General features: G+C 65.1%; 37 protein-coding genes and 1 pseudogene. 20 read left to right on the forward strand and 18 right to left on the reverse strand.

What is annotated here, in order from left to right; genetic code table 11:
- From J6525_RS38205 to J6525_RS38225, 5 genes are all read left to right on the forward strand, one after another.
- A partial coding sequence (locus J6525_RS38205; RefSeq protein WP_225648499.1) for an integrase core domain-containing protein occupies positions 1-442 on the forward strand: 442 nt, incomplete at its 5' end.
- 265 nt (positions 443-707) lie between these two features.
- Complete coding sequence (locus J6525_RS38210; RefSeq protein WP_057015741.1) at positions 708-1,085, forward strand: VOC family protein; 378 nt, start codon at positions 708-710, stop codon at positions 1,083-1,085.
- Between the two features lie 175 nt (positions 1,086-1,260).
- A complete protein-coding gene (locus J6525_RS38215; protein WP_076827195.1) occupies positions 1,261-2,535 on the forward strand; it encodes an acyl-CoA dehydrogenase family protein in 1,275 nt (424 codons plus the stop codon).
- 293 nt (positions 2,536-2,828) lie between these two features.
- A complete protein-coding gene (locus tag J6525_RS38220) occupies positions 2,829-3,443 on the forward strand; it encodes a flavin reductase family protein (protein WP_225648500.1) in 615 nt (204 codons plus the stop codon).
- An 11-nt stretch (positions 3,444-3,454) separates the two neighbouring features.
- A complete protein-coding gene (locus J6525_RS38225) occupies positions 3,455-3,730 on the forward strand; it encodes a GNAT family N-acetyltransferase (RefSeq protein ID WP_225648501.1) in 276 nt (91 codons plus the stop codon).
- A 32-nt stretch (positions 3,731-3,762) separates the two neighbouring features.
- On the opposite strand, the gene yghU is transcribed toward J6525_RS38225, so the two are convergent.
- Complete coding sequence (yghU, locus tag J6525_RS38230; RefSeq protein ID WP_225648502.1) at positions 3,763-4,641, reverse strand: glutathione-dependent disulfide-bond oxidoreductase; 879 nt, start codon at positions 4,639-4,641, stop codon at positions 3,763-3,765.
- A 277-nt stretch (positions 4,642-4,918) separates the two neighbouring features.
- Between yghU and J6525_RS38235 the strand changes: the two genes are divergently transcribed.
- Both J6525_RS38235 and J6525_RS38240 read left to right on the forward strand, forming a co-directional pair.
- Positions 4,919-6,052, forward strand: a complete 1,134-nt coding sequence (locus J6525_RS38235; RefSeq protein WP_225648503.1) for a nitronate monooxygenase — start codon at positions 4,919-4,921, stop codon at positions 6,050-6,052.
- Between the two features lie 144 nt (positions 6,053-6,196).
- Positions 6,197-7,708: an acetyl-CoA acetyltransferase gene (locus J6525_RS38240; protein ID WP_225648504.1), complete on the forward strand. Its 1,512-nt coding sequence runs from the start codon at positions 6,197-6,199 to the stop codon at positions 7,706-7,708.
- Between the two features lie 123 nt (positions 7,709-7,831).
- Here the strand turns inward: J6525_RS38240 and J6525_RS38245 are convergent, their stop codons facing one another.
- The 6 genes from J6525_RS38245 to ltnD all read right to left on the reverse strand — a co-directional run bounded on the left by J6525_RS38245 (position 7,832) and on the right by ltnD (position 17,471).
- Positions 7,832-9,034 (reverse strand): efflux RND transporter periplasmic adaptor subunit, encoded by a 1,203-nt coding sequence (locus J6525_RS38245; RefSeq protein ID WP_057017653.1) that lies wholly within the window; start codon positions 9,032-9,034, stop codon positions 7,832-7,834.
- Positions 9,021-12,200, reverse strand: coding sequence for an efflux RND transporter permease subunit (locus J6525_RS38250; RefSeq protein WP_225648505.1), 3,180 nt, complete (start codon positions 12,198-12,200; stop codon positions 9,021-9,023). Before J6525_RS38250 ends, J6525_RS38245 begins: the two co-directional genes overlap by 14 nt.
- 381 nt (positions 12,201-12,581) lie before the next feature.
- The gene (locus J6525_RS38255) at positions 12,582-14,273 is read right to left on the reverse strand and encodes a methyl-accepting chemotaxis protein (RefSeq protein ID WP_225648506.1); all 1,692 of its coding nucleotides are present in this window, start codon (positions 14,271-14,273) and stop codon (positions 12,582-12,584) included.
- Positions 14,274-14,442: 169 nt separating this feature from the next.
- On the reverse strand, positions 14,443-15,732 hold the full coding sequence (gene otnK, locus J6525_RS38260; protein WP_225648507.1) for a 3-oxo-tetronate kinase: 1,290 nt from the start codon (positions 15,730-15,732) through the stop codon (positions 14,443-14,445).
- Positions 15,729-16,511: a 2-oxo-tetronate isomerase gene (gene otnI, locus J6525_RS38265; RefSeq protein ID WP_225648508.1), complete on the reverse strand. Its 783-nt coding sequence runs from the start codon at positions 16,509-16,511 to the stop codon at positions 15,729-15,731. Before otnI ends, otnK begins: the two co-directional genes overlap by 4 nt.
- 12 nt (positions 16,512-16,523) lie before the next feature.
- Positions 16,524-17,471 (reverse strand): L-threonate dehydrogenase, encoded by a 948-nt coding sequence (ltnD, locus tag J6525_RS38270; protein WP_225648521.1) that lies wholly within the window; start codon positions 17,469-17,471, stop codon positions 16,524-16,526.
- A 159-nt stretch (positions 17,472-17,630) separates the two neighbouring features.
- On the opposite strand from ltnD, the gene otnC reads away from it, so the two are divergent.
- Both otnC and J6525_RS38280 read left to right on the forward strand, forming a co-directional pair.
- Positions 17,631-18,287, forward strand: coding sequence for a 3-oxo-tetronate 4-phosphate decarboxylase (gene otnC, locus J6525_RS38275; RefSeq protein WP_225648509.1), 657 nt, complete (start codon positions 17,631-17,633; stop codon positions 18,285-18,287).
- Positions 18,288-18,320: 33 nt separating this feature from the next.
- Positions 18,321-18,596, forward strand: a complete 276-nt coding sequence (locus J6525_RS38280) for a hypothetical protein (protein ID WP_092083286.1) — start codon at positions 18,321-18,323, stop codon at positions 18,594-18,596.
- A gap of 266 nt (positions 18,597-18,862) precedes the next feature.
- On the opposite strand, the gene J6525_RS38285 is transcribed toward J6525_RS38280, so the two are convergent.
- The 6 genes from J6525_RS38285 to J6525_RS38310 all read right to left on the reverse strand — a co-directional run bounded on the left by J6525_RS38285 (position 18,863) and on the right by J6525_RS38310 (position 24,479).
- Positions 18,863-19,567, reverse strand: coding sequence for an ABC transporter ATP-binding protein (locus J6525_RS38285; RefSeq protein WP_018270525.1), 705 nt, complete (start codon positions 19,565-19,567; stop codon positions 18,863-18,865).
- Entirely contained in the window at positions 19,551-20,282 is a 732-nt protein-coding gene (locus J6525_RS38290) for an ABC transporter ATP-binding protein (RefSeq protein ID WP_016842862.1), read from the reverse strand. Before J6525_RS38290 ends, J6525_RS38285 begins: the two co-directional genes overlap by 17 nt.
- On the reverse strand, positions 20,279-21,256 hold the full coding sequence (locus tag J6525_RS38295; RefSeq protein WP_028331787.1) for a branched-chain amino acid ABC transporter permease: 978 nt from the start codon (positions 21,254-21,256) through the stop codon (positions 20,279-20,281). The genes J6525_RS38290 and J6525_RS38295 overlap by 4 nt, the downstream gene beginning before the upstream one ends.
- Complete coding sequence (locus J6525_RS38300; protein ID WP_026192487.1) at positions 21,256-22,134, reverse strand: branched-chain amino acid ABC transporter permease; 879 nt, start codon at positions 22,132-22,134, stop codon at positions 21,256-21,258. Before J6525_RS38300 ends, J6525_RS38295 begins: the two co-directional genes overlap by 1 nt.
- Positions 22,135-22,325: 191 nt before the next feature.
- Positions 22,326-23,573, reverse strand: coding sequence for an ABC transporter substrate-binding protein (locus J6525_RS38305; protein ID WP_076827180.1), 1,248 nt, complete (start codon positions 23,571-23,573; stop codon positions 22,326-22,328).
- Between the two features lie 87 nt (positions 23,574-23,660).
- Entirely contained in the window at positions 23,661-24,479 is an 819-nt protein-coding gene (locus J6525_RS38310; RefSeq protein ID WP_225648510.1) for a putative hydro-lyase, read from the reverse strand.
- Between the two features lie 120 nt (positions 24,480-24,599).
- Between J6525_RS38310 and J6525_RS38315 the strand changes: the two genes are divergently transcribed.
- The 3 genes from J6525_RS38315 (at position 24,600) to J6525_RS38325 (ending at position 27,857) form a co-directional block, all read left to right on the forward strand.
- Entirely contained in the window at positions 24,600-25,517 is a 918-nt protein-coding gene (locus tag J6525_RS38315) for a LysR family transcriptional regulator (RefSeq protein WP_225648511.1), read from the forward strand.
- A 146-nt stretch (positions 25,518-25,663) separates the two neighbouring features.
- The gene (locus tag J6525_RS38320) at positions 25,664-26,914 is read left to right on the forward strand and encodes a Zn-dependent hydrolase (protein ID WP_225648512.1); all 1,251 of its coding nucleotides are present in this window, start codon (positions 25,664-25,666) and stop codon (positions 26,912-26,914) included.
- Between the two features lie 31 nt (positions 26,915-26,945).
- Entirely contained in the window at positions 26,946-27,857 is a 912-nt protein-coding gene (locus J6525_RS38325) for an NAD(P)-dependent oxidoreductase (RefSeq protein WP_225648513.1), read from the forward strand.
- 581 nt (positions 27,858-28,438) lie between these two features.
- On the opposite strand, the gene J6525_RS38330 is transcribed toward J6525_RS38325, so the two are convergent.
- The gene (locus J6525_RS38330) at positions 28,439-29,518 is read right to left on the reverse strand and encodes a tartrate dehydrogenase (protein ID WP_057017663.1); all 1,080 of its coding nucleotides are present in this window, start codon (positions 29,516-29,518) and stop codon (positions 28,439-28,441) included.
- A gap of 169 nt (positions 29,519-29,687) precedes the next feature.
- On the opposite strand from J6525_RS38330, the gene J6525_RS38335 reads away from it, so the two are divergent.
- A complete protein-coding gene (locus J6525_RS38335; RefSeq protein ID WP_225648514.1) occupies positions 29,688-30,461 on the forward strand; it encodes an SDR family oxidoreductase in 774 nt (257 codons plus the stop codon).
- Positions 30,462-30,808: 347 nt separating this feature from the next.
- Here J6525_RS38335 and J6525_RS38340 read toward each other — a convergent pair whose 3' ends face one another.
- A complete protein-coding gene (locus tag J6525_RS38340) occupies positions 30,809-31,660 on the reverse strand; it encodes an alpha/beta hydrolase (RefSeq protein WP_225648515.1) in 852 nt (283 codons plus the stop codon).
- Positions 31,661-31,749: 89 nt separating this feature from the next.
- Here J6525_RS38340 and J6525_RS38345 point away from each other — a divergent pair, with 89 nt between their 5' ends.
- Positions 31,750-33,174, forward strand: a complete 1,425-nt coding sequence (locus J6525_RS38345) for an amidase (protein ID WP_225648516.1) — start codon at positions 31,750-31,752, stop codon at positions 33,172-33,174.
- 203 nt (positions 33,175-33,377) lie between these two features.
- Here J6525_RS38345 and J6525_RS38350 read toward each other — a convergent pair whose 3' ends face one another.
- The gene (locus tag J6525_RS38350) at positions 33,378-34,010 is read right to left on the reverse strand and encodes a TetR/AcrR family transcriptional regulator (RefSeq protein ID WP_092083280.1); all 633 of its coding nucleotides are present in this window, start codon (positions 34,008-34,010) and stop codon (positions 33,378-33,380) included.
- Between the two features lie 207 nt (positions 34,011-34,217).
- Between J6525_RS38350 and J6525_RS38355 the strand changes: the two genes are divergently transcribed.
- The 5 genes from J6525_RS38355 (at position 34,218) to J6525_RS38375 (ending at position 39,053) form a co-directional block, all read left to right on the forward strand.
- Positions 34,218-34,424: a ferredoxin gene (locus tag J6525_RS38355; protein ID WP_016842874.1), complete on the forward strand. Its 207-nt coding sequence runs from the start codon at positions 34,218-34,220 to the stop codon at positions 34,422-34,424.
- Between the two features lie 74 nt (positions 34,425-34,498).
- Positions 34,499-35,725 (forward strand): cytochrome P450, encoded by a 1,227-nt coding sequence (locus J6525_RS38360; RefSeq protein ID WP_225648517.1) that lies wholly within the window; start codon positions 34,499-34,501, stop codon positions 35,723-35,725.
- A gap of 81 nt (positions 35,726-35,806) precedes the next feature.
- Positions 35,807-37,129: an MFS transporter gene (locus tag J6525_RS38365; protein WP_225648518.1), complete on the forward strand. Its 1,323-nt coding sequence runs from the start codon at positions 35,807-35,809 to the stop codon at positions 37,127-37,129.
- A 12-nt stretch (positions 37,130-37,141) separates the two neighbouring features.
- Positions 37,142-37,804 carry a sulfite oxidase-like oxidoreductase gene (locus J6525_RS38370; RefSeq protein ID WP_092083276.1) on the forward strand — a complete coding sequence of 221 codons (663 nt, stop codon included), beginning with the start codon at positions 37,142-37,144 and terminating at the stop codon, positions 37,802-37,804.
- Positions 37,805-37,832: 28 nt separating this feature from the next.
- Complete coding sequence (locus J6525_RS38375) at positions 37,833-39,053, forward strand: bifunctional alpha/beta hydrolase/OsmC family protein (protein WP_225648519.1); 1,221 nt, start codon at positions 37,833-37,835, stop codon at positions 39,051-39,053.
- 181 nt (positions 39,054-39,234) lie between these two features.
- Here the strand turns inward: J6525_RS38375 and pdxR are convergent, their stop codons facing one another.
- Positions 39,235-40,719: a MocR-like pyridoxine biosynthesis transcription factor PdxR gene (pdxR, locus tag J6525_RS38380; protein WP_225648520.1), complete on the reverse strand. Its 1,485-nt coding sequence runs from the start codon at positions 40,717-40,719 to the stop codon at positions 39,235-39,237.
- A gap of 47 nt (positions 40,720-40,766) precedes the next feature.
- On the opposite strand from pdxR, the gene J6525_RS38385 reads away from it, so the two are divergent.
- Positions 40,767-41,708 carry a DMT family transporter gene (locus J6525_RS38385; protein ID WP_092083273.1) on the forward strand — a complete coding sequence of 314 codons (942 nt, stop codon included), beginning with the start codon at positions 40,767-40,769 and terminating at the stop codon, positions 41,706-41,708.
- A gap of 115 nt (positions 41,709-41,823) precedes the next feature.
- On the opposite strand, the pseudogene J6525_RS38390 reads toward J6525_RS38385, so the two are convergent.
- Positions 41,824-42,089: pseudogene (locus J6525_RS38390) on the reverse strand (dienelactone hydrolase family protein); the annotation flags it as partial.

The following is a 42,089-nucleotide window of genomic DNA, read 5'->3' on the forward strand; positions in this document are numbered from 1 at the left end:
GAAGCCTTCCGGCGACCACCCCTTTGATCAACTCTGCCGACAGTGCGGCATCCAGCATCGCCTGACCAAGCCCTACCATCCGCAGACCAACGGCCTCGTCGAACGTTTCAACCGGCGCATCGCCGAAGCCATTGGCCGCGAAACAAAGCGTGGCAGCGCCCGGCGGACCTTCATCGATCACGCCGATCGAGACACCTTCATCGCCAGGTTCGTCCACGACTACAACCGGACTCGCCTCAAATGCCTCGGCTACCAGGCCCCGATCCAGGCCGTTGCTAAACTCACGGGACTGAACACGAAAGCAGGGACCCATAACCCTAGGACGCGGTTGTCGAACCAGGCTGGGGCCATAGCGTCGTCACCCAAGAAGCAACGGTGGTTATGGGTCCCGGGTCGCGCTGCGCTTGCCCGGGACGACATCGAACTTGTGGCGCGAGCTTGAATCATACATCCGCATCCTCGCGGCGCCGCTGCGTCCGAGTCTTGCGTTTACTTGTCTTCCTCTCACAGAGGGCGCAGGAAAAGCCCGGCGCCGATCGCAGCGTCGCGCGGGGGCGCAGTTGCGTGGCGCGGAATGGCGGCCGCAGAGTGGCGGGTAGAACAACGCGCGACGCAGCGTCGCTTCCGTCCCGGCAAAACTGCTGCTAGCGTTTGAGCCGCAAGGGACGCAATAAGGCGGCTTTTAACAAGCAGGGAGGATATTTCAGATGTTTTCACACGTGATGGTTGGCACCAACGATCTGGACAAGGCCAAGGCGTTTTATGATGCGCTGCTTGGCACGCTCGATGTCCGGCCGGCCCGGGTTGACGGTCACCGCATCATGTACCTCACCAAGGCCGGCATTTTCATGGTGTCCAAGCCGATCAACGGCGAACCGGCGACGCACGCCAATGGCGGCACGATCGGCTTTGCCTGCTCTTCGCCGGAGCAGGTCCATGCCTGGCACGCGGCCGGCGTCGCCAATGGCGGCAAGCCTTGCGAGGACCCGCCGGGCGTACGGGAGGGTTCTGGCGTGAAGCTCTATCTCGCCTATCTGCGCGACCTCGACGGCAACAAGATCTGCGCGATGCATCGGATGAGCTAAGCGGCGTCCGCCGGACTCTTTTCACGCTGTACGCGGCGGCGTTCAAACAACGTTTGAAACGCCGTCGCGAAATTCCGCGATGCGGTAGAGGTGATCGGAAAATCGGTACTCGCGCTTGGCGTCGCACGCGTCTATTGTCCGCCGCGAAACGCGCCTTCGCGAGGGAGAAAAGACAGTGAAACATGCCTATGTGCCGCGCACCACGAACTACACGCTCAGTCCAGGCGACGAGCTCAATGACCTGCGGATGTCGGACAAGGTCCGCCCGCTCTACGATCATGTGAAGCAGTTCATCCGCGACACGGTCGACCCGATGTCGGTCGAGTTCTATCGCGCCGGCGAGAAGAAGACCAACCGCTGGAGCTTCACGGACGAGCAGCTCGCGATCCTGCAGAAGGCCAAGGACAAGGCCAAGGAAGTCGGCCTCTGGAACTTCTTCCTGCCCGATGCAGAAACCGGCGAAGGCCTCAACAACCTCGACTACGCCTACATCGCCGCCGAGCTCGGGAAGAGCCCGCTGGCCTCCGAGACCATGAACTGCTCGGCGCCCGACACCGGCAACATGGAGGTGCTGGAGCGCGTCGGCACCAAGGCGCAGAAGGAGAAGTGGCTGAAGCCGCTGCTCAATGGCGAGATCCGCTCGGCCTATGCGATGACCGAGCCGAACGTCGCCTCCTCCGACGCCAAGAACATCTCGACCACCGCAAAGCTCGTCGGCGACGAGTGGGTGATCAACGGCGAGAAGTACTACATCTCCGGCGCCGGCGATCCGCGCTGCAAGATCATGATCGTGATGGTGAAGACCAATCCCGACGCCGCGCCGAGCAAGCAACAGTCGCAGATCCTGGTGCCGATCGACACCCCCGGCGTCGAGATCCTCGGGCCCATGCACGTGTTCGGCCACGACCACGCGCCGCGCGGCCACATGCATCTGCGCTTCAACAACTGCAAGGTGCCGAAGGAAAACATGCTGCTCGGCGAAGGCCGCGGCTTCGAGATCTCGCAGGTCCGCCTCGGACCGGGCCGCATCCATCACTGCATGCGCACCATCGGCAAGGCCGAGAAGGCGCTCGACATGATGGTGCAGCGTGGCCTTACCCGCGAAGCGTTCGGCAAGAAGATCGCCCATCTCGGCGGCAACATGCAGATCATCGCCCAGGCTCGTTGCGAAATCGAGGCGATGCGGCTGATGGTGCTGAAGGCGGCCAAGGCGATGGACGTGCTCGGCAACAAGGAAGCCCGCGTCTGGGTCTCGATGGTCAAGGCCATGGTGCCCGAACGCGCCTGCAAGGTGATCGACCAGGCGATCCAGATGCACGGCGCCACCGGCATCTCGCAGTGGTCGCCGCTCGGCGAAATGTACCAGGACGTCCGCCATCTCCGCTTCGCCGATGGTCCGGACGAGGTGCACTGGATGGTGGTCGGCCGCCACGAACTGAGCATGCCGTAGTGGCTTCTTCTCCTTCTCCCCGCTCTTGCGGGGAGAAGGCCGGGATGAGGGGCCGCCTCCGAAAGCACGGTGAGAGATAGTCTCGCGGAGATTCCCCCTCACCCATATCGCATCTGACGATGCGATCCGACCTCTCCCCGCAGGCGGGGCGAGGTAAGGGAAGAGCGCTCCAAGGAACAAACAAGCAAGTCTGCAAGGCGGGTTCGCGCGAGCGTAACCCGCCTTTTGCTTTGCGGTCCGCTCGCGGCGGGTTACCCTTCGCTAACCCGCCCTACGAACTTCCGGACATTCCCATGGAATATTCCCCAAGCGACCTCACCCAGCGCGAACGCTACAAGGTGCTGACCTCCTTCGTGCTGCCGCGGCCGATCGCCTGGGTGACGAGCACGAGCGCGGACGGCGTGGTCAATGCGGCGCCGTTCTCGTTCTTCAATGTGTTCTGCGAGGATCCGCCGCTCTGCATGTTCGCGGTCAACCGCAGGCCCGACGGCCGCGAGAAGGACACCCTGGTCAACATCCAGCGTCTCGGCGAATTCGTGGTCAACCTGACCGACGAGCCCCTGGCGCAAGCGATGCATGAGACCTCCGGCGACTTCCCGCCCGAGATCGGCGAGCCCGATTATCTGGGCCTCAAGCTCGCGCCGTCGAGCAAGATCGCGGTGCCCCGGCTTGCGGATGCGCCGTTCGCGATGGAATGCAAGACCTGGAAGCTGATCGACGTCAATGGCGACCGCCAGCTGATCATGGGCGAAGGCATCCATTTCCACATCCGCGACGAATTGTGGGACCGCGAGGCGATGCGCGTCCACATGGAGCGCTACCACCCGATCGGCCGCATGTTCGCCGACCGCTACTGCCGCACCGACGACCGCGTGGTGTTTCCCGCGGCCGAGGGCACAAAGAAATAGAGGATCAGACAATGAGCGAAACATTCCGCGACAACGAAGCGCAGAGCCGGTTCGAGCTCGCCGTCGACGGCTCAACCGCTTTCGTGGTCTACCGCAAGACGCCGGACACGATCACGCTGGTTCACACCGAGGTGCCGGCGGAGCTCGGCGGCCGCGGCATCGGCTCCAAGCTCGCCCGCGCCACGCTCGACGCCGTCCGCGCGCAGAGCATCAAGCTCGTCGTGAAATGCGAATTCATCCAGGGCTTCATGAAGAAGTATCCGGAGTATGACGATCTGTTGGGGTGATCGCAGGGCGGGTTGGCAAAGCTGTCATTTCGTCACGACGCCACCGGCTCGCCGATCTTGTCCTGCGTCTTCGTTTCGAAATCGCTGGCGTCGTGGCGCTCATGGAGCTGGCTCGACGGCTCGCCCCAGGTGCGGTTGACCATGCGGCCGCGCTTCACCGCCGGCCGTGCCGCGATCGCGTCGGTCCAGCGCTGCACGTTCTTGTAGTCCTGCACCGAAAGGAATTCGCCGCCGCCGTAAAGCAGACCCTTGGCGAGACTGCCGTACCACGGCCACACCGCCATGTCGGCAATGGTGTAGACATCGCCCGCGAGATACTCATTGTCGGCGAGCCGTCGGTCGAGCACGTCGAGCTGGCGCTTCACTTCCATCGCGAAGCGGTCGATGGCGTATTCGATCTTGGTCGGCGCATAGGCGTAGAAATGCCCGAAGCCGCCGCCGAGATAGGGCGCGGCGCCCATCTGCCAGAACAGCCAGGAGAAGGTTTCGGCACGGGTCTTGACGTCGGTCGGCAGGAACGCGCCGAATTTTTCCGCGAGGTAAACCAGGATCGAGCCCGACTCGAACACCCTGACCGGCTCCTTCCCGCTGCGGTCCATCAGCGCCGGAATCTTCGAGTTCGGATTGACCGCGACGAAGCCGCTGCCGAACTGGTTGCCGTCGATCTTGATCAGCCAGGCGTCGTATTCCGCGCCCTTGTGACCCGCCGCCAGCAGCTCTTCCAGCATCACGGTGACCTTGACGCCGTTCGGCGTCGCCAGCGAGTAGAGTTGCAGCGGATGGCGGCCGACCGGCAGTTCCTTGTCGTGGGTGGGACCGGCGATCGGACGGTTGATGCTAGCGAAGCGCCCACCACTCTCCTTGTTCCAGGTCCAGACTTTCGGCGGCTCGTAGGCAGGAATGTCATTCACGTCGTTGGCTCCCGATTCATGTTCTTGCCGGGTGGCGCGGCGGCCGCCGTGCCCATCCCATGTCCGCACTAGATGGTGCGCAGGCTGCGCTTTGCCCACCCCGCGGATCGCATTTTCTATCCAGCGGAATGCGCTGCGAGGGATGCAGCCGGAGCAGCGCCTGCACGCAAGATCGCCGTGGCCGAAACCCGCTTGGCTTCGCGGACCGTGATGCGCTAGCGTTGCAGCGGCTGACGCCAACAAGCACAAGAAGCAGCCGCCGGGAGAGAACCAGTCCATGAAATCACCGATCTGCGACATGCTCGGGGTAGACTTCCCCCTGCTCGCTTTCAGCCATTGCCGCGACGTGGTGGCGGCGGTCAGCCGCGCCGGCGGCTTCGGCGTGCTCGGCGCGACCGCGCATTCGCCGGAGACGCTGGAGCAGGAGTTGACGTGGATCGACGCGCATGTCGACGGCAAGCCTTATGGCATCGACGTGCTGATCCCGGAAAACATCTCGACCGCGGGCGAGAAGAACGTCACCTGGAAGAGCCTCGAGGCGCGGGTCTCGCAGGAGCATCGCGACTTCACCCGCAATCTCTTGAAGAAATACGACATCGAGCTGACCAGCCGGAACGTCGCCGACAACCAGCCGCAGCCGTTCGACGCCGAGACTGCGCTGCAACTGCTCGAGGTCTCGTTCCGGCATCCGATCCGGCTGATCGCGAATGCGCTCGGCGTGCCGCCGAAGGCGATGATCGAGATGGGGCGCAAGCACGGCGTGCCGGTGGCGGCGTTGGTCGGCTCCAAGGAGCACGCGCTGCGCCAGGTCGCGGCCGGTGTCGATATCCTGGTTGCGCAGGGCACCGAGGCCGGCGGCCATTGCGGCGAGGTCTCGACCATGGTGCTGGTGCCCGAGGTGATCAAGGCGGTCAAAAGAATCCGCGACGTGCCGGTGCTCGCCGCCGGCGGCATCATGACCGGCAGCCAGATGGCGGCATGCATAGCGATGGGCGCGGCGGGCGCCTGGACCGGCTCGGTGTGGCTGGCCACGGTGGAATCGGAGACCTCGGAGATCTTCCGCGAGAAGATGATCGCGGCCTCCTCGCGCGACGCGATCCGCTCCAAGGGCCGCACCGGCAAGCCGGCGCGGCAGCTCCGCTCGGTCTGGACCGATGCCTGGGACCGCTCGCCGGAAAGCCCCGGCGCGCTGCCGATGCCGCTGCAAAGCATCATCAGCCGCGACGCCTTCAACGCGATCGACCGCGCCGCAGCTGGTGGTAACGAGAAGGCCCGCGATCTCGTCAGCTATTTCGTCGGCCAAGGCGTCGGCCTGATCGACAGCGTCAAATCCGCCGGCGCCGTGGTGCAGGAGTTCAAGGAAGAGTTCGTCGAGGCCGTCGAGCACATGAACGCGCTGGTGGCGGAGTGACGATCCCTCCCCGCCGTCATTGCGAGGAGCGAAGCGACGAAGCAATCCACCTTTCCCCGTGTCGGAACATGGATTGCTTCGCTTCGCTCGCAATGACGCCAATAACAACCATCGAGTCCACGACCGCGGAGTGAACCAACAAGAATGTCGAACAGCATCCCCGAAGACCGCATTCCCGTCATCGTCGGCGTCGGCGAGATCGTCGATCGTCCGAAGGACATCGCCGCCGGCCTCGAGCCGCTCACGCTGCTTGAGGAGGCGCTGAAGCGCGCCGAGGCGGACAGCGGCGCCAGGCTGCTGTCCGACGTGCAGTCGCTCGACGTCGTCAACTTCCTGAGCTGGCGTTACCGCGATCCCGAGAAGCAGCTGGCGCAGCGGCTCGGCATTGCGCCCGCGCATCTCTATTACGGCCCGGTCGGCGGCGAGAGCCCGATCCGCTATCTGCACGAGGCGGCGCAACGCATCGCGCGCGGCGAATGCAGCGTTGCCGCGGTCTGCGGCGCGGAGGCGCAGTCGACCGCGACCAAGGCGCAGCGCGCCGGCGTGGAGCTGCCGTGGACGCCGTTCGCGCACGACGTGGAGGAGCCGAAGCGCGGCGCCGCATTCCAGAAACCGATGGCTGTTGCGCTCGGCGTGTTCAGGCCGATCACGGTCTATCCGCTCTATGAGTCCGCAACATCAGCGCATTGGGGCCAGACGCCGCGCGACGCGCTGAAGGAATCGGGCGAGCTATGGTCGACCTATGCGCGCGTCGCGGCCGACAATCCGAACTCGTGGCTGAAGAAGACGTTCACCGGCGACGAGATCACCACGGCCACGCCCGACAACCGGATGATCGCCTGGCCGTATACAAAGCTGATGGTGGCGAACCCGACGGTGAACATGGGCGGCGCGCTGATCCTGACCAGCCTCGCGAAAGCGCGCGCGGCCGGCGTGCCGGCGGACAAGCTGATCTATCCGCTCGGCGGCGCCTCGGCGGAAGAGCCGCGCGACTATCTGATCCGCGATCAATTCGTCGAAAGCCACGCGCAGACCGCGGTGCTGAAGGCGGTGATGGATCTCGTCGGCGGCGACGGCAAGAAATTCGACGCGATCGAGCTCTATAGCTGCTTCCCCTGCGTGCCCAAGATGGCGCGCCGGACGCTCGGCCTCGGTGCCGACGTGCAGCCGACCGTGACGGGTGGTCTGACGTTCTTCGGCGCGCCGCTCAACACCTACATGACGCACTCGGCCTGCGCGATGGTGCGCAAGCTCCGAAGCGGCGGCACGCTCGGCCTGCTCTATGGCCAGGGCGGCTTCGTCACCAAGCATCATGGCCTCGTGCTGTCGCGCGCGGCGCCGAACGTCGCGCTCAAGCAGGACACGTCCGTGCAGCCGGAGGCCGACCGCAACAGGCGCAACGTGCCCGACTTCACCGCCGAGGCTGCGGGAAAAGGCAAGGTCGAGGCCTTCACGGTGATCTATCGCGCCAATGGCGAAGTCGAGCATGGCGTCACCATGCTGCGCACCGAAGACGGCCGCCGCACGCTCGGCCGCATCCCGGCGAGCGACACGGCGACGCTGGCCTATCTGCAGGACATGGACCGCACGCCGGTCGGCACCACGGGCGACATCGTCACCGCCGACGATGGCATGCTGGAATGGCGCGTGGGCTGACCTACCGACGCTGTCATGGCCGGGCTTGTCCCGGCCATCCACGTCTTTGCCTCGTGAAAGAAAGTAATACGTGGATGCCGGGGCCAAGCCCGGGCATGACGAAGTAAAGGGGCGGCTTCTCCCCTACCCCTTCACGTCCTGCTTTTCGGACGCCGTGGTCGGCTTGCCCTTGGCGCCGGCACCGGTGACGCGGACATGATCGCCGTCGGCGAGGCCGTCCGGCGGGGCGGTGATGATGCGATCGTCGGGCGCGAGGCCGGTGGCGATCTCGATCTCCTTACCGAGGTCGCGGCCGATCTTCACGGTCTTGAACAGCACCTTGTCGTCAGGACCGACGGTTGCGACCCGCAGGCCACTGCTGTTGAAGATCAGCGCGCTGGCGGGAATGCTGAGCGGCGTGGATTCGCGCTGCAGATTGAGCTTCACGCTGGCATAGCTGCCCGGCATCAATTCGCCGGAGGAGTTGTCGAGCCCGAGTTGCATCCGCGTCGTGCCGGAGGCGACATCGACCGCTTGCGAGGAGGCTTCCACCGTCGCCTGGAAGGTGCGGTTCGGGTAATCCGGCAGTGCCAGCGTGGCCTTGGCGCCGATCTTGATCGCCGGGACGTAGTTCTGCGGCACGTTGACATAGACGCGCAGCTTGGTGATGTCCGAGATCGTGAACATCGCCGGGCCCGAGTTGCCGCCGGCGTTGATCAGCGCGCCGACGTCGGTGTCGCGCGAGGTCACCACGCCGTCGAACGGCGCCGTGATCTTCTTGTATCCGGCGAGCGCTTCCAGCCGCTCGACATTGGCCTGGCCGGCCTTGACCGCACCGTTCTTGTTGGAAAGGTCGGCGGTACGCTCGTCGATCTCCTGGGCGGAGACGAAGTTCGAGGCCACCAGCGTCTTGCGCCGGTTCAGCGTGGCCTCGGAGAGCTTGGCCGAGGCCTGGGCGCTGGCGAGATCGGCGCGCGCCTGCAGCAATTGCTGGTCGAGGTCGGGCGCCTCGATCTCGGCGATCACCTGGCCGGCCTTGACGCGGGCGCCGATGTCGGCGTCCCAGTTCTTGAGATAGCCGGATACCCGGGCATAGATCGGCGCTCGGGAATAGGCCTCGAGCCGGCCCGGCAGGTCGATCGTGGGGCTCAGCGCCTTGGCATTGGGCAGCGCCACCGCGACGGTCGGAATGGCCTGGTCGTCGGTCCATTCCTTCAGCCGCGTGTCCTGTTCCTCACGGGCGCGGATCCCGGTGCCGACGATCAGGCCCGCCCCGACCAGGGCCACCACGCCGAAGATGCCCAGCTTCCGGCGTGAGACCGGGGGGCGCTTTTCAGTGGGCGGCATGCGGAATCTCCGATGAGGCGGCGGCTTTGGCGCCTTGCTTCTTGTGTACCATACTGAATACCACGGGAACAAACATCAGCGTCGCGAACGTGGCGAAGATCAGGCCGCCGATCACGGCCCGGCCCAACGGTGCGTTCTGCTCGCCGCCCTCGCCCAGCCCCAGCGCCATCGGCGCCATGCCGATGATCATGGCGAGCGCCGTCATCAGCACCGGGCGGAACCGGACGAAGCCGGCTTCCAGCGCCGCCGCGACGGGATCGCCGAGTTCCTCATAGCGCTCGCGGGCGAAGCTGATCACGAGCACGCTGTTGGCGGTCGCCACACCCATGCACATGATAGCGCCGGTGAGCGCCGGAACCGACAGCGTGGTCTCCGTCGTGAACAGCATCCAGACGATGCCGGCGAGCGCGGCCGGCAGCGCCGTGATGATCACGAACGGGTCCGACCAGGACTGGAAGTTCACGACGATCAGGAAGTAGATCAGCACGACGGCGCCGAGCAGGCCGAACAAGAGGCCGGTGAAGGCCGAGTTCATGGTCTGCACCTGGCCGAGCAGCACCACGGACGAGCCCTTCGGCACCTCCTTGGCGGTGTCGGCGATCAGCTTGCGCACGTCGGTCGCGACGCCGCCGAGATCGCGGCCTTGCGTCGTGGCGTAGATCTGCACCAGCGACTGGATGTCATATTGCGACACCACCGCACTCGAGGTCGCGCGCTTGATGTCGGCGATGCCGCCGAGGATCGGCGCCTGGGTGTTGCCGGTCGCGGTGATCGGCAGGGTCTGCAGCGCGCTCAGCGAGTCGATCTGGTATTGCGGCGTCTGCATCACGATCGAGTACGACACGCCGTTATCGGGATTGAGGTAATACGTCGGCGCCACCTGCGAGGAGCCGGCGAGGTTGACCACCAGCGAGTTGGTGACGTCGCGCTCGGTCAGGCCGACATATTGCGCGCGGGTGCGGTCGACATCGATGTTGAAGGTCGGGTTGTTCGGCGACTGCTGGATCCGCGCATCGGCGATGCCGGGGATGCGCTTGATCCCGGCCAGCAGCTTGTTGGCGTAGGCGAAGTTGGCATCGAGATTGGCGCCGCGGATCTGCAAATCGATCGGCGCCGGCGCGCCGAAGTTCAGGATCTGGCTGACGATGTCGGCCGGCAGGAACGCGAAGCTGGTGCCCGGGAACAGCCGCGGCAATTGCTCACGCAGCGTGCGGACATGCTCCTCGGTCGGCTTGTGGCCTTCCTTCAGGCGGATCTGGATGTCGCCGTCCTGCGGACCGATCACGCCGGTGTTGTTGTAGGTCATGTTGATGCCGGAGATCGGCATGCCGATGTTGTCGGTCATGGTCTCGATCTCGCCGGGCACCAGCTTGCGGATCGCTTTCTGGATGTCGGCGAGCTGGTTGGCGGTCTCCTCGACGCGCGTGCCGACCTGGGTGCGGACATGCATCAGGATGTTGCCGGCGTCGACCGACGGGAAGAAGTTGCGCCCCAGGAACGGCACCAGCAGGAAAGACGCCGCGACCACCGCGAGGAAGCAGCTCACGAACACCGTGCGATGACCGAGCGCCATCGCGAGCAGGCCGCGATAGCCGCTGCGGATGCGCTCGAACCGCGCCTCGAAGCCGCGCTGGAACCAGACCAAAGGATTGCGCGACTTCGGCGGCGCGCCCTCATGATGTACATGCGCCTGCAGCAGATAGTTCGCCATGGTCGGCACCAGGGTGCGCGACAGGATGAACGACCAGATCATCGCGAACATCACCGCTTCGGCCATCGGCACGAACAGGAAGCGCGCCACGCCGGTGAGGAAGAACATCGGCACGAACACGATGCAAATACAGAGCAGCGAGACGAAGGCCGGCGTCACGATCTGGTTGGCGCCGTCGAGGATCGACTGCTCGACCGGCTTGCCCTGCTCGAGGTGATAATTGATGTTCTCGATCGTCACCGTGGCGTCGTCGACCAGGATGCCGACCGCGAGCGCGAGGCCGCCGAGCGTCATGATATTCAGCGTCTCGCCGATCAGGGACAACATGATGATGGCGCCGAGCACCGACAGCGGGATCGACACCGCGATGATGACGGTCGAGCGCCAGCTGCCGAGGAACAAGAGGATCATGATGCTGGTGAGCAGCGCGGCGATCACGCCCTCGAACGCGACGCCCGTGATCGCGCCGCGGACGAACACCGACTGGTCGCCGATGAAGCCGATCTTGAGCGCATCCGGCATCTGGTCCTTGACCTCGATCACCTTCTGCTTGATGCCGGAGATGATATCGAGCGTCGAGGTGGCGCCGGCCTTCAGCACCATCATCAAGACCGAGCGGTTGCCGTCGACATGGACGATGTTGGTTTGCGGCGGATTGCCGTCGCGGACCGAGGCGACGTCACGCACATAGACCATCGCGCCGTTGACCTGCTTGATCGGCAGGTCGCCGAGCTCCTCGAGCCGCAGCGGCGAGTTGTTGAGGTTGATGGTGTATTCGAAATTGCCGATCTTCTGCGTGCCGACCGGCGTGATCAGGTTCTGCGCGGCGAGCGCATTGGCAACGTCCTGACCCGACAGGCCGCGCGCCTGCAGCGCGGTCGAATTGAGATCGATCTGGACCTGGCGCTGCTTGCCGCCGAACGGATACGGGATCGCCGCACCAGGCACCGTGACCAGCGGCGTGCGCAGCTGGTTGATGCCGATATCGGCGAGGTTCTGCTCGGTCAGTCCCTCGCCCGACAGCGCGACCTGGATGATCGGAACCGTCGAGGCGCTGTAGTTCAGGATCAGCGGCGGAGTCGCGCCCGGCGGCATCTGCTTGAGCAGGGTCTGCGAGATCGCGGTGACCTGCGCGTTGGCGGTGCGGATGTCGACGTTGGGCTGGAAGAAGATCTTGATGATGCCGACGCCGTTATAGGAATTGGCGACGATGTGCTCGATGTCGTTGACGGTCGTGGTCAGCGCGCGCTGGAACGGCGTGGTGATGCGGCCGGACATCTGGTCCGGCGGCAATCCGGTGTACTGCCAGACCACGCCGATCACGGGGATGCGGATGTCCGGGAAGATGTCGGTCGGCGTGCGCAACGCCGCCAGCGGTCCGATAATCAACAGCAGAATCGCGAGCACGACGAAAGTATATGGCCGGCTCAGCGCGATACGGACCAGTGCGATCATAAAACAAGCGTTCCCGAAATGAAGCCCGCCCAGGCAGAGGAATCGACGTTGCAAAAGCCGTTCCGCAGCGGCCGATTTACCCGATGGCGGGCAAAACGCCAACCCGCGGGGCCGCGGCGGCTTTCACTTCCTCGGCATAGTGCGTGAGGCTGCGCGCTCCGATCGAGTGTGCCGGGCGCCGTGCCGCCGATCGCGCGCGGATCGTCGTCAAAAAGAGACGGCTCTGCTGCGAATGCGAGCCGGCCGAGGATGCTTTTTCGGCCGACGCGAGGTTAACGCATCGCTGCTCTGCGAAAATGTAAAACGTGGTGGGCCGGGTCAGCCCACCACGTCGGCATCGGTTAGGCGAAGGATGGCGGCCGCCCGAGCGGCGCCGCCGGATCAGGCGGCGCGGACGGCGTCGAGGAACTTGCTGACCTCGAGCTTGAGGCGGCTGCTGTCGCCCGAGAGCGATTGGGCCGCCGACAGCACCTGGCTCGACGCCGAGCCGGTCTCGTTGGCGCCATGCTGGACGTCGGTGATGTTGGCCGAGACCTGCTGGGTGCCCTGCGCCGCCTGCTGCACATTGCGGGAGATTTCCTGCGTCGCCGCGCCCTGCTCTTCGACCGCGGCCGCAATGGTGGACGAGATTTCCGACAGCCGTTCGATGGTCGAGGAGATTTCCTTGATCGCGCCGACCGACTCCTGGGTCGCGGTCTGGATGCCGGCGATCTGCTGGCCTATCTCGCCGGTCGCCTTGGCGGTCTGCTCGGCCAGCGCCTTCACCTCGGACGCCACCACGGCGAAGCCGCGGCCGGCCTCGCCGGCGCGTGCCGCCTCGATGGTGGCGTTCAGCGCCAGCAAATTGGTCTGGCCGGCGATGGTGTTGATCAGCTCGACGACGTCGCCGATCCGCGCGGCGGCCTTCGACAGCTCGCTGACGCGATCGTTGGTGGTGCGCGCCTGGCCGACGGCATCGCCGGCCATCCGCGCCGACTCCTGCACCTGGCGGCTGATCTCGGTCACCGACGACGACAGCTCCTCGGTCGCCGACGCCACCGACTGGACATTGGTGGAGGCTTCCTCGGACGCGGCGGCAACCGACGTGGTCAGCTCCTGCGAGCGCCGGGCGGTCGACGACAGCGTGCCTGCGGAGGCTTCGAGCTGGGTCGAGGCCGACGACACGGTCTGCACGATCTCGCCGATCATCTGTTCGAAATTGCGGGTGATGGTGTCGACCCGGCGGCCGCGCTCGATCTTGGCTTCGGCGTCGGCAGCGGCGGCTTCATCGGCCGCCTTCTTGGCGACCAGCGCTTCCTTGAACACCTGCAGCGTATCGGCCATCGCGCCGATCTCCGTCTTCTCGCCCTGATGCGGGACGTTTGCGGTCAGGTCGCCGCGGCCCAGCGCCTGCATCGGGGTCACGATCGAAGCGATGCCGGCCGAGACGTCGCGGATCATCAGGAAGCTGACGCCGACGCCGACGATGATGGCAGCGCCAAGGATCATCGCAAGCAGCATGACGGCCGACGCGTAGCTGTTTGCCGCGTCCTGCGCCGCCTTGTCGGCGCCGGCATTGTTGAGCTCGATGTCCTTGCGCAGGATTTCGTCGGCCTCGAGGCCGATCTTGTTCACGGTCTTGGCGTTCAGCTCATGCGCATCGTGCGGGGTCTTTCCGACATCCCGACGCGACAGCGCCATCACCTCCTCGGTGCCCTTCTTGTAGCGGGTCCAGGCATCGACCCATTGATCGTAGAGCGCGCGCTCCGCCGGGGTCGCGATCAGCGGCTCGTAGATCGCGCGGACCTTGAGGTTGGCGTCGACCACCGAGGTCAGGGTCTTTTCCTGCGCGAGCTTGTCCTCCAGCGTCTCGGACAGCATGTGTTCGCGGATCACGTTGCGATAGGTGATGACGCCGGCGCGCAGATCGCCGAGCGCACGCACGCTCGGCAGCCAGCTCGTCGTGATGTCGACAGTGTTGGCGTTGATCGACCGCAAATTCACGACCGCGAGCAGGCCCATGCCGGTCATCGCGACAAGCAGGAACGCAACCACGGCAATAATCTTGGCGCGGATCGAGAATTTGGCGAACATCGTGGGGTCTCTTGATATCGGGCTCGCGAAGCCCGATCGAATGGCTGGGGGCGTGGCGGGACGCCGCAGACATCAAAGCCAGCCCCCCTCCTTAAGTAGGGTTAATTTGGTCCCCCGTTGAACTACTGAGGCGCTCTTCGACGCCGTGGCATGATGCGCGCCAGCCGCATCAAGGCATCAATGCCAGCGCATCCGAGAAAAACTCCGGCCCGCCGAAATTGCCTGATTTCAGGGCAAGCACCATCTCGCCTCTCCCGGCGCCGACCGCTCGCAGAACCGGCACGCCGGCAGCGATTTCCGCACCTACCAGGAATCCAGGAATGCGCAGGCGATCGACCACGGCGCCCGAAGTTTCACCACCGGCGACCACCAGCCTGTGCACGCCCGACTGCACCAGACCATCCGCGATGTCGGCCATCGCCTGCTCGATGGCATGCCCGGCTGCATCACGACCATGACGGGATTGCACAGCCGCCACCTGATCCGGGGTCGAGCTGCTCGCGATCAGGATTGGCCCCGCCCCGAGCCGGTCTCTGGCCCAGGCGAGCGCACGCTGCGTTTCGTCCTTGCCGGCGACCACCCGCTCGGGATCGAGGTGCAGGACCGGCATCACTTTCTCGGCGTTTGCGATCTGGCGCAGGGTCGCCTGCGAGCAACTGCCGGCAAGGCACGCCGCCGGGCCGCCGACCGGCGTCGCCAGCATCGCATCCGCGGTGTCCGGTTTCGCTTTGCTCGCGGCGACGAGCGCCCGCGCCAGGCCAAGCCCGATCCCGGAAGCGCCGACCGAAAGACGGTGATCCAGCGCGACCTGCCCGATGGTCTCGAGGTCGCGGTCGAACACCGCATCGACGATGGCGGCGCCGATGCCGCCTTGCGTGAGCTCGGCGAGCCTTGCCCGGACGGCGTCCGCGCCACGGATCAGCGTCGCCAGATCGACCAGGCCGACCTTCGTCGTGCTTTGCCGCGCCAGCACGCGAACCAGATTGGAATCATGCATCGGGTTGAGCGGGTGGTCCTTCAGCGGACTCTCGTTCAGCGGCACCGGGCCGACGAACAGATTGCCCTGGTAGACGGTGCGGCCGGTCTCCGGGAACGCCGGCGTCACCAGCACGATGGCATCCCTGGAATCGGCACGCAGCGCGTCCATCACCGGGCCAATATTGCCGGCATCGGTTGAATCAAAGGTCGAGCAGATCTTGAACAGGATATGTTTGGCGCCGCGGCCGCGCAGCCAGGCCTCCGCTGCGCGCGAACGCGTCACGGCGAGGCCGGCCTCGATCGAACGGCTCTTCAGCGACACCACGACGGCGTCGACCTCGGGCAGCGCGAGATCGTCCGCGGGCACGCCGATGGTCTGCACCGTGCGCAGGCCGGCGCGGGTCAGCGTGTTGGCGAGATCGGAGGCGCCAGTATAATCGTCGGCGATGCAACCGAGAGACAGCTTTCCGGCTCGCGTCACGGCTTCACTCCGGCATAGGGCTTGAACCAGGCAAGACCGTCGGTGGTCTTGCCGCGCGGATTGTATTCGCAGCCGACGAAGCCGCCATAGCCGAGCCGGTCGAGCTCGCCGAACAGGAACGGATAGTTCAGCTCCTCGCCGTCGGGCTCGTTGCGCGAGGGGATCGACGCGATCTGGATGTGGCCGATGATCGGCATCATTTCACGCAGCCGCATGGTGACGTCGCCATGGATGATCTGGCAGTGGTAGATGTCGAACTGCAGCTTCAGGTTCGCGATACCAAGCTCGTTGATCAGATCGCGCGCGAAGATGAAGTCGTTGAGGAAGTAGCCGGGCACGTTGCGCGGATTGATCGGCTCGATCACGACGTCGAGGCCATGCGGCGCGAAGAACTCCGCGGCATGGGCGACAGATTTGCGAAACGCGGCGACCGCCCTGGCATCGCTGCGGTCGGCTATTCCCGCCATCAGATGCACCCGCTTGACGCCGGTCGCCTGCACATAGGGCAGCGCGATCTTCAGGCTTTGCTGGAGGTCGGCGAAACGGTCCGGCAGCGCGGCAAACCCCTTCTCGCCGGCGTTCCAGTCGCCCGGCGGCAAATTGAACAGCGCCTGCGTCAGCCCATTGCCATTCAGCCGCTTGCCGACCTCCTCGGCCGGATGGTCGTAAGGAAACAGGAACTCGACCGCGGTGAAGCCCGCGTTCGCCGCCGCCTCGAAGCGGTCGAGGAACGGGACCTCGTTGAACATCATGGTGAGGTTGGCGGCAAAACGGGGCATTGCAAGATCCTCTTATTTCTCGCCGGGAAGCTTGGTGCCGGTAACCTGCGCATACATCCGCGCCACCGACGCATCATCGTCGCGGCCCATGCCGGCGGCGGCGGTCATCAGGAACATCTGCAAGGCCGCGGCCGAGACCGGCACCGGGAAGCGTGCATTGCGCGCCATGTCCTGGATGATGCCGAGGTCCTTCACAAAAATTTCCACGGCGCTGCGCGGCGCATAGTCGCCGTCGAGCACATGCGGCATGCGGTTCTCGAACATCCAGGAATTGCCGGCGGAGGCGGTGATCACCTCATAGACCTTGCGGATGTCGAGCCCCTGCTTGGCGGCAAAGGCGATCGCCTCGGAGGCGGCCGCGATATGCACGCCGGCCAGCAGCTGGTTGATCATCTTGAACGCGGCGCCCTGCCCCGCGGCATCGCCGAGCTCGTAGAGTTTTGCCGCCATCGCGTCCAGCGCCGGCCGCGCCTTCGCAAACGCCGCGGCGCTGCCGGAGGCCAGAATCGTCAATTCGCCCTGCGCCGCGCGCTGCGCGCCGCCGGAGATCGGGGCATCGAGATAGTGCCGGCCGGTCGTCTCGAGCTGCTTTGCGAGGCGCCGCGCGATATCGGGGTCCATGGTCGCCGAGGAGATGAAGACCGCGTCCTTGGCCAAGGTCTCGGCGACACCGTCCTTGCCGAACAGAATCGCTTCAGTCTGCGCGGCGTTGACGACAACGCTGACGACAATGTCGGCATCCCGGGCCGCCTCGGAAGGCGACTTGGCGCCCTTGCCGCCGTCGGCGACGAAGCGCGCCACCGCATCGGCCGTGACGTCGCAGCCGGTCACCTCGAAACCGGCCCGCCTGAGCGAGGTCGCCATGCCGTATCCCATCGAGCCCAGCCCGATGACGGCGACACGTGATGTTGCGGAACTGGACATGTGGCGATCCCTGAACATTTTTAGTTGTTTGAGCATGACCTTTTCGGAAAACCGGCTGCCACTTTGCGCCAGCGCGGCCTTCCGGGCCCGGTTCATGCTCGTTGCTGCTTGCCTATCACGGCTTGGCCGCGCTGCCAAAGCATGAGACAAAGCGGAAAACGGATAGCGCCAAGATGGCGCCGCGAGCGAAACCGGATGAACGAAACAAAGCTTCGTGAGGACATCTGCCGCTTCGGCCGCTCGCTGTTCGAGCGCGGCCTGACGCCGGGCTCCTCGGGCAATATCAGCGTCCGGCTCGACGACGGCGGCTGGCTGGTGACGCCGACCAACGCCTCGCTCGGCTTCCTCGATCCGGCGAAAATGTCACGGCTCGACGGCAACGGCCGGCTCGTCTCCGGCGATGCCCCGACCAAGGAAGTGCCGCTGCACACTGCGCTCTACCAGACGCGCACGAGCGCCGGCGCCGTGGTGCACCTGCACTCGACCCATTCGGTCGCGCTCTCGATGCTGCCCGAGATCGATCCGCGCGCCACGCTGCCGCCGATGACCGCCTATTACGTCATGAAGTGCGGCCAGACCGCGCTGGTGCCCTATTATCGCCCCGGCGATCCGGCCGTTGCCGACGCGATCCGGGGCCTGGCCGGGAAATATTCATCGGTGCTGCTCGCCAATCATGGGCCCGTGGTGTCGGGCGATACGCTGGAAGCGGCGGTGTTCGCGACCGAGGAACTCGAGGAAACCGCAAAGCTCTATCTGCTGCTGCGCGGTCTGAACCCGCGCTATTTGTCGCCCGACCAGGTGGCGGATTTGACCAGGACGTTCGGGCTCGTGCTGCCGGATCACCCTCACTAGATCAAGCGGAGGATCGATATGCGGAAGACAGTCATGATGAGGTTCACAGGCTTGGCGTTAGCGGTTCCGTTCGCCGTTGGCCTTGCGGCGTCCGACGCACGGACCGAAGAGACCTTGCAAGGCATGCTGGCAACCCAGCTGCGCGCGCAAGGCTATCCTTGCGACAAGCCGCTCAAGGCCGAACGGGACGACAAGCTCTCGAAACCCGACAACGAGGCCTGGACGCTGACATGCAGCAACGCAACCTATCGCGTCAGCCGCGTGCCGGACCTCGCCGCCAAGGTCGAGAAGATCGACGAGAGCAAGTAGGCTGCGTGGGCTGGATCAGTAGCCCGCATGAGCGCAGCGATATGCGGGACGCCCCGGATGTCGCTGCGCTCATCCGGGCTACGGGCTGGATTGCGCGCACCACATACACTGGCGTCATCCCCGCGCAAAGGCAAAGCCTTTGTCGCTGGAGGTGCGAGCGAAGCGAGCCTCGAAGGATGGGCCACATACTCGCCCGCGGCCATCCTTCGAGGCGCGCCGAAGAGGCGCGCACCTCAGGATGACGTCGGTGTGCGCGGAGAATCCCGCTACAGTCCCAGATACGCCTTGCGGACGTCGGGATTGCCGCTGATCTCGGCGGCGGTGCCCTGCATCAGCACGCGGCCGGTCTGCAGGATGTAGGCGCGGTCGGCGATCTCGAGGCATTCGGCCATGCGCTGTTCGACGATCAGGACCGTCATGCCGGCGTCGCGGATGCGCTTCACGGCCTGGAAGATCTCGTCGACCAGTTTCGGCATGATGCCCTGCGACGGTTCGTCGAGCATCAGAAGCCGCGGCCGCGTCATCAGCGCGCGGCCGATCGCAAGCATCTGCTGCTCGCCACCGGACAACGTCTCTGCGCGCTGGTCGAGCCGTTCGCCAAGCCGCGGAAACAGCTTGAACACCAGATCGAGCGGCGCATCGCGGTCGGACTGGCTGCGGTAGAGATAGCTGCCGAGGCGCAGATTGTCGCGCACCGAGAGCCGCGGAAAAAGCCGGCGATTCTCCGGCACGTAAGCGATGCCGCTTGACGTGATGACGTGCTGCGGTTGGCCGTCGATGCGCTTGCCGTCGAAGGTGACGGTTCCAGCGCGCGGCCGCTCGGCGCCGGCGATCGATTTCAACAGCGTCGACTTGCCCGCACCGTTGGCGCCGGCGACGCAGACGATCTCACCCTTGGTGACGTCGATCGACACCGAGGAGATCGCAACCAGGCCCTGATAGGCGGTGGTGACTTCACGCACCGACAGCATGACGATCCCCGAGATAGGCAGAAATGACTTCCGGATTGCGGACGACCTCAGTCGGCTTGCCCTCGACCAGCACCTTGCCGAGATTGAGCACGATGGCGCGGTCGACCAGCGGCATCACGATTTCCATCACATGCTCGACCATCAGCACGGTGATGCCGGCGGCGCGGACCTTGCGCACCAGCTCGACCCCGGTCTGTGCCTCGACCGGCGTCAGTCCGGTGAGGACTTCGTCAAGCAGCAGCAGCTTCGGCTCGGTGGCGAGCGCGCGGGCGACCTCGAGCCGGCGCTTCTCCGACGGGACGAGGTCGGCGGCAAGCTTGTCGGCGCGCGCGGCAAGGCCGCAGAACTCCAGCACCTCATAGGCCTTCTGCCGCGCGATGCGCATCTTGGTGTTGCGGATCAGCGCGCCGACGATGACGTTGTCGATCACGGTCATGGTCTCAAAACTCTTGACGACCTGGAAGGTGCGCCCGACGCCACGCTGGCAGCGTTCCGCCGCCGGCAGCTTGGTCACGTCCTCGCCGTCGAAGATGATCGAGCCCTGGGTCGGCGGCAGCACGCCCGCGATCAGATTGAACAGCGTCGACTTGCCGGCGCCGTTGGGGCCGATCAGGCCGACGATCTCGCCGCGCCCGACCGAGATCGAGACATCGCTGTTGGCGACGAGGCCGCCGAAGCGCTGCCATACTCCGCGCGTTTCCAGCAGCGCCGTCATCGTGCAGCTCCCTTGCGCAGGGAGAACACGCTGACCAGGCCGCGCGGCAGCGCCAGCGAGATCACGACAATCAGCGTGCCGTAGACGATGAGGTCGACGCCGCGCCCGGAGCCGCCGATGAACGAGCGCGTGAGCTCGGTGAGCGGGATCAGGATGACAGCCCCCAGTACCGGGCCCCACAAGGTGCCGATGCCGCCAAGCACCGCGGGCAGCGCCATCAGCAGCGAGAACTGGAAGCCCATCACGCTCTCAGGATCGATGTAGGAGACGAACTGGGCGTAGAAGCTGCCGCCGACCGCAACGAGGAAGGCCGAAACCGCCGCCGCGCCCATCTTGGAATTGAACACGACCACGCCGAGGCTTTCGGCCGCATCGGGATTGTCCTTCACCGCGCGCCACCAATAGCCCCATTTGGAATCCTCCAGCCACCAGGTGACGAACCAGGCGATGCAGGCCAGCGCCAGCGCGAAATAGAAGTAAGGCAGCTTCGAGCGGGTGAACTGGAATTTCAGCCAGCTGTCGCCACGCACCGGGATGTCGATGCCGAGCGCGGCGCCGGCCCAATCCCAGTTCTGGATCAACAGCAAGGCGATCTCGGCGATCACGATGGTCGCGATCACGAAATAATGGCCGCGCAGGCGGAAGCAGGGGTAGCCGAGCGCCATCGCGATCAATGCGGAGATCGCCCCGCCCGCCAGCATGCCGAACCACGGCAGCACGCCGAACTTGGTGAACAAGAGCGCGGTGGTATAGGCGCCGAGCCCGAAATACAGCGCATGGCCGAGCGATATCTGTCCGCAATAGCCGGACAGGATGTTCCAGCTCTGCGACAGCGCCGCATACATCAGCGTCAGCACCATGATGTTCTGGACGTAGACGTCCTTGACGAACAGCGGCACCAGCGCGGCGATCGCCGCGAGGCAGGCCGCCACGATCAGGTCACGCCTGCGGCGTTGAGCGAACTGGGTGTCCATCACATCGATCCGAACAGGCCACGCGGGCGGATGAAGACGACCAGCAGGTAAACGGCATAGATGCCGACCGATTTCAGCGACGGCGGCAGGATCAGCGCGGTGGTCGCTTCCACTAGGCCGACGATGATGCCGCCGGCAAAGGCGCCGAACACGCTGCCGAAGCCGCCGAGCGCCACGGTGACGTAGGCGATCAGGGCAAACGACGCGCCGACATCGGGATAGACGTAGAAGAAGATCGCCATGATGGCGCCGGCGAGGCCGACCAGCGCCGCACCGAGGCCCCAGCCGAGCGCGAACACCCGGTTCTTGTCGATGCCGACCAGCGCCACCGCGCCGGCGTCCTCGCGCGTCGCCTCGAGCGCGCGGCCGAAATCGGTGCGATTGATGAAGAAGTACAGCGCGACAAAGGCCGCGATCGACAGCATCGCGCCGATCAGCTGCGGCTCCGGCAGATAGATGCCGGCGATCGACACCGTCTTGCCGCCGACCCAGGAGTTGGTGACGCTGCGGTAGTCGGGCGTGAAGAAGAACTGGGCGAGGCCCCGCATCACGATCGCCAGCCCGAAGGTCGAGAAGATCTGCACCATGCCGGCATTGGCCTTGGCGCGCATCGCGAAGCGGACGATCAACAGATAGACCACCGCGCCGAACACGAACAACGCCGCGGCGACCAGCGGCGCCGAGAGCAAGGGATCGATCGCGAAGAACGCGAACAGGAAGAAGGTCGCGTACATCGCGATCATCAGGAACTCGCCGTGCGCGAAATTCACGACGTCCATCAATCCGAAGATCAATGCGAGGCCTGCGGCGATCAGTCCGTAGAGCAGCCCCATCAACAGGCCGCTCGCCAAACTCTGGATAATGGTCTCGGCTGTCACCGTCGACGCTCCATGTTCCGACCATTGTCTTTAGCCCCCGTCATTGCGAGGAGCGAAGCGACGAAGCAATCCATGCTTTCTTTTCGCGGAGACGTGGATTGCTTCGCTTCGCTCGCAATGACGGAACATGCGAGACTCTGAATTATGTCTTCGGCTGTCACCGCCGCTTGCCCCCTCTGGCGCCCGACCGATTAGCTGTTCATCGGCCAGATCGCCTCGGAGACGGCGGCCTGTTCCGGGAAGATCGTCACGAAGTTCTTCGCGGAGTACTGCAACAGCACCGGATCGGCGAAGTTGTTCTGCCCCATCTCGTCGAACTTGACGCGCCGCCACGGCATGATGGTCTGATCGCCCGGCATGTCGGTGGCGACCAGCGCCTCGCGGATCTTGTCGCCGTCGGTCGACTTGGCGCGGTTGATGGCGTCCGCCATCACGATCAGGCCCATGAACTGGCGCGACGAATAGTCGTTGAAGTCCTTGCCGGACTTGGCGCGGTACATCTCGTTGATGAGACCGACCATCGGACGCTTCTGCGCCAGGTCGAGCGAGAAGCTGCCGCGCGAGATCACGCCCTCGAGCTTGTCGCCGACCGCGTCGTAGGTCGCCTTCTCGGAGAAGCCGGCGTCCTGCGCCATGATGTTCTTCGGCTTGTAGCCGAGCTCGGCCATGGTCTTGACCAGGAGGATCGCGTCGGTGGTGTAGCTCGACGGCATCAGCACGTCGGCATTCGCCGCCTTGAGCTGCTGCACCTCCGCGGTCAGCGACGGCGAGTTGGCGCGGTACTTGATGTCGGCCACGATCTTGTAGCCGCGCTCGCCGGCGAGCTTGGTCTGCGCGTTCGCCGAATCGGTGCCGAAGATGGTGTCCTCGTGGAACAGCGCCAGCGTTTCGATCTTCTGGCCCTTCTTCTTCATCGCATCGAAGAAGTCGAACATCGCGGTCGAGAACATCTCGTCATGCGGCGAGGCGCGGAAATAGTATTTCAAGCCGCGGCGATGCAGGCTCGGCGAGGAATTGTCGGCCGAGAGGAACGGAACGCCGTAACGCTCGCAGATCTGGCTGACGGTGACAGCGACCGCGCTCTGATAGGTGCCGATCACGGCGCAGACCTTCTCCTGCGTGATCAGGCGCTCGGCTTCGGCGCGGCCCTTTTGCGGATCGGCCTGGTGGTCGGCGAACACAAGCTTGACCTTGGCGCCGCCGAGGCCGGACAGGCCCTCGCCCTTGGCGAGCGGCAATGCGAAGTCATAGTTCTTGTTGATGATGTCTGCCGCGGTCTCGAACGCGCGCTGCGCGTCGACGCCGATCTGGGCGCTGGCGCCCGACAGCGGATAGATCACGCCGATTGCCACTTCACTGGTCTGTGCGCGCGCGGCCATCGGACCGAGCGCCGCGGCGGCAGTGGCACCCAGCAACACGTTACGGCGAGAGATCGTCATCGAAATTTCCCCTTGGTCAGCTTGTTATTATCGATGTGACGCTTGTAGCGCGCAGTAAAGCCTCAATGAATTGCACGAATTGCCTATTCAGAGCACAGCGAGCTGCTTGTTCCTGAGATCGGTCACCAGCATCAGGCCCGGCGAATGCGTGATCGCGAACGGCAGCTTCGCACTTGCGATCACCGATTGCGGCGTCACGCCACAGGCCCAGAACACCGGGATCTCGTCATCGGCGACCGGTACCGCATCGCCGTAATCGGGCTTGGCGATATCCTTGATGCCGATCGCATGCGGATGGCCGAGATGGACCGGTGCGCCATGCACCGACGGAAAGCGCGAGGTGATCTGCACCGCGCGGATCGCATCCGCCGGCTTGAACGGGCGCATCGACACCACCATGGGTCCCGCGAACGGCCCGGACGGACTGCAGGCGATATTGGTGCGGTACATTGGCACACGCAGATTGCGTTCAATGTGACGGATCGGCAGGCCCTCATCCAGCAGCGCCTCCTCGAACGAGTAGGAGCAGCCGAGCACGAAGGTGACGAGATCATCGCGCCAGTATTTGGTGATGTCGGTCGGCTCGTCCGCCACCTCGCCGTCGCGCCAGACCCGGTAGCGCGGCACGTCGGTGCGGATGTCGAGATCGAGGCCAAGCGAGGGAATGCGGGGATCGCCGACGTCGGACATGCCGATGATCGGGCACGGCTTCGGATTGAGCTGGCAGAAGCGGTGGAAGGCGCCGGCGAGTTTTTCCGGCAGGATCGCGAGATTGCCCTGGACGAAACCGTTGGCGAGACCGGCTGTGGTGGCCGAGGCCACGCCGTCACGGCAGGCGCGGCGCGCTTCGACGCTCGCCAGCACTGGCTCCCCCTGAGATCGCTGCACTGCCGCAAAAACAGTCATGGGATTCTCCTGCCCATAATCTCGACAAGGACAAACCAACACCAAGCGTGATATAATGTCTAATCGTCCTTTCTAATCAAAATCGATAAATCAGATTTATCGATCGGGAAAATGCTTCCAATGACGGACTTCCGCTCGATCGAGACATTTCTTTGGGTCGTCAAGCTCGGCAGCTTCCGCGGCGCCGCCCAGCGGCTCAACACCACCCAGCCGGCGATCTCCCAGCGCATTGCCCAGCTCGAGCGCGAAATGGGCGTCAAGCTGCTCAACCGCGACCACCGGGTGGCCTCGCCGACCCCGAGTGGACGGCTGATGATGATCTATGCCGAGAAGCTGATCGGCCTGCGCTCGGAGATGATGGCCGAGGTCGGCGACCGTTCGGCGATGCGCGGCGCGCTGCGGCTCGGTGTCGCGGAGACCATCGTGCACACCTGGCTGCCGCGCCTCGTCAAAAGCGTCAACGAGATCTACCCGAACCTGTCGCTCGAGATCGAGGTCGACATCACGCCCAATCTGACGCAGCGGCTGCTGGCGCAGGAGATCGAGCTCGCCTTCGTGCTCGGACCGGTCTCGGCGTCCGGCGCGCACAACCATGTGCTGTGCGATTACCCGATCGGTTTCCTGGCGAGCCCGGCGCTCGGCCTCGGCGACGGCCCGGTGGCACGGCAGGACCTGGCGCGGTTTCCGATCATCACCTTTCCGCGCAAGACCCAGCCCTACGAGACCGTGCGCGCGCTGTTCAACGCCCCCGACCTGCCGCCGATCCGGCTGCATGCCTCGACCTCGCTCGCGACCGTGATCCACATGGCCAATGAAGGGCTTGGCATCGCGGTCATCCCCGCGGCGATCGTCGAGAACGAGCTTGCCGACGGGCGCTTGCTGCTGCTCGACACCGACCTCAAGCTGCCGCCCCTCACCTTCACCGCGAGCTGGCTCGCCTCGCCCGATGCGGTCGCCATCGAGCGCGTCGCCAACCTCGCCAGGCAGATCGCGCAGGCGAGCGTGGCGGTTGACGGAGCGAGAGTGGCGCGTCATTGAACGATTGCCGGATAATCGAACGTCATTCCGGGATGGTCCGAAGGACCAGACCCGGAATCTCGAGATTCCATAATGCGCAATTGCGCATTAGGGTTCGATGCTGACGCATCGCCCCGGAATGACGAAAATAAAAATGGACTGACGACATGAGCCGAGCCGCCACCAACCTGCAGATCGATTCCGCCCGCCTCTGGGGCACCATCCACGAAACCGCGCAGTTCGGTGCAACGCCCAAGGGCGGTGTGCGGCGGCTGACCTTGAGCGCCGAAGACAAGCAGGTGCGCGACTGGTTCCGCAAGGCGTGCGAGGACGCCGGCCTCGAGGTGCAGGTCGACGCGCTCGGCTCGATGTTCGGGTTGCGGAAAGGACGGGACATGTCGAAGCCGCCGATCGGCGTCGGCTCGCATCTCGACACCCAGCCGACCGGCGGCAAATATGACGGCGTGCTCGGCACGCTGGCGGCGCTCGAAATGGTGCGCACGCTGAACGATGCCGGGATCGAGACCGAGCTGCCGATCTGCATCTGCAACTGGACCAATGAGGAAGGCTCGCGCTTCGCGCCGGCGATGATGGCCTCGGCCGCCTATGTCGGCGACTTCACCACCGACGACATCCTGTCGCGCAAGGACGCCGAGGGCGTCACGGTGGCGCAGGCGCTGGACACGATCGGTTATCGCGGCGACGCCCCGGTCGGCCGCCAGAAGTTCACCAGCTTCGTCGAGCTGCATATCGAGCAGGGCCCGATCCTGGAGGCCGAGGGCAAGACCATCGGCGTGGTCGATTCCGGCCAGGGCGTGTTGTGGTACGACGGCAAGATCGTCGGCTTCGAGAGCCATGCCGGCTCGACCCCGATGCCGCTGCGCCGCGATGCGCTGGCGACGCTGTCGGAGATCGTGCTGGCGATGGAGAGCATCGCGAAGAAGCACGGCCCGAAGGCGGTCGGCACCATCGGCGAGGCCGTGATCGCCGCGCCCTCGCGCAACGTCATCCCCGGCGAGATCGCCTTCACGGTGGATTGCCGCAGCGCCGACGCTGCGATCATGGATGCGCTGGACCGCGACCTGCGTGCCGCCGTGGGCGAGATCGCAGCAAAGCGCAAGGTCGAGGTGCAGCTTGATCTCGTCTGGCGCAAGGCGCCGACGCATTTCGACCCCAAGCTGGTCGACGCGGTCGAGAACGCCGCCAAGCAGCTCGGCTATTCGCACCGCCGCATCACCTCGGGCGCCGGCCACGACGCCTGCAACCTCAACACGGTGATGCCGGCAGCCATGGTGTTCGTGCCCTGCAAGGACGGCATCAGCCATAACGAGCTGGAAGACGCGACGCAGACCGATTGCGCCGCCGGCGCCAACGTCCTGATGCATACAGTGCTGGCGCTCGCCGGCGTCGCGTCCTGATCTTACTTTTTCCTCATCGATGGAGGCTTTCGTGCGCGCAGTGTTTGTCGACGCCAATGAATCGCTTGCTGTCATCACGGAGCGGTTGGAAAAGCCCGGCGATCCCAGGATGCGGATCAACCGCAACCCCGACATCAAGTCCGAGGACTATCCGGCGGTGCTCGACGGCGCCGAGATCGCGGTGGTCGACCACACCGCGCTGCCGACCGATGTTGCGAAGAAGTGCGCCGGCCTGAAGCACGTCGTGTTCCTCGGCACCGGCGCGCGCAGCTACATGAACCCGGAAGAGCTCGCCGAGCTCGGCATCTCCGTGCACCTGATCAAGGGCTATGGCGACACCGCGGTCGCGGAATCCGCGATCGCGCTGATGTGGTCGTCGGCGCGCGTGATCGCGCAGATGGACCGCGAGATGCGCGCCGGCAACTGGCTGCGCGAGGACGGCATGCAGCTCACCGGCAAGACACTCGGCCTGGTCGGCTTCGGCGGCATCGCCGCCGAGGTCGCCCGCATCGCACTCGGCAGCGGCATGAAGGTGATCGCCTGGAACCGGTCGTCCAAGAACCATCCGGGTGTCGAATTCGTCGATCTCGACACCGTGCTGGCGAGCAGCGACGTGGTTTCGATCCACCTGCTGCTGAATGACGAGACCCGCGGCCTGATCACCCGCGACAAGATCGCGAAGATGAAAAAGGGTGTGGTGCTGATCAACACCGCGCGCGGCGCGATCGTCGACGAGCAGGCGATGATCGATGCGCTCAATTCGGGCCACATCCGCCACGCCGGCCTCGACGTCTACAACATCGAGCCGCTGCCAAAGGATCACCCGCTGACCAAGATCCCGAACGTGACGCTGTCGGCGCACTCCGCCTTCCGCACGCCCGAGGCGAGCGAGAATTTGATCCACGCGGCGTGGGAGCACTGCCGCAGGATCGTGAAGGGGTAATTTCACCGTCGTCCCGGCCAAGCCAACGGGTCGGCGCAAAGCGCCGCCCGATGACAGGCTCCGCGCGAGCCGGGACCCATAACCACCGCTCCACATTGTCGCAAACGCTGGGTCCACAGCGAGCCCTAACACAAGCCCCTGTGGTTATGGGTCCCTGCGAAAGCACTAGCGTATATACATATCCTCCGCAGTCTTTGCGGAGTCTTCTCAAAGAGTTGGCCGAAAACCGCAGAGAACTTACTCATCTGCACTAGGGTTGCGCCCGCCGATTTCGGCTCTCGCCTAGTAGCTAACCCCTTGATGATGAGTCGGTTTTCTAGCCTCGAAGAGATGTGTAAATGCCCTAGTGCTTTCGCAGGGACGACAGTGGCCGTAGGGGGGCTAACCCGCCCTACGCAGATTGCGAAGCAATCAATAATGACGTCGTCCTGGACAAGCGAGCGTAGCGAGCGCGATCCAGGAGCCATTACCACCGGCCTGCGTCATCGCGCAGGGCGGTGGTCAGATCCAGCAACACAACAAGCACTCGGGGTAATGGGTCCTGGCTTTCGCCAGGACGACCCCGTGCTTGACGGCGTAGCCTAATCCACCATCTCGGCGACGGCCTTGCCGCACGCCGTGGTGTCGGCATTGCCGCCGAGATCGCGCGTGCGCAGCGTGCGTTCGCCGAGCGTGCGCTCGATCGCGCCAACAATCGCAGCAGCCGCCTGCTTCTCGCCGAGATGCTCCAGCATCATCGCGCCCGACCAGATCATGCCGATCGGGTTGGCAATGCCCTGCCCGGCAATGTCGGGCGCCGAGCCGTGCACCGGCTCGAACACCGAGGGGAAATCGCCTTCCGGATTGATGTTGCCCGACGGCGCGATGCCGATCGTGCCGGTGCAGGCCGGGCCGAGATCGGAAAGGATGTCCCCGAACAAATTGGAGCCGACCACGACGTCGAACCAGTCCGGATGCAGCACGAAGTTCGCGGTCAGGATGTCGATGTGGTACTTGTCCCACTTCACGCCCGGATACTTCTTGGCCATCGCCTCCACGCGCTCGTCCCAATAAGGCATGGTGATGGAGATGCCGTTCGACTTGGTCGCCGAGGTCAGATGCTTCTTCGGCCGCGACTGCGCCAGATCGAACGCGAATTTCAGGATGCGGTCGACGCCGGTGCGGGTCATCACGGTCTGCTGCGTGACGAATTCGCGGTCGGTGTCCGGGAACATGCGGCCGCCGACGGACGAGTATTCGCCCTCGGTGTTCTCGCGCACCACCCAGAAATCGATGTCGCCGGGCTTGCGGTTCGCCAGCGGCGACGGCACGCCGGGCATCAGCCGCACCGGGCGCAAATTGACGTACTGGTCGAACTCGCGGCGGAATTTTATGAGCGACCCCCACAACGAGATATGGTCGGGTATTTTCGCCGGCCAGCCGACCGCGCCGAAGTAGATCGCATCATGCTTGCCGATCTGGTTCTTCCAGTCGGCCGGCATCATCTCGCCGTGCTTCTCGTAATAGTCGTAGGAGGCGAAGTCGAAATGGTCGAACTTCACGTCGACGCCGTGCTTCTTCGCCGCCGCCTCGATGACGCGCAGGCCCTCCGGCATCACTTCCTTGCCGATGCCGTCACCGGGAATGACCGCAATCCGATACTGCTTCTTTGCGCTGCTCATCGAGAACACCCTTGTGATTTGCCCGGCCGGCAATGCCGCCTATTCTGATGAACCTGCAATGGACCAAACTTCGCGCGAGCGCAACGCTGCAGTGCAGTGTTGACCGCGGCGCGACCCTGCCCCACCAAATTCGCCGACACCCCACTCCTCATACCAAGCGAGACATCCCATGGATCTGCATCTGCGCGGCAAGCGTGTCCTGATCACCGGCGCCTCCAAGGGCATTGGCGCGGCCGCTGCCGAAGCCTTTGCCGAGGAAGGCGCCAACCTCCTGCTCGCCGCCCGCAACGGCGACCAGCTCAAGGCGCTCGCCGAGCGGCTGCGCTCCGCGCACCAGATATCTGCCGCGACCAGCGTGGTGGATCTGCGCAAGTCCGAGGATCTCGCGCGCCTCGCCGGGGAGGCTGCGGACATCGATATCCTCGTCAACAATGCCGGCGATATCCCCGGCGGCTCGATCGACAAGATCGATGAGGCGACCTGGCGGCACGCCTGGGAACTCAAGGTGTTCGGCTATGTCAACCTGACGCGCGCGATCTATGCCCAGATGAAGGCGCGCGGCGGCGTGATCGTCAATGACATCGGCGCGGCCGGCGAGAAGTTCGACGCCAATTACATCTGCGGCAGCGCCGGCAATGCCGCGCTGATGGCGTTCACCCGCGCGCTCGGCGGCAAGAGCATCGCCGACAATATCCGCGTCGTCGGCATCAATCCCGGCCCGGTCGGGACCGACCGCCACGTCACGCTGCTCAAGACCCGCGCCAAGAACCAGTTCGGCGACGAGAACCGCTACAAGGAATTCCAGAAGGGCCTGCCGCTCGGCCGGCCCGCACATGCACGCGAGATCGGCGACCTGATGGCGTTCCTCGCCTCCGACCGCGCCGGCTATACGTCGGGCGTGATCTACACGGTGGATGGCGGGCTGACATCGGGGTGGGGTTAGAAATCGCCCCGTCCGCTTGTACCGCCGTCATCCTGAGGAGCCGCGCCTTGCGCGGCGTCTCGAAGGATGGGCCACGGGCTACGTCATCCTTCGAGGCTCGCCGAAGAGGCTCCCACTCGGGATGACGGGGATGCAGCGCAATCTCTCCCCTCGTCGTCCCGGCGAAAGCCGGGACCCATAACCACAGGATTGAGTTGTTAGAACGCTGTGGCCCCAGCGTCGTGCAACAACTACCTTCGGTGGTTATGGGTCCCGGCTTTCGCCGGGACGACATCGAGTATGTTGCGTCATCGAGAGGCATACGTTCACGGTCTCTCATGATGGCGTCAGCTGGCGCTAGGATGACGCTATCCCGCCGTCCGCTCGAACAGCTGCCGGATCAGCGTCGTGATCCGGCCCTGCGGCGCCAGCATCTGGTTCATGATGGAGAAATGATCGGCGCCGGCGATCTCCTCATAGGTCACCGGCAAGCCGTAACGGGCGCGATGGCCGGCGAAATCGGCGGTCTGCTTGCGCAGCAGCGGCAATTCGGCGCTGCCGACCACCAGCGACAGCGGCTTTGCCGTGCCGCCATCCGCCATCATCGGCGAGTTGCGCTGCGACGCCGCTTCGTCGAGCTTGAGCTTCTCGTTGAGGTAGGAATGCCTGATCGGCTCGAGGTCGTAGATACCCGAGATCGCCATACCGGCCCGGACATGGGCGTTCGACAGCGCCAGCGATGTCAGATGTCCGCCGGCCGACCAGCCCGACACCACGATGCCCTCGGCAGCGCCCCCGAGCGCGGGCAACTGCCCGGCCAGAAAGTCGATGCCGGCATGGATCTCGGCGACGATGTCATCGAGCGTCGCATCCGGCGCGAGCGTATAGCCGATCAGCGCGACATTGATGCCATGGGCCATCGGCCCCTCGGCGAAGATCGTGAACACTTCCTTGGCACGGGTCTGCCAATAGCCGCCGTGGATGAACAGCAGCGTCGGCGCGCCGTCGCGTGCCTTCAGGAAATCGATCCGGTTGCGCTCGCGCGAGCCGTATCTGAGGTCGAGATGGCCGGCGTACTTTTGCCGCAGTGCCGCCGAGCGCTGCTCCCAGCCCGCAGCGATTTCGGCGCTGCCCTTGACGGCAACGCCGTTGTTCAGACCGAGATCGCGCTCCTGTTGGCTCATCGCGCGCCAGTCCAGCGCGGAAAACAACGCTGCCATCCCTGCCCCTTTCCGTTCACGTCGCATTGCCACGACGGCAGGAAATGTTCTACAGCACAAGCAAACAGAAGGCATAGGAGCAACGGTGCATGGCTGATCAGGGCTTGGTGAAGGAAACGGCGTGTGCCGTCGTCGAGAAGCTGAAGGCCGGTGACGTCACGCCGCTCGATCTGCTCGACGTGCTGGAGACGCGCATCGCCGAAGTGGACGGCAAGGTCAACGCGCTGCCGACGCTGTGCTTCGACCGCGCCCGCAGCCACGCCAAGGCCCTGATGCAGACACCGGTCAGCGAGCGCGGCCTGCTCGCGGGCCTTCCCGTTCCGATCAAGGATCTCACCGCCGTCTCCGGCGTGCTGACCACGCTGGGCTCGCCGATCTTCAAGGACAACGTCCCGGCGAAGTCGGACATCCTGGTCGAGCGCCTCGAACAGAATGGCGGCGTGATCTACGCCAAGTCGAACACGCCGGAATTCGGCGCCGGCGCCAACACCTTCAACGAGGTGTTCGGCCCGACCCGCAATCCCTGGGACACATCGCGCTCGGCCGCCGGCTCCTCCGGCGGCGCCGCGGCTGCACTGGCGAGCGGCACCGCGTGGCTGGCGCACGGCTCCGACATGGGCGGCAGCCTGCGCAACCCGGCGAGCTTCTGCGGCATCGTCGGCCTCCGGCCGTCGATCGGCCGCGTCGCGCAGACGCCGAAATTCGGCGTCGACCGCACGCTCGGCCAGCAGGGACCGATGGCACGCAATGTCGAGGACCTCGCGCTGCTGCTCGACGCGATGAGCGGCGAGCATGCCGCCGATCCGCTGTCGCTGCCCGCACTGCCGACGTCGTTCCTGTCGGCGGCGCGGTCAGGCAGCAAGCCGAAGCGCATCGCCTATTCGCCCGATCTCGGCATCACGCCGGTCGATCCCGAGGTCAGGGCCGTGACCCGCAAGGCGGCGGAGCGGTTTGCGGAAGCCGGTGCGATCGTCGAGGAGGCGCATCCCGATCTGCGCGAAGCCCATGAATGCTTCCACGTGTTGCGCGCGTTCGATTTCGCAATCAGCAAGGCCGAATTGCTGCGCACCAAGCGCGATTTGCTGAAGCCCGAGGTGATCTGGAATATCGAGGAAGGGTTGAAGCTCACGGTCGAGAAGCTCGAACGCGCCGAGGCGCAGCGCGTCGCGATGACGGCACGTGCGCTCGAATTCTTCGACAAGTACGACCTGCTGCTGGCGCCCGCGACCATCGTGGCGCCATTCCCGGTCGAGAACCGCTATGTCGCCGAGTGCGACGGCAAGAAGTTCGACAACTACGTCGAATGGCTCGGCATCGTCTACGCGATCACGCTGGCCTGCTGCCCGGCGCTGTCGCTGCCCTGCGGCTTCACCGCCTCGGGCCTGCCCGTCGGCCTGCAAATGGTCGCAAAGCCGCGTGCCGAGGCGCAGCTGCTGGCCGGCGCGAAAGTGCTGGAGGACATTCTGGGCGTGCGCGGCACCACGCCGATCGATCCGCGGCCGCCGCGATCCTGACCCCTATGGTGGAGAGGTGGGCGACACCCTCCACTTCGTCATTGCGAGCGAAGCGAAGCAATCCATTGTCACCGAGCACGCAGAACGATGGATTGCTTCGTCGCTTCAGCGCAAAATTGCTCTGCAATTTTGTCGCGAGCCCCTCGCAATGATGGGGCTACCTATCTCTATGGGACAAAGGGATAGGCTGCAGACGATCTGCCCTACGCCTTATCTTCGGTCGCCTGCAGCGCCACGGTGAGTGCCGCCTTGGTCTGCTCGACGATTTCGTCCAGCAACTCCTCGCGGCTGATCTGCGCGGACTCGCCGGTCAGCAGGCCCTGCTCGGCGAGCATCACGATGCCGTGCAGCCCGGCCCAGATCTTCAGCGCCTGCCGCTCGCGCAAGAGCCCGACCGCCGGCGCCTCGAACGACTCGATCAGCAGTGCCAGCGTTTCCATCGCCGCGGTGTGCAGTTCGCTGCCCTTCGGCGCGCAGGCCATGGTGCGCGACGCGAACATCAGCCGGTAGATGCCGTGGCGCTCGAGCCCGAAGGCGAGCGCCGCCTGGGCAAAGCGCGACAGTTTCGAGCCCTTGCCCGACTGCTCGATCGCCTCGCGCATGATCACGTTGAACTGCCGAAACGCTTCCGCGGTCACCGCCTCCAGCAGCGCCTCGCGGTCGGCGAAATGCCGGTACGGCGCCGGCTGCGAGACGCCGAGCTGCTTGGCCAGCGCCTTGATGCTGATCGCCTCGGGACCACCGAGTTCGACCTCGCGTAACGCGGCCTGGATCAGGGCTTCGCGGAGGTCGCCATGGTGGTAGGTTTTGAACGGCTTACGAACGATTTGTCCCATTGCGGCAATGATCGCTGAATTTTCGCTTGACGCGCAAGCGCGACGATAATGTAATATACTATAACTTGGTGATCCGGTTAAGAGGCCGGCCGCCCAAGCAAGCCAAGAGCTTGCCTAAACAAGAACTTGCCTAAACAAGGCTTGCATAAACCGGAATGAGGAACCCGGCGCAACCCACAATGCGCCAGAGCCGAGGGAGGTGCTTGCATGTCCAAGCTCAGAATCCGCGTCGACCAGGACAAGTGCCAGGGTCACGCCCGCTGCAAATCACTCGCCCCCGAACTGTTCGAGCTCGACGAATACGGCAACGCCCATGAGGTCGGCGACGGGACGGTCCCGGCCGGGCTCGAGGACAAGGCCTGGCTCGCGCAGACCAATTGCCCGGAAATCGCGATCGAAGTCACCGAGGAATGACGGCCAGCCGGGGACGGCCGTGCGCCGCCCGTTGAGCCAACCAGCGTTTGATCGAACGAGAAGGAAACGAGCTGATGTCCGATTCCCCGTCCGCAAGCTATCTGCCCGAACATCCCCCGGTCTCCGACTGGGTCCATGATTTCGACCATACCGATCCGGTCTGGACCGACGACCCGTTCCCGATCTGGGAGACGCTGCGCGCGGCTTCGCCCGTCGTGCATACCGAGCGCTTCCTCGGCTGCTACATGCCGACCACCTATCGGGCGGTGAAGGAGATCGCCTACGACACCGAGCACTTCTCCTCGCGCCGCGTCATCGTGCGCGACATCCGCCCCGAGATCACCGCTCGCGCGCCGCCGATCACCTCCGATCCGCCGGAGCACAAGCCCGCCAAGCAGGTGCTGCTGCCGCCGTTCACGCCGGACGCGATGAAGCGGCTGGAGCCGCGGGTGCGCGCGATCTGCAACGAGCTGATCGACGAATTCATCGCCGATGGCCATTGCGACGCCGCCGCGCGCTACACCAAGCACATCCCGGTGCGCGCCATCGCCCACATGCTGGGAATTCCCGAGAAGGACGGCGACCTGTTCATCAAATGGATCCACCAGATCCTCGAGCTCGGCATCAAGAACGAAGACGAGCTGATGAACGGCGTGCGCGAGATGACCGGCTACTTCGTGGCCCATCTCAAGCAGCGCAAGCTCGAGCCGGGCGACGATCTGATCTCGCAGCTGCTGCGGGCCAAGGGCCCCGGCGGCCAGCCGCTCACCGACGAGCATGTGCTCGGCTCGCTGCGGCTGCTCTTGATCGCCGGCATCGATACCACCTGGAGCGCGATCGGCTCCTCGCTCTGGCACCTCGCCAAGACGCCGGCCGATCGCGAGCGCCTGATCGCGGAGCCGGCACTGATCCCGACCGCGATCGAGGAATTCCTGCGCGCCTATTCGCCGGTGACGATGGCGCGCGAGGTGATGAAGGAGACCACGATCTCCGGCTGCCCGGTGAAGGCGGGCAACATGGTGCTGTTGTCCTTCCCCGCCGCCAATCGCGATCCTGCCATGTTCCCCGATGCGGACAAGGTGGTGATCGACCGCAAGGAGAACCGCCACGCCGCCTTCGGCCTCGGCATCCACCGTTGCGTCGGTTCCAACCTCGCGCGGATGGAGATGCAGGTCGCGATCGAGGAATGGCTGAAGCGAATCCCTGATTTCCGGCTCGATCCGGCCGGCAAGGTCACCTGGTCGGAAGGCACGGTGCGCGGCCCGCGTCAACTGCCTGTTCTGTTCGGCAGCAACGCCTGAGGAACCCAACAGCGGTTACATCGCGTCACCCAATGAGGTAGCTTGCCCCGGAATCGAACCGACGAGTCCGGGAGCAATGCCATGACCCAACAAACCGCTCAGCCCGCGAGCGATCATCTCGACATCCACGACGTCGAGCGGCGGGTGAAGGCGATCTTCATCGGCTCGGTCGGCAATCTCGTCGAGTGGTACGATTTCTACGCCTACACGGCGTTTGCGCTGTATTTCGCGCCGGCATTCTTCCCGCACAGCGACCCGGTGGTGCAGCAGCTCAATGCGGCCGTGCTGTTTGCCGCGACCTTCCTGATGCGCCCGCTCGGCGGCTGGCTGTTCGGCTTCATCGCCGACCGCTATGGCCGGCGGCTGTCATTGACGCTCTCGGTGGTCTGCATGTGCTTCGGCTCGCTGATCATCGCGGTGACGCCGACCTATGCCTCGATCGGCATCGCGGCCCCGGCGATCCTGGCGCTGGCCCGCGTGATCGAGGGCCTGAGCCTCGGCGGCGAATATGGCGCCAGCGCCACCTATCTCAGCGAGGTCGCCGATCCCAAGCACCGCGGCTTCTATTCCAGCTTTCAGTATGTCACGCTGATCGGCGGCCAGCTCACCGCGATCATCGTGCTGCTGTTGCTGCAGAAGGTGTTTTTGACGCCGGACGAGCTGAAGGCCTGGGGCTGGCGGATTCCGTTCGTGATCGGCGCCATGCTCGCGATCGTCGCGGCGGTGATGCGCCGCAGCCTGCATGAGACCGAGGCCTTCGAGGAGGCCAAGAAGGTTTCCAAGCCGACCGGCTCGATCGTCGGCTTGTTGAACTATCCGCGCGAACTGCTGCTGGTGGTCGGCCTCACCGCCGGCGGCACCGCGGCGTTCTATACGTTCACCACCTACATGCAGACCTTCGTGAAGCTGTCGGTCGGCCTCACCGAGGACCAGACCACCTTCGTGATCTTCGGCTCGCTGATCTTCGCGACCATCCTGCAACCGACCTATGGCGGGCTCTCCGATAAAATCGGCCGCAAGCCGCTGCTGATCTTCTTCGGCATCGCCGGCACGCTCGGCACGATCCCGATCCTGACCGCGCTGAAGGATACCAAGTCGCCTTTCGTGGCCTTCCTTCTGATCTGCGGCGCCTGGATCTTCGTCGCCGGCTACACCTCGATCAACGCGATCGTGAAGGCCGAGCTGTTTCCGACCAATGTCCGCGCGCTCGGCGTCGGCCTGCCCTACGCCATCACCGTGTCGATCTTCGGCGGCACCGCGCCGGCGGTCGCGCTCTATTTCAAGAGCATCGGGCATGAGGACTGGTTCTACTACTATCTCAGCGGCATGATCTTCCTGTCGCTGCTGATCTACTCGACGATGCGCGATACCAAGCGCGACTCCGCCATGCATCGCCACGAATGATGACCTGACGCGATGACCGACGATCAGGAACCGCCCGAGAGCAAGCTGACGCGCAGCAAGCAGCGCTGGGCGCGCGAAGGCAAATTCCTCACCGGCAAGATCACCCGGCCGGAGGAGCAGCGCCTGCCGCCGGGCCAGCATCTGACGGCGGACTGGCCGGTGCTCGATCTCGGGCTGATGCCGAACATCTCCCAGGAGCGCTGGCGGCTCGACATCTACGGCGCGGTCGAGCAGACCATCTACTGGACCTGGCAGCACTTCATGGCGCAGCCGCAAACGCAATTCGTCTCCGACATTCACTGCGTCACGACCTGGTCGCGCTACGACAACCAGTGGGAAGGGCTCGCCACAAGCGACCTGCTCGCCGCCTGCCAGCCGCGCGAGGACGCGCGCTTCGTCGCGCTGCATTCCTATGACGGCTATACGACCAACCTGCCGCTCGAAGACTTTGCCGCCGAGGACGCGCTGCTCGCCCATAGCTGGTCGGGCAGGCCGCTGGAGCAGGAGCATGGCGGCCCGGTGCGGCTCGTGGTGCCCCACCTCTATTTCTGGAAGAGCGCGAAGTGGCTGCAGCGCATCGAATTCCTCACCGAGGACGCGCCCGGCTTCTGGGAGGTCCGTGGCTATCACAATCGCGGTGATCCCTGGGCCGAACAGCGCTATTCTGGCGACTGACACACCAACAGAATGATGGAGCCTGCCCGTGCCGCAAGAACGCTTTCAATTCACCGGTGTTGGCGGCCATCAGCTTGCTGCCGCACTTGATACCCCCGACGGGCCGATCAAGGCCTATGCGCTGTTCGCGCACTGCTTCACCTGCGGCAAGGATGTGCTGGCCGCGAAGCGCATCGCGGTCGCGCTCGCGGCCAAGGGCATCGCCACGCTGCGCTTCGACTTCACCGGCCTCGGCTCCAGCGAGGGCGAGTTCGCCAACTCGACCTTCTCGTCGAACGTCGCCGATCTGGTCCGCGCCGCCGACCATTTGCGCGCGACGCACAAGGCACCCACGATCCTGATCGGCCACAGCCTCGGCGGCGCCGCGATCCTCGCCGCCGCGGGTCAAATCCCCGAGGCCAAGGCGGTCGCGACCATCGCCGCACCCTCCGATCCCGTCCATGTCACGCATTTCTTCAGGGACCGGATCGAGGACATTCGCACGCAGGGCGAAGGCGAAGTCTCGCTCGCGGGCCGCCCGTTCCGCATCAAGCGCGAATTCCTCGACGACGTCGCCGAGCAGAACTTGATGGCGCAGGTAAAGCAGCTGCACAAGGCGCTGCTGATCATGCATTCGCCGACCGACGACACCGTCGGCATCGACAACGCCACGCATATCTTCAGCGCCGCCAGGCACCCCAAGAGCTTCGTCTCGCTGGCCGAGGCCGACCATCTCTTGAGCGGCAAACAGGATGCCGCCTATGTCGCCGACGTGATCGGCGCCTGGGCCGAACGCTACATCGATATCGCGCCACAGCCGGCGGCAGATACCGGCACTGCGCCACGCAACGTCGTGGTGCAGGAGACCCGCGCCGGCAAGTTTCAGCAGATCGTCACGGCAGGCCCGCATCGCATGCTGGCCGACGAGCCGATCGCCGTCGGCGGTCAGGATTCCGGCCCCGGGCCGTACGACTTCGTGCTGGCCGGGCTAGGCGCCTGCACCTCGATGACGATGCGGATGTATGCCGACCGCAAGTCGCTGCCGCTCGATCGCGTCACCGTAACGCTGACGCACAGCAAGATCTACGCGAAGGATTGCGAGGAGTGCGAGACCCGCGAGGGCATGCTCGACCAGATCGACCGCGTCATCAGGATCGAGGGCGAACTCGACGCCGACCAGCGCAAGCGGCTGATGGAGATCGCCGACAAGTGCCCGGTGCACAAGACGCTGACGTCGGAGATACGGATCGTCACCAGGGCGGCGGAGTGAGCCCGCGACGCAGCGGGAAAGGCCGAGCCGTAGCAGCATCTGGGCGGCGTCCCTCTCCCGCACGGGGGCCGTCGCAGGGGCGTGCTGAAAAATATCGAAAACAACCCCATGCAAAGGTGCCGGCGGCCGCCGGCGCTCGAAGGCAACTTGACACGTCGGGCAACTCAGGAATATTCTTCCATTATTCCGAAATCGTGCGAACGCCCCTCTCTCCACGCGCCGCGCTCTTGCCGGTCAGGCAGTTCGCCATGATCCGCACCGCGGCGCCGATCTCGTTCTCGCGCCAGGCGGCGAAGCCGAGCAACAGGCCGTGGTCGCGCGGCCGCTCCAGCGCGAGGCTCGACAGTGCGCGCACCTCGACGCCGGCGACCACCAGGCGCGTCACAGCATCCCGGTCCGCACGGCCATCCTTGAAACGGGCAATCAGCTGCATGCCGCCCGGCGGCACCTCGGCGGTGAGCACCTCGCCGAGCTGCCGCGCCAGCGCCGCCGCGAGGTGGTCGCGGCGCGCGCGATAGATCCGCCGCATCCGCCTGACATGCGCCAGGAAATACCCGTCGGCCATGAAGCCGGCCAGCGCCTCCTGGACATGCACGGAGGCGATCAGCCCGAGATGGCGCTGCGCGATCTCCATCGTCCGCGCCAGTGATGGCGGCACCACCAGATAGCCGATGCGGATATCGGCGGTCATCGCCTTGGCGAAGGTGCCGAGATAGAGCACGCGTCCCTCGCGATCGAGCCCCTGCAGCGCCGGCATCGGGCGACTGTCATAGTGAAACTCGCCGTCGTAATCGTCCTCGACGATCCAGGTCTTGCCGGGCTCGGCGGAAGCCAACAGCTCGGTGCGGCGTGCGACCGGCATCACGCGCCCTGTAGGGTGCTGATGTGACGGGGTCGCGAAGATAAGCTTCGGCGCGCGCGTCGCGCGCATCCGCATCATGCCCCATTGATCGAGCCTGACACCGACGACGTCGGCACCGGCGGCACGAAACGCCGCCGCCGCTCCGGGATAGCCGGGATCCTCGGTCCAGACCGCATCGCCGGCGACGATGGTGGTCGCGGCGATCAGCGTCAGCGCCGCCTGCGCCGTCGGCAGGATCAGGATCTGATCGGCCTCGGCGCGCACGCCGCGGCTGACTTCGAGATAATCGCACAAGGCTTCGCGCAGGCTCGACCGGTTGACCACGGTCTGGTCATTGAAGCGGCGGCGCAATGCGCTGCGACGCACGCAGCGCGCCCAGATCTCGTGCGGAAACTCGCGCGCATCCGCAAGCCCGGGACGGAGCGGCCGGAAATCCGCCTGGTAGGACAGCGGCCAATCGCTATCGGAGAGCTGCAAGGCCCAGGGCGACAGCAACGGTTTGCGGGCGGCATCACGGCGTGGCGCAGGCAGAGCCTTGGCGAAGCGCGCCTCGATGTCGTCGGTCACAACCGGCCGCCGCCGCGCCGCGACCCGTAGATACCCTTCGGCGACGAGCTGCTCATAGGCATGCGTTACGGTGTTGCGCGCCACGTCGAGCTCGGCCGCAAGGCTGCGGCTCGACGGCAGCATGGCGCCGCTCCTGATCCGGCCGCTCGCCATCAGCGCGCGCAGCTGCTGGGTCAACTGCGCGGCCAGCCCGGCGTCGTCCGATCGCTTCAGCGCGAGCAATTCGGAGAGGATCAATCTGGCTCCCTCATTCTACAAAATCTGGCCCTTTCGAGAGAGCCAGCATGATCCTATTCACGAGCGGTATCGCCCGCAAGGATTCTGCCGTGAACCGGTCCCTCTCCCCCGCCAGGGCCGCCGCCCTATTCATCGTCGTGGTGCTGGCCTGGGGCATCAACTGGTCGGTCACGAAATCGCTGGTCGAGGCGGTGCCGCCGCTGTGGACCGCCTCGATCCGCAGCTGGGTCGCCCTGATCGCCCTGCTGGTCATCCTGCGCGCCAGCGGCAATTTGATCATTCCGCGGATCGCCGATGTCCCGGTCGTGCTCAGCGTGGCGCTGCTGCACATGACGTTCTTCTCGACGCTGGTCGCCGCCGGCCTGCGCTATCTCCCGGCCAGCAAAGGCGTCGTGCTCGGCTACACCACGCCGCTCTGGGTCGCGCTCGCAGCAGGCGCCGCGCGGACGGAACGGCTCGGGACATTGAAGCTGATTGGCGTCGCCTCCGGTCTCGCCGGCCTCTGCGTGATCCTCAACCCGGCGTCGCTGGACTGGAGCAATCTGCATGTCCTCGCCGGCGCCGGCATGATCATCATCGCCGCAATCTGCTGGGCCGCGAACATCATCTATATCCGCTCGCACCGCTGGATCGCGACGCCGCTGCAGCTGTTGCTGTGGCAGGTGCTGGTCGCGACGCTGGTGCTGACGACGTCGGCGCTGGTCACCGAAGGCGTGCCCGAGGTGACCTGGTCGCCACACCTCCTGCTGCTGTTTCTCTATTCCGGCTTCATCGGCACGGCGCTGGCCTATTGGGCGATGTCCGTTGTCAACAAGAGCCTGCCGGCGCTGACCACCTCGCTCGGCACCACGGCAACGCCGATCGTCGGCATCGTGACCGCGGCACTCTTGCTCGGCGAGCCGATCGATCTTTCGCTGGCGATCGCCGCGGCGCTGATCGTCGGCGGCATCGCGCTGAGTTCGCTCGCGGACGCGCCGTCGCGTGCGTAATTAGGGCCTGTGCTCATAGATTCGTCACGTCCGCTTCGGTCTCGGAAGCTGACGTCGAAACCGACGCGCTGCATGTCGGCCTTGGGCCAATAGGCGACATCCGGTCGTCGCCCGATCATGGGAGTTGGAACGCCTTCTTGAAGATTGCCTTGACGGCTTGCTTGGCTTCACGGGTAGCGACCGGATCGTGGCCGATGTGCACGCCGTGCACGACGCACGTGTCCGTATAGGCGAATGGCCGCTTGGTGTCGGTGTTAATGAGCAGCCCATCGGCATCCTCTTCGATCAAGCAATTGCGCACACTCTGGTATCCAGGCTGCATCGCTGCAGGCTGCGCACCGAGCGGGTTGTCGAATGCGTGCGAGGCGTTTGGATACTCGG

This window comes from Bradyrhizobium australafricanum (assembly GCF_020329495.1).
In the GTDB taxonomy this organism is placed as follows: domain Bacteria; phylum Pseudomonadota; class Alphaproteobacteria; order Rhizobiales; family Xanthobacteraceae; genus Bradyrhizobium; species Bradyrhizobium australafricanum.

What these genes read in the sequence shown, in the direction of transcription:
- J6525_RS38240 (WP_225648504.1), top strand. Translation starts at nt 6,197, where the DNA reads ATGTCGAACAGCATCCCCGAAGACCGCATTCCCGTCATCGTCGGCGTC.
- ltnD (WP_225648521.1), bottom strand. Translation starts at nt 17,471, where the DNA reads ATGCTCAAACAACTAAAAATGTTCAGGGATCGCCACATGTCCAGTTCC.
- J6525_RS38220 (WP_225648500.1), top strand. Translation starts at nt 2,829, where the DNA reads ATGGAATATTCCCCAAGCGACCTCACCCAGCGCGAACGCTACAAGGTG.
- J6525_RS38355 (WP_016842874.1), top strand. Translation starts at nt 34,218, where the DNA reads ATGTCCAAGCTCAGAATCCGCGTCGACCAGGACAAGTGCCAGGGTCAC.
- J6525_RS38365 (WP_225648518.1), top strand. Translation starts at nt 35,807, where the DNA reads ATGACCCAACAAACCGCTCAGCCCGCGAGCGATCATCTCGACATCCAC.
- otnI (WP_225648508.1), bottom strand. Translation starts at nt 16,511, where the DNA reads ATGCCCCGTTTTGCCGCCAACCTCACCATGATGTTCAACGAGGTCCCG.
- J6525_RS38370 (WP_092083276.1), top strand. Translation starts at nt 37,142, where the DNA reads ATGACCGACGATCAGGAACCGCCCGAGAGCAAGCTGACGCGCAGCAAG.
- J6525_RS38225 (WP_225648501.1), top strand. Translation starts at nt 3,455, where the DNA reads ATGAGCGAAACATTCCGCGACAACGAAGCGCAGAGCCGGTTCGAGCTC.
- J6525_RS38360 (WP_225648517.1), top strand. Translation starts at nt 34,499, where the DNA reads ATGTCCGATTCCCCGTCCGCAAGCTATCTGCCCGAACATCCCCCGGTC.
- J6525_RS38250 (WP_225648505.1), bottom strand. Translation starts at nt 12,200, where the DNA reads ATGATCGCACTGGTCCGTATCGCGCTGAGCCGGCCATATACTTTCGTC.
- J6525_RS38295 (WP_028331787.1), bottom strand. Translation starts at nt 21,256, where the DNA reads ATGGACACCCAGTTCGCTCAACGCCGCAGGCGTGACCTGATCGTGGCG.
- J6525_RS38315 (WP_225648511.1), top strand. Translation starts at nt 24,600, where the DNA reads ATGACGGACTTCCGCTCGATCGAGACATTTCTTTGGGTCGTCAAGCTC.
- J6525_RS38255 (WP_225648506.1), bottom strand. Translation starts at nt 14,273, where the DNA reads ATGTTCGCCAAATTCTCGATCCGCGCCAAGATTATTGCCGTGGTTGCG.
- J6525_RS38320 (WP_225648512.1), top strand. Translation starts at nt 25,664, where the DNA reads ATGAGCCGAGCCGCCACCAACCTGCAGATCGATTCCGCCCGCCTCTGG.
- J6525_RS38385 (WP_092083273.1), top strand. Translation starts at nt 40,767, where the DNA reads ATGATCCTATTCACGAGCGGTATCGCCCGCAAGGATTCTGCCGTGAAC.
- J6525_RS38290 (WP_016842862.1), bottom strand. Translation starts at nt 20,282, where the DNA reads ATGACGGCGCTGCTGGAAACGCGCGGAGTATGGCAGCGCTTCGGCGGC.
- J6525_RS38210 (WP_057015741.1), top strand. Translation starts at nt 708, where the DNA reads ATGTTTTCACACGTGATGGTTGGCACCAACGATCTGGACAAGGCCAAG.
- J6525_RS38330 (WP_057017663.1), bottom strand. Translation starts at nt 29,518, where the DNA reads ATGAGCAGCGCAAAGAAGCAGTATCGGATTGCGGTCATTCCCGGTGAC.
- J6525_RS38350 (WP_092083280.1), bottom strand. Translation starts at nt 34,010, where the DNA reads ATGGGACAAATCGTTCGTAAGCCGTTCAAAACCTACCACCATGGCGAC.
- J6525_RS38305 (WP_076827180.1), bottom strand. Translation starts at nt 23,573, where the DNA reads ATGACGATCTCTCGCCGTAACGTGTTGCTGGGTGCCACTGCCGCCGCG.
- J6525_RS38310 (WP_225648510.1), bottom strand. Translation starts at nt 24,479, where the DNA reads ATGACTGTTTTTGCGGCAGTGCAGCGATCTCAGGGGGAGCCAGTGCTG.
- J6525_RS38340 (WP_225648515.1), bottom strand. Translation starts at nt 31,660, where the DNA reads ATGGCAGCGTTGTTTTCCGCGCTGGACTGGCGCGCGATGAGCCAACAG.
- J6525_RS38285 (WP_018270525.1), bottom strand. Translation starts at nt 19,567, where the DNA reads ATGCTGTCGGTGCGTGAAGTCACCACCGCCTATCAGGGCCTGGTTGCG.
- J6525_RS38245 (WP_057017653.1), bottom strand. Translation starts at nt 9,034, where the DNA reads ATGCCGCCCACTGAAAAGCGCCCCCCGGTCTCACGCCGGAAGCTGGGC.
- J6525_RS38335 (WP_225648514.1), top strand. Translation starts at nt 29,688, where the DNA reads ATGGATCTGCATCTGCGCGGCAAGCGTGTCCTGATCACCGGCGCCTCC.
- J6525_RS38280 (WP_092083286.1), top strand. Translation starts at nt 18,321, where the DNA reads ATGATGAGGTTCACAGGCTTGGCGTTAGCGGTTCCGTTCGCCGTTGGC.
- J6525_RS38235 (WP_225648503.1), top strand. Translation starts at nt 4,919, where the DNA reads ATGAAATCACCGATCTGCGACATGCTCGGGGTAGACTTCCCCCTGCTC.
- otnC (WP_225648509.1), top strand. Translation starts at nt 17,631, where the DNA reads ATGAACGAAACAAAGCTTCGTGAGGACATCTGCCGCTTCGGCCGCTCG.
- J6525_RS38345 (WP_225648516.1), top strand. Translation starts at nt 31,750, where the DNA reads ATGGCTGATCAGGGCTTGGTGAAGGAAACGGCGTGTGCCGTCGTCGAG.